At 38.2% G+C, this 57,671-nt stretch carries 63 protein-coding genes and 2 pseudogenes (1 of these 65 running past the window's edge); 11 read left to right on the top strand and 54 right to left on the bottom strand.

What is annotated here, in order from left to right:
- From prmA to gpr, 10 genes are all read right to left on the bottom strand, one after another.
- A protein-coding gene (gene prmA, locus TY15_RS03640) for a 50S ribosomal protein L11 methyltransferase (RefSeq protein ID WP_040207933.1) crosses the window boundary here: on the bottom strand, window positions 1–521 show its 5' portion. It extends 421 nt beyond the left edge of the window; only the first 521 of its 942 coding nucleotides appear in the window; it begins with the start codon at window positions 519–521; the stop codon falls past the left edge of the window.
- A gap of 16 nt (window positions 522–537) precedes the next feature.
- A complete protein-coding gene (dnaJ, locus tag TY15_RS03635) occupies window positions 538–1,668 on the bottom strand; it encodes a molecular chaperone DnaJ (protein ID WP_040207932.1) in 1,131 nt (376 codons plus the stop codon).
- 131 nt (window positions 1,669–1,799) lie between these two features.
- Window positions 1,800–3,626, bottom strand: coding sequence for a molecular chaperone DnaK (gene dnaK, locus TY15_RS03630; protein WP_040207931.1), 1,827 nt, complete (start codon window positions 3,624–3,626; stop codon window positions 1,800–1,802).
- A 32-nt stretch (window positions 3,627–3,658) separates the two neighbouring features.
- Window positions 3,659–4,258 carry a nucleotide exchange factor GrpE gene (gene grpE / locus TY15_RS03625; protein WP_040207930.1) on the bottom strand — a complete coding sequence of 200 codons (600 nt, stop codon included), beginning with the start codon at window positions 4,256–4,258 and terminating at the stop codon, window positions 3,659–3,661.
- Between the two features lie 107 nt (window positions 4,259–4,365).
- Window positions 4,366–5,397, bottom strand: a complete 1,032-nt coding sequence (gene hrcA / locus TY15_RS03620) for a heat-inducible transcriptional repressor HrcA (protein ID WP_040207927.1) — start codon at window positions 5,395–5,397, stop codon at window positions 4,366–4,368.
- 78 nt (window positions 5,398–5,475) lie between these two features.
- Window positions 5,476–6,618: a radical SAM family heme chaperone HemW gene (gene hemW / locus TY15_RS03615; RefSeq protein ID WP_040207925.1), complete on the bottom strand. Its 1,143-nt coding sequence runs from the start codon at window positions 6,616–6,618 to the stop codon at window positions 5,476–5,478.
- 74 nt (window positions 6,619–6,692) lie between these two features.
- Entirely contained in the window at window positions 6,693–8,528 is a 1,836-nt protein-coding gene (gene lepA, locus TY15_RS03610) for a translation elongation factor 4 (RefSeq protein WP_040207924.1), read from the bottom strand.
- Between the two features lie 135 nt (window positions 8,529–8,663).
- Window positions 8,664–8,990: a DUF3679 domain-containing protein gene (locus tag TY15_RS03605; RefSeq protein WP_040207923.1), complete on the bottom strand. Its 327-nt coding sequence runs from the start codon at window positions 8,988–8,990 to the stop codon at window positions 8,664–8,666.
- Window positions 8,991–9,005: 15 nt separating this feature from the next.
- On the bottom strand, window positions 9,006–10,208 hold the full coding sequence (spoIIP, locus tag TY15_RS03600; protein ID WP_040207921.1) for a stage II sporulation protein P: 1,203 nt from the start codon (window positions 10,206–10,208) through the stop codon (window positions 9,006–9,008).
- Between the two features lie 136 nt (window positions 10,209–10,344).
- Window positions 10,345–11,463: a GPR endopeptidase gene (gpr, locus tag TY15_RS03595; RefSeq protein WP_040207920.1), complete on the bottom strand. Its 1,119-nt coding sequence runs from the start codon at window positions 11,461–11,463 to the stop codon at window positions 10,345–10,347.
- 208 nt (window positions 11,464–11,671) lie between these two features.
- Here gpr and rpsT point away from each other — a divergent pair, with 208 nt between their 5' ends.
- Window positions 11,672–11,932: a 30S ribosomal protein S20 gene (gene rpsT / locus TY15_RS03590; RefSeq protein ID WP_040207919.1), complete on the top strand. Its 261-nt coding sequence runs from the start codon at window positions 11,672–11,674 to the stop codon at window positions 11,930–11,932.
- Between the two features lie 39 nt (window positions 11,933–11,971).
- Here rpsT and holA read toward each other — a convergent pair whose 3' ends face one another.
- Window positions 11,972–12,988, bottom strand: coding sequence for a DNA polymerase III subunit delta (holA, locus tag TY15_RS03585; RefSeq protein WP_040208089.1), 1,017 nt, complete (start codon window positions 12,986–12,988; stop codon window positions 11,972–11,974).
- Window positions 12,989–13,295: 307 nt separating this feature from the next.
- Here holA and TY15_RS23445 point away from each other — a divergent pair, with 307 nt between their 5' ends.
- Entirely contained in the window at window positions 13,296–13,430 is a 135-nt protein-coding gene (locus tag TY15_RS23445; protein ID WP_040207918.1) for a YqzM family protein, read from the top strand.
- Window positions 13,431–13,558: 128 nt separating this feature from the next.
- On the opposite strand, the gene TY15_RS03575 is transcribed toward TY15_RS23445, so the two are convergent.
- The 3 genes and pseudogenes from TY15_RS03575 to TY15_RS03565 all read right to left on the bottom strand — a co-directional run bounded on the left by TY15_RS03575 (window position 13,559) and on the right by TY15_RS03565 (window position 17,145).
- A complete protein-coding gene (locus TY15_RS03575; RefSeq protein ID WP_040207915.1) occupies window positions 13,559–15,886 on the bottom strand; it encodes a DNA internalization-related competence protein ComEC/Rec2 in 2,328 nt (775 codons plus the stop codon).
- Between the two features lie 102 nt (window positions 15,887–15,988).
- A pseudogene (locus tag TY15_RS03570) lies at window positions 15,989–16,429 on the bottom strand (ComE operon protein 2); the annotation flags it as partial.
- A gap of 68 nt (window positions 16,430–16,497) precedes the next feature.
- Window positions 16,498–17,145, bottom strand: coding sequence for a helix-hairpin-helix domain-containing protein (locus tag TY15_RS03565; RefSeq protein WP_040207914.1), 648 nt, complete (start codon window positions 17,143–17,145; stop codon window positions 16,498–16,500).
- An 86-nt stretch (window positions 17,146–17,231) separates the two neighbouring features.
- On the opposite strand from TY15_RS03565, the gene comER reads away from it, so the two are divergent.
- Window positions 17,232–18,056: a late competence protein ComER gene (gene comER / locus TY15_RS03560; RefSeq protein ID WP_040207912.1), complete on the top strand. Its 825-nt coding sequence runs from the start codon at window positions 17,232–17,234 to the stop codon at window positions 18,054–18,056.
- 71 nt (window positions 18,057–18,127) lie between these two features.
- On the opposite strand, the gene TY15_RS03555 is transcribed toward comER, so the two are convergent.
- Genes TY15_RS03555 through TY15_RS03520 form a run of 8 tightly spaced genes read right to left on the bottom strand, consistent with a single transcriptional unit; the run spans window position 18,128 to window position 23,177 of the window.
- Window positions 18,128–18,877, bottom strand: coding sequence for a class I SAM-dependent DNA methyltransferase (locus TY15_RS03555; RefSeq protein ID WP_040207911.1), 750 nt, complete (start codon window positions 18,875–18,877; stop codon window positions 18,128–18,130).
- Window positions 18,874–19,230 carry a ribosome silencing factor gene (gene rsfS / locus TY15_RS03550; RefSeq protein ID WP_040207910.1) on the bottom strand — a complete coding sequence of 119 codons (357 nt, stop codon included), beginning with the start codon at window positions 19,228–19,230 and terminating at the stop codon, window positions 18,874–18,876. Before rsfS ends, TY15_RS03555 begins: the two co-directional genes overlap by 4 nt.
- A gap of 3 nt (window positions 19,231–19,233) precedes the next feature.
- On the bottom strand, window positions 19,234–19,800 hold the full coding sequence (gene yqeK, locus TY15_RS03545) for a bis(5'-nucleosyl)-tetraphosphatase (symmetrical) YqeK (RefSeq protein WP_040207909.1): 567 nt from the start codon (window positions 19,798–19,800) through the stop codon (window positions 19,234–19,236).
- On the bottom strand, window positions 19,790–20,359 hold the full coding sequence (locus tag TY15_RS03540) for a nicotinate-nucleotide adenylyltransferase (RefSeq protein ID WP_040207907.1): 570 nt from the start codon (window positions 20,357–20,359) through the stop codon (window positions 19,790–19,792). Before TY15_RS03540 ends, yqeK begins: the two co-directional genes overlap by 11 nt.
- Before the next feature lie 27 nt (window positions 20,360–20,386).
- Window positions 20,387–20,677 carry a ribosome assembly RNA-binding protein YhbY gene (gene yhbY / locus TY15_RS03535; RefSeq protein ID WP_040207905.1) on the bottom strand — a complete coding sequence of 97 codons (291 nt, stop codon included), beginning with the start codon at window positions 20,675–20,677 and terminating at the stop codon, window positions 20,387–20,389.
- On the bottom strand, window positions 20,671–21,510 hold the full coding sequence (gene aroE, locus TY15_RS03530) for a shikimate dehydrogenase (RefSeq protein ID WP_040207903.1): 840 nt from the start codon (window positions 21,508–21,510) through the stop codon (window positions 20,671–20,673). The genes yhbY and aroE overlap by 7 nt, the downstream gene beginning before the upstream one ends.
- 41 nt (window positions 21,511–21,551) lie before the next feature.
- The gene (gene yqeH / locus TY15_RS03525) at window positions 21,552–22,634 is read right to left on the bottom strand and encodes a ribosome biogenesis GTPase YqeH (RefSeq protein WP_392391357.1); all 1,083 of its coding nucleotides are present in this window, start codon (window positions 22,632–22,634) and stop codon (window positions 21,552–21,554) included.
- Window positions 22,635–22,661: 27 nt separating this feature from the next.
- Window positions 22,662–23,177, bottom strand: coding sequence for a YqeG family HAD IIIA-type phosphatase (locus TY15_RS03520; RefSeq protein ID WP_040207901.1), 516 nt, complete (start codon window positions 23,175–23,177; stop codon window positions 22,662–22,664).
- Between the two features lie 488 nt (window positions 23,178–23,665).
- Here TY15_RS03520 and sda point away from each other — a divergent pair, with 488 nt between their 5' ends.
- Complete coding sequence (sda, locus tag TY15_RS23440; RefSeq protein ID WP_074432768.1) at window positions 23,666–23,806, top strand: sporulation histidine kinase inhibitor Sda; 141 nt, start codon at window positions 23,666–23,668, stop codon at window positions 23,804–23,806.
- Between the two features lie 64 nt (window positions 23,807–23,870).
- On the opposite strand, the gene TY15_RS03515 is transcribed toward sda, so the two are convergent.
- Window positions 23,871–24,671 carry a phosphatidylserine decarboxylase gene (locus TY15_RS03515; protein ID WP_040207900.1) on the bottom strand — a complete coding sequence of 267 codons (801 nt, stop codon included), beginning with the start codon at window positions 24,669–24,671 and terminating at the stop codon, window positions 23,871–23,873.
- A gap of 127 nt (window positions 24,672–24,798) precedes the next feature.
- Here TY15_RS03515 and pssA point away from each other — a divergent pair, with 127 nt between their 5' ends.
- Both pssA and sigK read left to right on the top strand, forming a co-directional pair.
- Window positions 24,799–25,338 (top strand): CDP-diacylglycerol--serine O-phosphatidyltransferase, encoded by a 540-nt coding sequence (gene pssA, locus TY15_RS03510; protein WP_040207899.1) that lies wholly within the window; start codon window positions 24,799–24,801, stop codon window positions 25,336–25,338.
- A 178-nt stretch (window positions 25,339–25,516) separates the two neighbouring features.
- Complete coding sequence (gene sigK, locus TY15_RS03505; protein ID WP_040207896.1) at window positions 25,517–26,233, top strand: RNA polymerase sporulation sigma factor SigK; 717 nt, start codon at window positions 25,517–25,519, stop codon at window positions 26,231–26,233.
- A gap of 120 nt (window positions 26,234–26,353) precedes the next feature.
- Here the strand turns inward: sigK and TY15_RS03500 are convergent, their stop codons facing one another.
- On the bottom strand, window positions 26,354–27,316 hold the full coding sequence (locus tag TY15_RS03500; protein WP_040207894.1) for a F510_1955 family glycosylhydrolase: 963 nt from the start codon (window positions 27,314–27,316) through the stop codon (window positions 26,354–26,356).
- 266 nt (window positions 27,317–27,582) lie between these two features.
- Here TY15_RS03500 and TY15_RS03495 point away from each other — a divergent pair, with 266 nt between their 5' ends.
- Window positions 27,583–29,382: a M3 family oligoendopeptidase gene (locus TY15_RS03495; protein WP_040207893.1), complete on the top strand. Its 1,800-nt coding sequence runs from the start codon at window positions 27,583–27,585 to the stop codon at window positions 29,380–29,382.
- 532 nt (window positions 29,383–29,914) lie between these two features.
- Here TY15_RS03495 and TY15_RS23435 read toward each other — a convergent pair.
- From TY15_RS23435 to mtnN, 4 genes are all read right to left on the bottom strand, one after another.
- Window positions 29,915–30,055, bottom strand: coding sequence for a YrzI family small protein (locus tag TY15_RS23435; protein ID WP_074432767.1), 141 nt, complete (start codon window positions 30,053–30,055; stop codon window positions 29,915–29,917).
- A 465-nt stretch (window positions 30,056–30,520) separates the two neighbouring features.
- Window positions 30,521–31,654 carry a bifunctional cystathionine gamma-lyase/homocysteine desulfhydrase gene (locus TY15_RS03490; protein WP_040207892.1) on the bottom strand — a complete coding sequence of 378 codons (1,134 nt, stop codon included), beginning with the start codon at window positions 31,652–31,654 and terminating at the stop codon, window positions 30,521–30,523.
- A gap of 1 nt (window position 31,655) precedes the next feature.
- Window positions 31,656–32,579, bottom strand: coding sequence for a PLP-dependent cysteine synthase family protein (locus TY15_RS03485; RefSeq protein ID WP_040207891.1), 924 nt, complete (start codon window positions 32,577–32,579; stop codon window positions 31,656–31,658).
- 17 nt (window positions 32,580–32,596) lie between these two features.
- Window positions 32,597–33,292: a 5'-methylthioadenosine/S-adenosylhomocysteine nucleosidase gene (gene mtnN, locus TY15_RS03480; protein ID WP_040207889.1), complete on the bottom strand. Its 696-nt coding sequence runs from the start codon at window positions 33,290–33,292 to the stop codon at window positions 32,597–32,599.
- Window positions 33,293–33,432: 140 nt separating this feature from the next.
- On the opposite strand from mtnN, the gene TY15_RS03475 reads away from it, so the two are divergent.
- Complete coding sequence (locus TY15_RS03475) at window positions 33,433–33,636, top strand: DUF2536 family protein (RefSeq protein WP_040207885.1); 204 nt, start codon at window positions 33,433–33,435, stop codon at window positions 33,634–33,636.
- A 35-nt stretch (window positions 33,637–33,671) separates the two neighbouring features.
- Here TY15_RS03475 and TY15_RS03470 read toward each other — a convergent pair whose 3' ends face one another.
- The 17 genes from TY15_RS03470 to TY15_RS24605 all read right to left on the bottom strand — a co-directional run bounded on the left by TY15_RS03470 (window position 33,672) and on the right by TY15_RS24605 (window position 48,521).
- On the bottom strand, window positions 33,672–34,331 hold the full coding sequence (locus TY15_RS03470; RefSeq protein ID WP_040207884.1) for a YrrS family protein: 660 nt from the start codon (window positions 34,329–34,331) through the stop codon (window positions 33,672–33,674).
- Window positions 34,332–34,408: 77 nt separating this feature from the next.
- Complete coding sequence (locus tag TY15_RS03465; RefSeq protein ID WP_040207883.1) at window positions 34,409–36,169, bottom strand: peptidoglycan D,D-transpeptidase FtsI family protein; 1,761 nt, start codon at window positions 36,167–36,169, stop codon at window positions 34,409–34,411.
- Window positions 36,170–36,227: 58 nt separating this feature from the next.
- On the bottom strand, window positions 36,228–36,704 hold the full coding sequence (greA, locus tag TY15_RS03460; protein WP_040207882.1) for a transcription elongation factor GreA: 477 nt from the start codon (window positions 36,702–36,704) through the stop codon (window positions 36,228–36,230).
- Window positions 36,705–36,857: 153 nt separating this feature from the next.
- The gene (gene udk, locus TY15_RS03455; protein ID WP_040207881.1) at window positions 36,858–37,490 is read right to left on the bottom strand and encodes a uridine kinase; all 633 of its coding nucleotides are present in this window, start codon (window positions 37,488–37,490) and stop codon (window positions 36,858–36,860) included.
- A 4-nt stretch (window positions 37,491–37,494) separates the two neighbouring features.
- Complete coding sequence (locus tag TY15_RS03450) at window positions 37,495–38,766, bottom strand: peptidase U32 family protein (RefSeq protein ID WP_040207880.1); 1,272 nt, start codon at window positions 38,764–38,766, stop codon at window positions 37,495–37,497.
- Between the two features lie 53 nt (window positions 38,767–38,819).
- Window positions 38,820–39,749, bottom strand: a complete 930-nt coding sequence (locus TY15_RS03445; RefSeq protein ID WP_040207878.1) for a peptidase U32 family protein — start codon at window positions 39,747–39,749, stop codon at window positions 38,820–38,822.
- Window positions 39,746–40,396: an O-methyltransferase gene (locus TY15_RS03440; protein ID WP_040207877.1), complete on the bottom strand. Its 651-nt coding sequence runs from the start codon at window positions 40,394–40,396 to the stop codon at window positions 39,746–39,748. The genes TY15_RS03445 and TY15_RS03440 overlap by 4 nt, the downstream gene beginning before the upstream one ends.
- Window positions 40,397–40,702: 306 nt before the next feature.
- Window positions 40,703–41,839, bottom strand: coding sequence for an endolytic transglycosylase MltG (gene mltG / locus TY15_RS03435; RefSeq protein WP_040207876.1), 1,137 nt, complete (start codon window positions 41,837–41,839; stop codon window positions 40,703–40,705).
- 181 nt (window positions 41,840–42,020) lie between these two features.
- A complete protein-coding gene (locus TY15_RS03430; protein WP_040207875.1) occupies window positions 42,021–42,329 on the bottom strand; it encodes a DUF1292 domain-containing protein in 309 nt (102 codons plus the stop codon).
- A 12-nt stretch (window positions 42,330–42,341) separates the two neighbouring features.
- On the bottom strand, window positions 42,342–42,758 hold the full coding sequence (gene ruvX / locus TY15_RS03425; RefSeq protein WP_040207874.1) for a Holliday junction resolvase RuvX: 417 nt from the start codon (window positions 42,756–42,758) through the stop codon (window positions 42,342–42,344).
- Between the two features lie 12 nt (window positions 42,759–42,770).
- Window positions 42,771–43,025 (bottom strand): IreB family regulatory phosphoprotein, encoded by a 255-nt coding sequence (locus TY15_RS03420; protein WP_040207871.1) that lies wholly within the window; start codon window positions 43,023–43,025, stop codon window positions 42,771–42,773.
- 72 nt (window positions 43,026–43,097) lie between these two features.
- On the bottom strand, window positions 43,098–45,734 hold the full coding sequence (alaS, locus tag TY15_RS03415) for an alanine--tRNA ligase (RefSeq protein WP_040207870.1): 2,637 nt from the start codon (window positions 45,732–45,734) through the stop codon (window positions 43,098–43,100).
- 375 nt (window positions 45,735–46,109) lie between these two features.
- Entirely contained in the window at window positions 46,110–47,192 is a 1,083-nt protein-coding gene (locus TY15_RS03410) for an AI-2E family transporter (RefSeq protein WP_040207868.1), read from the bottom strand.
- Between the two features lie 101 nt (window positions 47,193–47,293).
- Window positions 47,294–47,428, bottom strand: a complete 135-nt coding sequence (locus TY15_RS23430) for a YrzQ family protein (RefSeq protein ID WP_074432766.1) — start codon at window positions 47,426–47,428, stop codon at window positions 47,294–47,296.
- A 91-nt stretch (window positions 47,429–47,519) separates the two neighbouring features.
- The gene (locus tag TY15_RS03405) at window positions 47,520–47,711 is read right to left on the bottom strand and encodes a hypothetical protein (protein ID WP_040207867.1); all 192 of its coding nucleotides are present in this window, start codon (window positions 47,709–47,711) and stop codon (window positions 47,520–47,522) included.
- 11 nt (window positions 47,712–47,722) lie between these two features.
- Window positions 47,723–48,199: a PRC-barrel domain-containing protein gene (locus TY15_RS03400; RefSeq protein ID WP_040207866.1), complete on the bottom strand. Its 477-nt coding sequence runs from the start codon at window positions 48,197–48,199 to the stop codon at window positions 47,723–47,725.
- A gap of 97 nt (window positions 48,200–48,296) precedes the next feature.
- Window positions 48,297–48,521 carry a site-specific integrase gene (locus TY15_RS24605; RefSeq protein ID WP_052353687.1) on the bottom strand — a complete coding sequence of 75 codons (225 nt, stop codon included), beginning with the start codon at window positions 48,519–48,521 and terminating at the stop codon, window positions 48,297–48,299.
- 254 nt (window positions 48,522–48,775) lie between these two features.
- Here TY15_RS24605 and TY15_RS03390 point away from each other — a divergent pair.
- A pseudogene (locus TY15_RS03390) lies at window positions 48,776–49,264 on the top strand (IS1595 family transposase); the annotation flags it as partial.
- A gap of 56 nt (window positions 49,265–49,320) precedes the next feature.
- Entirely contained in the window at window positions 49,321–50,178 is an 858-nt protein-coding gene (locus TY15_RS03385) for a DUF4037 domain-containing protein (RefSeq protein WP_074432765.1), read from the top strand.
- Window positions 50,179–50,525: 347 nt separating this feature from the next.
- Here TY15_RS03385 and TY15_RS03380 read toward each other — a convergent pair whose 3' ends face one another.
- From TY15_RS03380 to TY15_RS03350, 7 genes are all read right to left on the bottom strand, one after another.
- Window positions 50,526–50,735: a hypothetical protein gene (locus TY15_RS03380; RefSeq protein WP_040207865.1), complete on the bottom strand. Its 210-nt coding sequence runs from the start codon at window positions 50,733–50,735 to the stop codon at window positions 50,526–50,528.
- A gap of 360 nt (window positions 50,736–51,095) precedes the next feature.
- On the bottom strand, window positions 51,096–51,482 hold the full coding sequence (locus TY15_RS03375) for a hypothetical protein (protein WP_142305395.1): 387 nt from the start codon (window positions 51,480–51,482) through the stop codon (window positions 51,096–51,098).
- Window positions 51,479–51,961: a hypothetical protein gene (locus TY15_RS03370; protein ID WP_040207862.1), complete on the bottom strand. Its 483-nt coding sequence runs from the start codon at window positions 51,959–51,961 to the stop codon at window positions 51,479–51,481. Before TY15_RS03370 ends, TY15_RS03375 begins: the two co-directional genes overlap by 4 nt.
- Window positions 51,962–52,106: 145 nt before the next feature.
- Window positions 52,107–52,595, bottom strand: a complete 489-nt coding sequence (locus TY15_RS03365) for an SIR2 family NAD-dependent protein deacylase (RefSeq protein WP_040207861.1) — start codon at window positions 52,593–52,595, stop codon at window positions 52,107–52,109.
- Window positions 52,596–52,772: 177 nt separating this feature from the next.
- Window positions 52,773–53,045: a YesK family protein gene (locus TY15_RS03360; protein ID WP_040207860.1), complete on the bottom strand. Its 273-nt coding sequence runs from the start codon at window positions 53,043–53,045 to the stop codon at window positions 52,773–52,775.
- Between the two features lie 193 nt (window positions 53,046–53,238).
- Window positions 53,239–53,499 carry a hypothetical protein gene (locus TY15_RS03355; protein WP_040207858.1) on the bottom strand — a complete coding sequence of 87 codons (261 nt, stop codon included), beginning with the start codon at window positions 53,497–53,499 and terminating at the stop codon, window positions 53,239–53,241.
- A 94-nt stretch (window positions 53,500–53,593) separates the two neighbouring features.
- Window positions 53,594–53,833, bottom strand: a complete 240-nt coding sequence (locus TY15_RS03350; RefSeq protein WP_052353686.1) for a hypothetical protein — start codon at window positions 53,831–53,833, stop codon at window positions 53,594–53,596.
- Window positions 53,834–54,472: 639 nt separating this feature from the next.
- Between TY15_RS03350 and TY15_RS03345 the strand changes: the two genes are divergently transcribed.
- Window positions 54,473–54,676, top strand: a complete 204-nt coding sequence (locus TY15_RS03345) for a hypothetical protein (protein ID WP_040207857.1) — start codon at window positions 54,473–54,475, stop codon at window positions 54,674–54,676.
- Between the two features lie 83 nt (window positions 54,677–54,759).
- On the opposite strand, the gene TY15_RS03340 is transcribed toward TY15_RS03345, so the two are convergent.
- Window positions 54,760–55,242: a hypothetical protein gene (locus tag TY15_RS03340; protein ID WP_040207856.1), complete on the bottom strand. Its 483-nt coding sequence runs from the start codon at window positions 55,240–55,242 to the stop codon at window positions 54,760–54,762.
- Window positions 55,243–55,453: 211 nt separating this feature from the next.
- Window positions 55,454–57,671 (bottom strand): SF1B family DNA helicase RecD2 (gene recD2, locus TY15_RS03335; RefSeq protein ID WP_042374080.1); only part of this gene is annotated, 2,218 nt, incomplete at its 5' end.

The following is a 57,671-nucleotide window of genomic DNA, read 5'->3' as shown; positions in this document are numbered from 1 at the left end:
AGAACGGTTCTTTCCAAAGCTTGGATACACATAACAGTCGTAGGATGTGTCCCTGTGCCAAACGCCATACCAGGATCTAATTCAATAATTAATTCATCACTACTTACCGGTTCATATATTTCCCATGTTGGAACAATCGTAAATTTTTCAGAAATTTTAACAGGATTATAGTATTTCTTCCAAGCTGTTGCCCATTCTTCTTCATTCACTTCACTAATCGTGACATGATTTAAGCCTAAATCAATATCGTAAATGATTAGATTATTAATCGATTCCTTGATAGCTTCCACCGTTTCTCCTAGGAAACTGTTCACAGGTAAATAGGCTTTTACAATGACGCCTTCTTCTGGGTAATCATCTGGATTGAGTTGGTAGATTTCTCCGAATTGATCTTCCCTTTCTTTCGTCAATTCAAATGGATCTTCAATGACTACACCGCTCGCACCAGCCTCATGTAAAATATGCGAAATAGGTTCGATCGCCTCGTTTGTTGTGTGGATACTAATTTCTGACCACTTCATTCTACCAACTCCATCCTTACTCGCTTTTAAATGCTCGTTTTACTTTTGAGAAAAAACTTTCTTCATGCTCCCCAATTGGTGAACTCCCAGTTAGGTCTGCAAACTCCCGAAGAAGCTGCTTTTGTTTATCCGTTAGCTTCGTTGGTGTGATAATTCGGACAATAATATACTGATCCCCCACACCATAGCCACGAACATTCGGGATCCCTTTTCCTTTTAAGCGGAATTTTTTCCCGGTTTGTGTACCAGCTGGAATTTTAAGTTTTACTTTTCCATTAAGAGCTGGAACTTCAATTTCATCGCCCAATGAGGCTTGCACAAACGTAATGGGCATTTCACAATAAATATCATCGCCATCTCTTTCAAAAAACTCATGTGGACGGACTTGAAATACTACATATAGATCTCCTGCTGGACCGCCATTAAAGCCAGCTTCACCTTGACCAGCAATGCGAAGTTGTTGACCATCATCAATCCCAGCTGGAATCTTGACATGAATCTTTTTACGTTTTTGCACTTTCCCTTTTCCACCGCACGTTGAACATTTATGTTTAATTTCTTTTCCTGTCCCGTTACAGTGATGACATGTACGACGGTTCACAATTCTTCCAAATGGGGTATTCTGCTCCACATTCAACTGCCCTGTTCCATGGCAATGCTGACACGTCTCAGGCTTAGTACCTGGTTTTGCACCAGACCCACTACAAGTCGTACACGTTTCTTCACGTGGAATCTCAATATCCGTTTCTTTTCCAAATGCCGCTTCTTCAAAAGATACTGTCATTGTATATTGAAGGTCGGCACCTTGTCTTGGCGCGTTAGGATCACGTCTTCTTGATCCACCACCACCGCCAAAGAACGTATTAAAGATATCTTCAAACCCACCAAAACCGCCACCAAAATCGCCGCTGCCACCAAAACCTTGGTTCGGATCAGTATGGCCAAATTGGTCATAATGGGCCTTTTTTTGCTCATCGCTTAACACTTCATAGGCTTCAGCAATTTCCTTAAACTTATCAGCAGCATCTGGTTCTTTATTAATATCTGGATGATATTGTTTAGAAAGTTTACGATAGGCCTTTTTTATTTCATCCTTTGAAGCGCTCTTACTAACTCCCAGCACTTCATAGTAATCTCGTTTACTCATGATTACCACTCCCGAATCTGTCACATAAAAATTATTGTAACACCCTTTAATAAAGTAATGCAATAAAAAAGCCAAAGCCGGTTGTTCTGACTTTGACTTTTCGTTGACTTTTACATCGAAAATCGTCTAACTTACTTGTCGTCTTTTACTTCTTCAAACTCTGCATCAACCACATCGTCATTGCCAGCAGTATTTCCAGCTTCAGGACCTGCTTGCTGTGCTTGTTGGGCAGCTTGCTCATAAAGTTTAACCGTCAAAGCTTGTACGATTTCTTGAAGGGCATCTTTTTTAGAACGAATTTCAGTTAAATCATTCTTTTCAATTGCTTCTTTCAATGCATCTTTTGCTTCATTTGCTTTTGAAACCTCATCAGCATCGACTTTTCCTTCAAGATCTTTCAATGTTTTTTCAGTTGTAAAGACTAGTTGGTCCGCTTCATTGCGAAGCTCCACTTCCTCTTTACGTTGTTTATCTGCATCCGCATTTTCTTCTGCTTCTCTGACCATTTTTTGAATTTCTTCATCAGACAGACCTGTAGATGACTTAATGGTAATTTGTTGTTCTTTATTTGTACCAAGGTCCTTAGCGCGAACGTTAACAATTCCGTTTTTATCAATATCAAATGTTACTTCAATTTGCGGAATTCCACGTGGTGCCGGTGGAATATCGGACAATTGGAAGCGGCCAAGTGTCTTATTATTCGCAGCCATTGGACGTTCCCCTTGAAGGACATGGATATCAACAGCTGTTTGGCTATCAGCGGCAGTTGAGAATACTTGTGATTTAGATGTTGGAATGGTTGTATTACGATCGATTAATTTAGTAAATACACCACCCATTGTTTCGATACCAAGTGAAAGTGGAGTAACATCAAGTAAGACAACGTCCTTCACATCACCAGTGATAACGCCACCTTGAATAGCTGCACCCATCGCAACTACTTCGTCTGGATTAACGCCACGGTGTGGTTCCTGACCTGTTGCGTTTTTAATAGCTTCTTGGACAGCAGGAATACGTGTTGAACCACCTACAAGGATCACTTTATCAATTTGTGATGGAGATAATCCTGCATCACTTAATGCTTGACGAGTTGGTCCCATGGTTCGCTCAACAAGTGGAGCTGATAGTTCATCAAATTTTGCTCTAGACATTGTTACTTCAAGGTGAAGTGGTCCAGCTGCACCCGCTGTGATAAACGGTAAAGAAATTTGTGTAGAAGTCACACCTGATAAATCTTTTTTCGCCTTTTCAGCAGCATCCTTTAAGCGTTGTAATGCCATTTTATCTTGTGCAAGATCAATGCCATTTTCCTTTTTAAATTGTTCCACTAGGTAGTCGATAATCACTTGGTCAAAGTCATCCCCACCAAGGCGGTTATCACCAGCTGTTGCTTTTACTTCAAATACGCCATCCCCAAGTTCAAGAATGGAAACGTCAAACGTACCACCACCAAGGTCATAGACAAGAATGGTTTGGTCTTGGTCTGTCTTATCTAAACCATAAGCAAGTGCTGCCGCAGTTGGTTCATTGATAATACGTTCCACTTCAAGACCCGCAATTCGACCTGCATCTTTCGTTGCTTGACGCTCAGCATCATTAAAATAGGCAGGTACTGTAATAACAGCCTTTGAAACTGGTTCACCAAGATAGTCCTCAGCATATGATTTTAGATGTTGAAGGATAATAGCAGAAAGTTCTTGTGGAGTATAGTTTTTACCTTCCACTTCCACCTTATAATCTGTACCCATATGTCTTTTGATTGAAATAATAGTGTTTGGGTTAGTAATGGCTTGGCGCTTTGCCACTTCCCCTACTTGACGTTCACCATTTTTAAAGGCTACAACTGATGGAGTTGTACGATTGCCTTCAGGATTCGGGATAACTTTTGGTTCTCCCCCTTCCAGTACAGATACACAAGAGTTTGTTGTACCAAGGTCAATACCGATTATTTTACTCATACCCTTTTCCTCCTAGAAAAATATATGTAACTTTATTGATTTACTTTTACCATTGCTGGACGGATCACTCGATCCTTTAATAAATAACCCTTTTGAAATTCATCTGTAACAATGTTTGAGCCATAATTAGCATCCTCACCCTGCATGACAGCTTGATGGAGATGTGGATCAAACTCTTTTCCAACTGCTTCGATTAGTTCTACCCCTTCTTTCGTCAAGGCATCTACCAATCCTCGATAAACCATATCCATTCCTTGCAGCAATGATTTGGTTTGTTCGTTGTCTACTTCCACCTTCATAGCTCTTTCAAAATTATCCAATGCAGGTAGTAAATCTGTAATTAATTTTTGGGCTCTATATTTTTCACTCGCTTCTAGATCTAATCTAGTGCGTCGGCGGAAATTATCAAAATCTGCTTGAAGTCGTAGATAACGATTATCGGCTTCTTCTAGCTTATCCTTTAAAAGTTGCAATTCTAGCCGCTGCTCATTTGTAGGATCAGCATCATCTTGGTGCGTAGATTCCCCTTCATCAAAAACAGGCTCTATCACTGCTTCCTCTGTAAGTTCAACTTGATCCTTATTTTCAATTATTACTTCTTCATTGATTGTATTGTTTTTCTCATTCGTCAACTTACTCACCTCCCTTAAAGGATTTGTAACAAATTATCGGAAAATACATCGATATGGGAAGGGGGGTGAACTTAATTGCCTTTCACCCTTCCTAAATATTACCAGACCTAATTATTTTGATACAGCTTGGTTAATACCGTCGTCAAATCTCTACTTAAAAATTGCAGTAAACTAATGACTCGAGAATATTCCATTCGAGTTGGCCCTAAGATAGCAATCGTTCCTAATTTTTCAGATCCCACTGAATAGGAAGCAGTAATTAAACTACAGTTATCCATTGCACTATTATTATTTTCTGTGCCAATTTTAACGTGGATTCCTGCTGAACCTGTTCTGATTAAATTATAGAACCATTCTTCTTGGTCAATCATCGTTAAAAGACTTCGAACTTTAGCTACATCGTGAAACTCTGGCTGGCTTAACATATTTGTTTTCCCACCAAAGAATAGCTTTTCTGTTAAAGGCATTTTAAAAGAATCTAAAATCGTATGCAGCATAAAATCATAATTATGAATATGCTGTCGTAGAAGCATAGCTACTTCCTTATATATCTTATCATTCAAATTTTCCAATGGAACACCAGATAATCGATCATTTAGAATATTTACCGTTTTTTCGATATCACTGGCATCAACGGTGGCGGGTAGGGAAAATGTTCGATTTTCAACATGCCCCGTATCGGTTACAAAAATAGCCACCGCTGTTTCCTCATTTAAAGGGATGATTTGAATTTTTTTCAACTTATTAATACTTACATCTGGACCTAGTACGATTGATGTATAATTAGTTAGTTCAGACAATATTTTTGCAGATCTTTGGATTATTTTTTCAAACTCAAAAATTCTTTCGGCAAAAATCGACTGTATAATGGCTATATCTTGTTGATTGAGATCTTGAGGCGACAGTAAATGGTCAACATAATACCGATACCCTTTTTCTGAAGGGACACGCCCTGAAGAGGTATGTGTCTTTTCAATATACCCCAATTCTTCAAGGTCTGCCATTTCATTGCGAATAGTAGCTGAACTCAAAGAAATCTCTTCTTTTTTCGACAAGCTTCTTGAGCCGACTGGTTGGGCAGATCGAATAAAGTCATCAACAATAACTTGAAGAATTAATAATTGACGATCTGTTAACAACATTCATCACCTCTGTTAGCACTCATGGTTACCGAGTGCTAATTATATTAATAAATTATCAAAAAAGGGGGGATGGTGTCAATTACATACTCCTAAAAAAGACTGAAAAACTTCATTACCTAAAAAACGACCCTGTTTTGTTAAATATATGTGGTCCTTTTTCACTTCTATCCATTGTTTTGAGATTAAATCTTTCAGCTCTTTTTCAAATAGTTTTAGTGGATCTAAAGCAAATTTCTCCATAAAGTGAACGATCGATACCCCGTTTGTTTTCCGTAATCCAAGAAACATTTCTTCTTCCATTTGTTCTGCTTTTGTAACTTGATGATTTTCAAATATTGGAAGATTACCACTATGGATTTGATCCATATATTTTTTTAATGGTCCTGAATTGGATCGTCTCCATCCATTCACATAACTATGGGCACCAGCCCCAAACCCATAGTAATATTCATTATTCCAGTAAGTAAGATTATGTTTGCTTTCATAACCAGTCCTTGAAAAATTACTAATTTCGTATTGGTTATAACCGTGTTTTTCCATTTCTTCCATTAATACTTCATACATACTGGCTTCCAGATCTTCACCAGGGGTCGGCAACTTACCTTTTTTTAATAAGTTATAAAAGACCGTCTTCGGTTCAATAATTAAGGAATAAGCAGAAAAGTGAGGTATATCAAGTGAAAAAGCCTCTGTTAGCGATTCTTTAAAATCATTTACGGTTTGGGTAGGCAAACTGAAAATAAGATCGATGCTGATATTTTCAAAGCCTACCTTTTTAGCATTTTCAATTGTTTTATACACATCCTCAGCTTTATGGACACGGCCGATTTTTTTTAGTAAATCCTCATTAAAGGTCTGCACTCCAAGGCTTATTCGGTTTACCCCTGCCTCTTTTACTATTTGTAATTTTTCCTTCGTTAAATCACCTGGATTTGCTTCAAAGGTAAATTCAATATGATCGCTTTTCGGTAAATTTCTGTTTATACTTTCACAAAAATGAAAAAGCTGCTTCTCATTCAAGGAAGTTGGTGTGCCCCCTCCAACAAAAATAGTTGAAAGTTCCTTAGTAGGGAACTCTTTTAAAGTCATTTTCATCTCTTGGTCAAGTGCAAGCAAATATTCATCGACTGGCTGGCCCTTTAGAAATACTTTATTAAAATCACAATAATGGCAAATATGCTCACAAAAAGGGATATGAAGGTATGCAGCATTGATCATGTTTCTTCCTCTATTCTGGAACAAAAAGAGGCTAGGAGAACCTGTTCATAGGCAATCTCTAACCTCCACTTGTTTTATTTTTTTGTATTGGTTTCGTCCATTTTTAGTACAGCCATAAACGCTTCTTGTGGTACTTCAACAGATCCCACTTGCTTCATCCGTTTTTTCCCTTCTTTTTGCTTCTCAAGCAATTTACGTTTACGGGAGATGTCTCCACCATAACATTTAGCCAATACATTCTTTCGCATGGCTTTAATGGTAGAACGAGCAATAATTTTTTGCCCAACAGCGGCTTGAATTGGAACCTCAAACTGCTGCCTTGGGATAAGTTCCTTCAGTTTTTCAACAATGATCTTCCCACGATCATATGCAAAGTCTTTATGAACAATGAAGCTTAACGCATCCACTTTTTCAGCGTTTAACAATATATCCATTTTAACCAGACTAGATGGTTTATAACCAATTAGCTCATAATCGAAGGATGCATAGCCCCTAGTACTAGATTTCAATTGATCAAAGAAATCATAAACAATTTCTGCTAATGGCATTTCATAGATGATACTTACCCTATTTTCAGCTAGATATTCCATCGTAACGAAAATTCCTCGTTTTTGCTGGCAAAGCTCCATAATGGTGCCCACATAATCATTTGGCGCCATCATTGTTGCTTTTACATAGGGTTCTTCCACACGGTCGATTTTTTGTGGATCTGGTAAATCCGATGGATTGTCCACCTTTATTTCAGAATCATCTGTCATATGCACGTGATAGATAACACTTGGTGCAGTGGTAATAAGGTCGATTTTGAATTCTCTTTCAATCCGTTCTTGAATGATTTCCATATGAAGTAATCCTAAGAATCCACAGCGGAAACCGAATCCAAGTGCTTGTGATGTTTCTGGTTCAAATTGAAGGGAGGAATCATTTAACTGCAGCTTTTCGAGCGCTTCACGCAAATCATTAAATTTCGCTGTATCAATTGGATATAGCCCACAATATACCATTGGGTTAAGTTTTCGGTAACCAGGAAGTGGTTCTGTAGCCCCATTTTTTGCATTTGTAATCGTGTCACCGACACGAGTGTCGCCGACATTTTTTATTGATGCAGATAAAAAGCCAACATCTCCAACGGTTAACTCATCACGCATCGTTGCTTTTGGTGTAAATACACCAACCTCATTTACTTCAAATTCTTTCCCAGTCGCCATCATTCTTACTTTGTCGCCAACCTTAACAGTTCCTTCGACAACACGAATATACGCAACAACGCCACGATAGGCATCATAAAGGGAATCGAAAATCAAGGCCTTTAATGGTGCGTCTGGATCTCCTGTCGGTGCAGGGACCTTTTGTACAACTTGTTCAAGGATTTCTTCGATTCCGATACCTGCTTTAGCTGAAGCTAATACAGCATCAGAAGCATCCAAACCGATAACTTCCTCGATTTCACCACGGACCCGCTCTGGATCGGCACTAGGTAAGTCGATTTTATTAATGACCGGTAATATTTCAAGATCGTTATCGAGGGCAAGGTAAACATTCGCTAGTGTCTGCGCTTCAATTCCTTGCGCTGCATCCACAACTAAAACAGCCCCTTCACAGGCTGCAAGGCTCCTTGAAACCTCATACGTAAAATCGACATGTCCTGGTGTATCAATTAAATGGAAAATATATTCTTCTCCATCTTTAGCATTGTATGTTAACTGAACAGCATTTAACTTAATGGTGATCCCGCGTTCTCTTTCTAGGTCCATTGAATCTAACAGCTGGTCTTTCATTTCCCGAGAGGTTAGTGCATTGGTTTTTTCCAAGATACGGTCAGCCAATGTCGATTTCCCGTGATCGATATGGGCAATTATCGAGAAATTTCTAATTTTTGATTGTCGTTTCATTCGTTCTTCTCTGTTCATGGTCTTTCACTCCTACTATACTCGCACATTTACACTATTTCTGATTATATCAGCAGGTGTTTCAAGATTCAATCAAAAGTCCATTTTCCTATTATCGCTCATTTCAAAAGCGGCACCCATGGCACCGCTTTTGTCCTAATCCGTTATGAATCGGATTAGTTTATCGGATGAATTTGTAAGCCCTTCTGACATCTTTTTCCCCATCGAGGAGAAGAAGTTAAAAGCATTTATTTCCTCAAGCTTTTTCTTTTTCGCTTCAAGATCATGGCTAGTGAGATCATTGCCGAGAATGGATGTATTTATTTGATTATCCTTCTCATGAAAACTGACAGCAGTTTGAAAGTTCGGATCATCGTAACCCTTCATTCTATCAATCCCGTTATTTGCTAATTGCATGCCTGTTAATACGCAGATGAGCATTAATGACGCAATGCCTATACTTTTTACCATAAACATTTTCATAAAGAGCACCCTTTACTATTGTTTATCCGTTGATTGTTCCGCATCCCCGTTCACTTTTTCTGCTTGCCAGTAATATTCACTAAATACATCGGCAAGTGCGTCAGCAGACAGATTTAATTCTTCAAATGTATTATCGACGCCGCCAAATTCGATTAGAATAGCATTTTCCGATAGATTTTGGTTGTAAACTGCATTGCCAGAACTTGCTCCCTTCACAATGACTCCCCTGCTTAATCCTGGATACTTTTTTTCTAAAAGTTCATGGAGCTCTGTGGCCAACTTCGCATTTTTTTCGTAATTCGGATTTTTCCCGCCAATAATAAAGCCCAATTTTGCATATGATTTTCCGTTAATCATTTTGGTTGTATTGGCTTTCCGTCCCGCATCTCTGTGAATATCTATAAAATATTGTAAGTCATGGTTTGAAGCCATTGCCTCTTGAACAACTGGGCCAGATTCTTGATATGATCGTGCATAATCTAGACCCTTTTTATAAAGATTTGCTTGTATATCTGTTTTATCTATAAAGGTACCAATACCGCGATCTTCTAGGCTCGTTTTTAATTGATCACCAATCTTTGTGACATTAATTTGCGAATGGTAGGCCTTATCTGGGTCTGTTACCCCTTTAAGATACGGTAAATAGGATTCCCGATTATGGGTAAAATAAACATAGACAACCTTATGATCGCCCGTTGTTTGATCAGGAGTTGCAGGCGGTTTCTCATCAACTGGGGGTTCAATACCCTCTAAATTCTGCAACGCTGCTTCACGCTCTGCTTTCATAATTTCAATTGGTGGCGATGACTCAATCGGCATATTCGTATAGTTCGTTCCTTCACCTGCCACAAGTATTTTTCCATCGAATTGAAAGAAGCCAGGGAGTTCCCTGCCAAGAAGACTGCGAGGGTCATCTAAATTAATATTGCTGGAAAGTTTAAATACTAGACTCGTCAATTTCGGGGCCGTAGCCCAATTCTCTCCCTTTAAAAAATGATGATTCTCCCAGCCCATTAATTGATAGAGTAATTCTCCATTTACATTCATAGCCGCCTGATTAACCGACGACGACATTAGTCTATATTGAGGCTTTAACGAGGTTAGTAATCCACTTATTGAAAAGACCAAAATGATAAAAAGTGATAGAGTAGCAATAATTTTAAGTAAGCTTGTTCCTTGAAAGCTCATAAACGTACCGGTTGGTTTGGCTTTTTTCATGGTTTCACCCCACATCATTGATTCTAGTAAATCTTATGAAAGTAATAGATTTACTAGAACAAAAAAATTGGAGGTATTCGACCTTAGTCAAAAATAAAGAGCCCTATTTAGCGATCGGGCTCTACACACATCTATGTTATTTTGTATAATATCCAGCATTCTCTTGATCAACAGCACTGTGGAGTGAGGCGTTCAAGCCATTGGCAATTAAGTTGGCCATATCCTCGATGAACACATCGACCTCTTTTGGCGTCACCATTAAATTATGTCCAATTGGCGATAAAACCTCGTAAATTAATTTTCGTTTTTCTTCATCTTCTAATGTACCAATCATTCCCATAAACGTCTTTCGATGTTTTTCTTCAGGTAAGTCTTCCTCTGTTAACTTCCTTTTTTCTCCAAAACTCATCCCCGCTGGTGCAAGCGCCCTCGAAGGCCGATTCCCTTCTCTCAATTCTTTTCCGAAATGCTTAAGAATGAAATCGATCGTGTCACTTGTGATGGAAACCGCATCTACTACCGTTGGAACACCAATGGCAATCACAGGAATGCCTAAAGTTTCTTTACTCAACTCTTTTCGTTTGTTCCCCACACCTGAACCCGGATGGATTCCCGTATCGGAAATTTGGATGGTGGAATTGACCCGTTCAATCGATCGTGATGCCAATGCATCAATGGCAATCACAAAATCAGGTTTCGTTTTTTCGACTACTCCAAAAATAATATCACTTGTTTCAATCCCTGTTAAACCCATTACTCCGGGTGACAAGGCACTAACAGATCGATAGCCCTCCTCCACATTTTCCGGCTGAAGTTGAAATAAATGACGGGTTACGAGCAGGTTTTCACATACCATCGGCCCAAGTGCATCTGGCGTAACATTCCAATTTCCTAGTCCTACTACTAGACATGAATCTGTTTTTTTAATTCCTGAACCTGTTAAAAAATGGGCAAACTCTCTTGCGAAGATTTCTTCTACTTTTTGTTGCACTTCCGTATTTTGTTGTCTGATCCCTTGTACTTCTAAAGTTAAATAGCGGCCAGCTTTTTTACCAAGCTGCTGCTCACCTTGTTTTGTTACCTCAACTAACGATATTTTTATATCGTCAACATCTTTCTCTTTAATAATAACCCCTTCAATTTGCGAAAGGTCTTTTTCTTGCCCAACAGACCTGCCAGCGAGTACCATTTCCCTTGCCTCAATGGCTAAATCAGTTCGAACAGAGAATTGACTTAAATCGATTGATTCATTCATTTTCGCTTCACTCCTAACCCTATCATTAGAAACTATTTCCTATTTTCCCCTCAATCAACCGAAAACATGCAAGTAAAATCGAGTTCCTTTTTAAATGAGTATTGCAATATAGGCTCTCGTTTGTTAAAATAATTCTTGTTCTGATTTATTATTGATGAATGTAAAGTCGAGTTCATATAGTCTCGATTCTTTGTAGGAGGTGAAAGTAATGCCTAACATTAAATCTGCTATTAAGCGTGTGAAAACAAACGAAGCTAAAAATGCTCAAAATACAACTGCTAAATCCGCTATGCGTACGGCTGTTAAAAAAGTTGAAGCTGCTGTTACTACAAGTGACGCTACTGCTGCAAAAGAAGCATTAGTTACTGCTGCTAGTAAATTAGACAAGGCTGCTGCAAAAGGGCTTATCCACAAAAATGCTGCTGCTCGTAAAAAATCACGTCTAATGAAAAAAGCTAACTCTCTATAAGAAATAGCAAAAAAACGATTCCCCTAAAAGGAATCGTTTTTATTTTTTTAATTTAAACAGCAGCATTTCAATTAATAGCGATTTGTTCATCCCACCCGTTTTCATCTGGTAGTCTGCCTCTGCAAGAAGTTCCATCAAATGAGCTAATTCTTCATCTGTAAATTTATTAGCCTGTCCAAGTGCGAGCTTGACTCGGAACGGGTGCGTCTTCAAGTACCCAGCAATTTGCTGTTGTCCATAGCCTCTTCTTGAAAGCTCCTTTACTTGATAAATTAACCGAAATTGACCTGATAATAAAGCTAAAATCTTAATAGGCTCCTCATTTTGCTTTAACAGATCATAATAAATCCGCAATGCCTCATCTAGCCTTCTTTGCACTACCTTTTCAATTAAGGTAAAGATATTTTGCTCTAGTGACCTGGCAACTAATTTCTCCACTAAACTAACATCAATTTTTTTTTGTTCAGCAGCATATAAGGCCAATTTATCCACTTCACTCGTGATCATAAACATATTTGTTCCAACAAGTGCAAGTAATTGGTCAATCGCATTTCCCTCAAATTCAATCCCGCTACTTTTCGCCCGTTCCTTTACCCAGCCCTTTAATTCATGTTCATTTAATTTTTTTGCTTCTACTACCTCCGCACATTTTTTCAGTTCTTTTGTAATCCTTTTTCGTTCATCCAATTTTTCATATGGTGCAGAAATAACCAAAACGGTGTAAGGTGCTGGCTCTTTCAGATAAGCTTCAAATTTCGCTAAGTTATGATCCACCTTTTCTTTTGTTTTTTCTGCCGTTAAAAATACAGGATTATGTAAAAACAGGACTTTTCGCTCGCCTAGAAATGGAAAGGTTTCAGCATCCTCCAATGCCACATCAATCGGCGTTTCCTCTAAATCATATGCAGAAAAATTAAAATCCTTTTCTTCCTCGTCCAAAATATGGTTTAGTAATAATTGCTTCGTTTCATTAATTAAAAATGCCTCTGTTCCATACAATAAATATATAGGAGCAGTTTCCTTTTGTTTGATTTTTCTCCAAATATCCAATACCATTTGTCCAGCGCTTCCCTTCATTTCACTCACATCTTATCGTAATGAAGCTTGGACGATTTGACAAGTACTTATAGGGAATTAGCACAACTTATCTAAAGAAATGCCAATTCCCGATCTATATGAACGCTAACAATAATAAGCCCTAGGATCTATTATTATTAGCGGAGTTCCTTTTGTAATCATAGTGTGACCGAACACAAGTCATACTATTTTGTCAACTCTTGTCAGTATAGGAAGTAGGTTAAAGGTGTGCTGGATTTTTTTAGATAAATAGCTTATACTATAGTTGAAAATAGGAGGGGTATTTGTGAATCATTTTGAAAAAGACGTGCGTGATAACCGTAATGATGCAATTGATTCTGGTGTGGGATTCGGTGTTTCTTTTGGCTTTTTTGCTTTAATATTTATCATCGCAACCGCCATCAAGCTGATTGGTTCTTAATGAATGGCTACATAATGTGATCAAAGAGGCTGCAAATGGTGCAGTCTTTTTTCATGTGGTGATTTATTAAATCTCCACATGAAACGCGGTAAAGCTTCGCTTTCCCTTCACGATGAGATTGCTACATCTTATGGCAGATAGGTCGAAAAGGTTCCTTTTCCATGATAAAAACGATAGGTAATTGCCCCCTGTAAATCTGTTCGATAAATGATCGTGTTCGTTTCGTATAAACGGTCGAGTACTTCTTGATGCGGATGTCCAAACCGATTATTTTCACCAGCAGAGATTAAAGCAACACGAGGTTTTAATTGCTGAATAAATGCTTCGGCACTTGATGTTTTACTACCATGATGTCCCACTTTTAACACATCCACAGCTATTCGTGGGGATTTTCTTAAAATGCGCTCTTCACCTTCCTGGTCAAGGTCACCACCAAAAAACCAGCTTACTCCCCCAATTTGGGCAACAAATGCAATCGATCCACTATTTCTCTCTCCTGTAAAATTCATTTCAGGAGACAGAATGTAAAATTCACTGTCTGTACTTTTCCATTGATCATCGACAGACACTTTTCTGATCGGGATTCCCTGTTTTTTTGCTTCTTGGATGATTGCTAATTCTTCTTCGGATGGTTCCGCCACTGAAGGCATAAGGATTTGTTTCACCTCAAGTTCTTTTAGAATCGTTATAGCTCCCCCAATATGATCCATATCACCATGTGTTAGGATTAGTTTATCAATTTTTGTAATCCCTTTTCCTTTCAAGTATGGAACAACGACATCACGACCTACCTCAAAAGGTTTCGACCGCAGTTTCCATTTCTCCTCAACAAAATTCACCGCTCCCCCAGTATCGATCAGCATATTCCCATTTCCATGTGGCAAATGAATCAAAATACTATCCCCTTGCCCTACATCAATCATGGTTACCTCGCCAACAGGCTTTAGCCAATTCCAGGCAGTTTGGAACGAAAACAAAGTGATACTCAAAATAAGTAATTGGAGGCTCCTATTTGTATAATGATTTCCTTCCCAAATGTAAAAAATAGCAACGATGAGGAGAAAGTATATGATTAGCATGATGATACTCGGCTTTCCTGGAATAAAACGACCAAAGGAAAAATGACCAAGTAAATCAATAAGCTGATTTGATAATTCAATCATTTTCAAAAAAAGACCAAGTAGGAGTGTTGGGGTTTTCCCAAACAGTATGTGACTCAAATATAACAAATAAACTCCTGGTAGATAAACGAATGAAAAAAGTGGTATATAAACCAAATTAGCAAAAATGCCCAGCAACGATAGTTCGAAGTAATGATATAAAAGTAGCGGAAGGGCAGCTAGCTGGGCCGTGACAGAAGTGACCAGCATCCGGATGCTGTTTCTTTGATATCTTTGTAAAATATGAGGGGCAGACAAAATAATAGCGAAGCTAACAATAAAGGAGAGCTGAAAGCCAACATCAAAAATCACGAGGGGCGAAAACAGCAAAAAAATCAAAATTGCCAAGCTAATAGCATCAATTGGCAATAGATGGAGATGATTTTTCCTCTTAGCTGTAAGTAAGACAAGGAAAATCATTAAAGTGGACCGAATGACTGAAGGGGAAGCACCGGTTAAAATTGCGTATCCAGGGAGTGTAAATAACAGGAAATTCGTCATAAACTGTCTCGTCAGACCACATCTAATGCCGATATAAAAAATCATCCCAATAAATAAAGAAACATGAAGGCCAGAAATGGCTAGCAAATGGACAATGCCAGTTTTTTGGTAGCTCGTTAATAAATCAGGGGTAAGCAAACTTTTGTCACCGAAAATAAGGGCAGCTGATAATGAAGCAATATCAGGTGGAAAGTGATTGTCAAGATAATGGATTCCATTGAAACGAAGCTGTTTAATGAGAATAATGGGGGAGAATTTCATAGGAGTGCATGGTTGAAGTGGGCTTCCTTGTATATCAACAATCCAATAAATTTTCTTTGCCCTCAGGTAGGTACGATAATCAAAGCCATTCGGATTTTTAGCTATAGCTGGTTTTTTCATTGTGCCAGAAACCCTACATAGACACTGATAAAACTCCTTACGTTGTAATGCTGCTTTCTCTTTCTCAGACTTGATGGTATAACGGATGAGGAGCTTTTCTTTGAAATTCGTATCATATGCCTGGACCTCAAATAAATCTCCGTCGATTTTGGGATCTTGGATATATCTAACCATAAAGGTGGTCGTCGAGGCAGGAATGACTGTTTTGTTATTTATTTCAACCCATTCCCCGATAAGAAAATAAGCTATAATCGTAACCACAACAGTGAATAGTTGTAACCTCCCGAACCTTTTATATTTAGCTAAACAAAATAGATATCCAAGAGATAGTAGAAAAAAAGGGAGAAATGAAACAAGTGCAGTAAGTACCCCTAATAATGAAGCAACAGCAAAATAAACATATTTTCCATTCATCTTTTTCCTCTCCGTTTATGGTATTATCCATCTTTGCTAATCAACCAACGACACCGGCTAAAAGCCGGTATCGGGATCACATTATTGTGTTATCTTTCCAAAATCGATGACCGTTTCCTTTAATTCAACTTTTTCTACTTTTACATTTGCTTGCTCAAAAAGTTCGATTGCGTACGGATGATTTTTATAATCCATCGCATAATAGACAGTTTTTATACCTGCTTGGATAATGGCTTTGCAGCATTGAAGGCACGGAAAGTGCGTTACATAAATTTCGGCCTCAGATGTAGGGACGCCAAACTTAGCACATTGTAACAATGCATTCATTTCCGCATGGATGGTCCTTACACAATGATTATCAATCACATAACATCCCTTATCAATACAATGATCACCATCTGCAATAGAGCCATTGTAGCCCCCAGCTATGATCCGTTTATCCCTAACAATTGTTGCCCCCACGGTCAATCGAGTGCATGTGCTTCTTAATGCGAGCAAATGGCTTTGTGCCATGAAGTATTGATTCCAAGAAATTCTTTCCACTACTCCCACTCCTACCATTCTTTTCTTTTTAGTGTAATGGTGTTTGTCCATATCGGTCAATGGAAGATTCAATTCACCGCAATCATTTCTTGTAATTTTTCGAACGTTTTTTCCCCGATTCCACTTATATTTTTCAAATCCTCAATCGTCTTAAATGGACCGCTTGTATTCCGGTATTCAATGATTGCTTCTGCTTTGGCTGGACCAACACCTGGTAAGTTTTGTAGTTCTTGGACATCAGCTTTATTAATATTTATTTTCCCCTGCTGCTTACTAGCCCCGCCTGATGCGGTTCCATCCCCACCTGCGGCATCCGGTACTATTATCCCTTCCTCTCCCTTCGCTGGGATGTAAATAACCATTTCATCCACTACATGTTCAGCAAAATTAACTTGTGTTTGATCCGCCTGATCGGTTAAGCCTCCTGCTCTTCCAATCACATCAATAACCCGTTCTCCAGTATTTGATTGATAAACCCCCGGTTGGGCTACTTGCCCCTTTACGTCCACCATCACCATATCAGACTGAGCCAGAGTCGCTTGGGTCTTATCTTCTGTTTTTTCTTCTTCCTCCACTTGCGGCTTATTATCGTTAGTAACTGAAGTAACCGCTGTATGATCTTCAGCAGCATCATCATAAAAATAATAAATGCCACCAAATAATATTAAAACAGCAACAATAAGGTAAAATTTATGTTCAATTAACCAGTCTTTCAAAGTGGATCCATCCTTTCTAAAGGTATATTTCACATTTCGTTTTCATATTGTTATAAAAGAATATTGCATTGAAGGAGGGTCGGAAAATGAATATAGGTATCATCGGTACCGGAAATATGGGGCGAATAATAGTGGAGGCTTTGATTGATGGAAAGGCCACATCCCCTTCTTCATTAATCGTAACAAACAGAACAAAATCAAAAGCCATGTTGCTTAAAGATAAATATAAGGGGATTAGACTGGGAGCAAATGCCGAAGAAGTAGCAACATTATCTGATGTGTTATTTATTTGCGTTAAACCTTTAGATGTAAATACCGTTTTAGAAAAAATCAGTCCATACCTAGGCCCTGAAAAATGCCTCATTTCGATAACGAGCCCAATCAGCACAGACCAACTAGAAAAATTGGTCTCCTGTTCGGTGATTCGAGTGATCCCCAGCATCACAAATCGCGCCTTAGCAGGAGTGTCTTTGGTTACGTATGGAGATAGATGTAGTGACCAATGGAAAGCAAAAATAAATAAGTTAATTTCGAAGATTTCTGTACCCGTTTGTATTGAGGAAGATATAACTCGGGTTTCCTCTGATATCGTTAGCTGTGGCCCTGCCTTCTTCAGTTTTCTTCTGCAAGGTTTCATTCAGGCAGCAGTAAAAGAAACAAAAATTGACCATGAAACGGCCACTATTTTTGCAAGTGAAATGATTGTTGGACTCGGTGAATTATTAAAGCAAGGTCATTATACCTTACCGTCATTACAGGAAAAGGTTTGTGTCAAGGGTGGAATAACTGGTGAGGGAATAAAGGTGCTAGAAAGCGAGCTTGGTTTAGTGTTTGAACACCTTTTTCAAGCAACACATGCAAAGTTTAAAGATGAACTTGCTAAAGTGGAATTACAATTCTCTAATCTTTAATTCGCTTTTATTTGACAAAATCCTTCAAGATTATTTAAAAAAAACCATCTTTAAAAAAAGATGGTTTTTATCTATTTTTTCTTTGCAACAAACAAAATACGTTCTGAACTTTCTCTGGGTTTTGCATCTATGAAATCAGCAATGATCTCGACAAGCTTAAAGCCTGCTGACTCCAACCATGAGATATATTGCTGAACAGGATAAGTCCGTTGATAATGAAGTTCATCCACCCGGTCATATTTTCCTGACCGTTCATCTAACACAAAAAAACTTAATTCGTGCTCGACACTATTTGGTTCTTCGCCAGGAAAACTATTCCAAATATAGGATACATTATCCTCATTTAAAGCAAAGGTTTGATTTACAAAAACATCATTTACTTTATAAATGGAATGAACATCAAATATGAATAAACCTTTATCCTGCAAATGTTGAATGACAGTAGTAAAAGTTGCAATTACTTCATCTTCAGTTTGAAGGTAGTTTAATGAATCACAAAAAATACCAATGACATCAAATTGCCCCTGTCCTTCTAAATTCGCCATATTTTGTTGAAAAAAAGGAATCTTAATGCCCTCTGTTTCAGCCTTAGCTAGCGCGACCGCCAACATATCTTCAGATAAATCGATCCCGGTTACATCAAAGCCTGCTTTTGCTAAACGGACGGATAGTTCCCCTGTTCCACAGGCTAAATCCAGGAGTCTTGGAGCAGGAACAACGTCATATTTAGTCATCATATCTTTGACAAACTGGACCCATTGATCATAAGGGGCATCTTTCATCAGTTCATCATACAAATAGGCAAACTGCTCATAACTCATGAATTCAGTTCACTCCGGATATCCTCAAGCGGGGCATCCCCCCATAAACGTTCCAAGTTGTAATAGCTTCTTTCCTCACGATGGAATACATGTGCAACCACATCACCCATATCAATAAGCACCCATCTAGCTTCGTCAAACCCTTCAATCCGTTTAACATCGTAGCCTAATTCCTGCGCTTTCTCTTTCATTTCACGTGCAATTGCCTGAACTTGTTTGTCAGAATTACCATGGCAAATAATAAAATAATCAGCAATTAACGAGATTCCTTTCATATTTAATGCTAGGATATCTTCGGCACGTTTATCGTCCGCGGCTTTAACCGCTATTTTGAGTAGTTCTTGATTATCCATTCATCAGTCCTCCAATTTAGTAATAAGGTCATTGTAAGTAAAAAATGTCTCAGGATAGACGGTTTGGTTCTTTTTCATTAAGAAAAATATTGTATTTTGCACAGCCTTTATTAATGCAAGATCTAAATTTTCTCTTGCCATTTCTCTTACTTCCTCAACCCCAGGGAAATGTCTTCCCGGTTCGATATAATCAGCAAGGTAAATGACTTTCTCCAACAAGGTCATATTCGGTCTTCCCGATGTATGATAGCGAATAGCATCCAGTATTTCATGGTCCGTAATGCCAGCTTCTTTTTCCACCAGGTAAGCACCTACCGGGGCGTGCCATAATTCCGAATTAAACGTAAGTAAATCCTCCGGAAATCCCTGATTGATAATTATTTCTTTCATTTCATTCTTTGGTCGAAATTTCGCATAATCATGAAAAATAGCAGCTATTTCTGCCTTCTTTACATCTGCACCAAAACGCCCAGCTAAGCTGATGGCCGTTTCCATAACACCTAACGTGTGCTGGTAACGATGTTCCGTTAATTGTTTTTTAACGAGCTGTAATGCCTTTTCACGTTCCATATAAGTGCTTCTCCTCAATATAGTCGATCACAGGGTCAGGCAATAGATAACGAACAGTTTTTCCAAACCTTACCCTATCCCTAATCATACTGGATGAAATATCGATAGCTGGGACATCAACGTAAAGGACCGGGAAGTCTGTTTGCCGGCTATATGATGGCCTTTCCACCCCTACAAATTGAACATGTTGTACAAGTTCATCAATTTTATGCCATTTTGGTAAATATTCAATCATATCCGCCCCAATAATAAAGAAAAATTGATGGTCAGGGTAATCGTGGTTGAGTATTTTCATGGTATCAGCTGTGTATGATGGACCAATGCGCTCTAGCTCAATTGGTTGAATGACAAAATCCGGATTCCCTGCAATTGCCAATTTCAGCATCTGCAGTCGATCCTCATCCATTACCGATTCTTGTTTTTTCTTATGTGGTGGTTCATGGTTGGGCATAAACCAAATTTCATCAAGTTGTAGTGCGGAAAGAACCTCATTGGCGATCAAAAGATGTCCATAATGCGGTGGGTCAAAGGTTCCACCCAATATTCCAACTTTTTTCATGCGTTTGCCATCCTTTGCTCGTTTAATCTAAGGAAGCTGGATTGTTTTCTTTTCGACAGACTCTTTATAAAGGACAAGCGTGTTGCCAATAATCTGAACCACCTCAGCACCTGTTCCTTTTGCAAACGCCTCGGCAACTTCCGTTTTATCCTCTTCACAGTTTTGCAAAATACTTACCTTGAACAATTCTCTTGCTTCAAGGGCATCTGCTATCTGCTTGATCATGTTTTCATTTACTCCACCTTTTCCAACTTGAAAAATCGGGTCTAAGTGGTGCGCTTTAGAACGTAAAAATCTTTTTTGTTTACCGGTTAACATGTTTTTCCTCCTAGCTGTTTTAGCACATTGTCTCTCATTCTTTGTACATCTGGAAAAAACCCGGTCCATTTTTCAAAGGCCAGTGCCCCTTGAAAAACAAACATCTCGATCCCATTTTGAATGGTTGCTCCCTTAATAATGGCAGCCTGTAAAAATTTCGTTTCTAATGGGTTGTAGATAATATCACAAACCAGCGCCTGTTTATTTACGTTGTTTAACTGTAAGGGTTGCTCATCTATTTTAGGGGACATCCCAATCATCGTCGTTTGAATAATTAAGTCATATTCGCCTACATTCTCTTCAGCTTCTTTTAAAGACAATATCCTTGATGAAATAGAATATGGACAATCCTCACTTAGTTTTGAAGCTGTTGCTATGGTGCGATTAGCAATATCCACTTTACAAGGTTTTTCCTTTGCAAGGGTATAATAAATCGCTCTAGCTGCCCCACCAGCGCCAATGACTAAAATCCTTTTCCCAACAAGTGTCGGAAAATAGCCTTGTAATCCTTTAAGAAATCCCGGTCCATCTGTATTATAGCCGACTAACCGGCCACCTTCATTAACCACCGTATTTACAGCACCAATGCTAGCAGCTAATTCATCAACTTCATCAAGAAACGGAATAATATCACTTTTATGCGGGACAGTGATATTAAATCCACCTACACCAATCGCCTTTAATCCTTTAACAGCAGCCTGTAAATCCTCTTCCTTTACTTGAAAAGGGAGATAGTGTGCATCAATGTTATAAAAGGAAAACAAATCATTGTGCATGACAGGTGACATCGAGTGTCCGATTGGGTTCCCCAAAACTCCAAATAACTTTTTCACTATTTACTCCCCACCCAATATCCTTTTCTCTTCATCTTAAATTATATTAACGATTTACGCATTAAGGTTTGTACTCCCTTTGGTACGTATGCGGCCACTTTCGCCCCAGGTTCATTAACGGTGATCCAACCTAGACCTGAAAAAACAATATCTGTTTTCGCTTCTTTTATGATAAATTCCTGTTTGACAAGCTCTGGGAATGTTTTTAAATCATCAGGACCAGGAGGGGTCAGCATTTCTCCTACATGCTTTTCATAAAGATCTTCGGCATTTTCCATTTTTGTCCTGTGAATATTCAATTCATTGGAAACATAACAAACAAACGATCTTCTGCCGCCACTAATATAATCGAAACGAGCCAGGCCTCCAAAGAACAATGTTTGTCCTTCATTCAATTGAAAAACCTTTGGCTTTATTTCTTTTTTAGGGGTAATAATTTTTAAATCCTTCTTATTAATAAAATGTGCCATTTGATGGTGGTTGATAATTCCCGGTGAATCAATGAGTGATTTCTCATCATCAAGTGGAATTTTGATAATGTCTAAGGTAGTCCCTGGAAAATGGGAGGTCGTAATGACGTCCTCTTCCCCTGTTACTTCCTTAATAATTCTATTAATAAAAGTAGATTTTCCAACGTTTGTACAACCTACCACATAGACGTCCTTGCCATTCCTCAATTCATCAATAGCAGCTGCTGTTTCTCTAATATTCAAGCCTCTTGCAGCACTGACAAGAAACACCTCTTCAGGTCTAAGCCCTAGTTCCTTCGCCTCAAGCTTCATCCAATTAATCAATTTGTTATGCTTCACAGACTTCGGTAATAAATCGACCTTATTTCCAACGAGTAAGACCTTATTTGAACCAACAAATCGGTGTAATCCAGGAAGCCAGCTGCCGTTAAAATCAAAAATATCAACAATCATCACTATAAGTGAGTCTGTTCTGCCCATCTCATTTAATATCTTTAAAAAGTCATCATCCGTTAAACTTACATCTTGAACCTCATTGTAATGTTTTAAGCGAAAACACCTCTGACAAATAATCATTTCCTTCTCTAAGGCTGAAGCGGGCGCATAACCCATTTCAGCTGGGTTTTCACTTTGGACCTTTACACCGCAGCCCATACATATATATTGTTGTTCACTCACTGATTAATCCTCCCATTGAAGCATACCCTTTTTCCGGAACCAATTTAAGATTCTTCGTTCCGCAAAACGGTTAAATTTTGTCCAAAAACCGTCCGTTTGAGCAACAGGGACCACAAGGATGGTATGAAATCCACTTCGGTTTCCACCGAGCACATCTGTTAATAATTGATCACCAATTACTACTGTCTCATCTTTGGTAATCCCCATTTGTGCAATCGCCCGATGAAATGCCGGCGCCATAGGCTTTCTTGCTTTAAAGATAAACGGGATATGGAGCGGTTCTGAAAAAGCCTTTACCCGCTCTTCATTATTGTTTGAAACAATCGTCACAAGGATATTATGTTTTTTGATTTCCTCAAACCATTTTATCAATTGAGGAGTGGCTGCGGGACGATCCCATTCCACTAACGTATTATCTAGGTCCGTAATGATCCCTTTTACCCCTCGTGACTTTAACTCTTCAGGAGATATATCCAGAATGCTTTTCACATGTTCATTCGGTAAAAATTGTTTTAACACTAAGCTTACACCTCATTAAATTCTAAATAGAAAGGTTACTTATAGACAATTAGCAAGTACTTATCTTTTCCTGTACCATCATAACCAATTTTACCCTTCGTTTCAAAAGAAAAGAGAAACATACCAAAGATGACACTTCACATGATGTACTTATTCTTCTACAAATCATGTCATTCCATGATATTCCCATACGAATCTTTTCAATAAATATCTATCTTTAAGAAAAATAAAAATATTTTTCGACAAATATCTACTTTTGCATGTCCTGTGGATAACCTTATTAACATTATACCCATTGAATCCTTTACATTTCGCTCCATTATAAACAAATTAATCACAAGTTATCCACTAGATCCTGTGGATAAATAGAACGATTGTTCTACAAGAATAAATTTGGTAGATTTAGGGTACACCAATTGAACATACCATTTTATGTATTCTTATTATAAAATAGAACCATTTATTTCTAATTGGAGGTGGCTTCTGCTATGCGGAAACTGTCAGACGAATTGTTAATTGAGTCATATTTTAAAGCAAGAGAACTAAACCTATGTCCTGAATTCATTGGTCTCATTGAGTCCGAAATTCACCGACGTTCTTTATTCAACAAGATAAGAAAATCATCATAACATTTTTTCTGCCCGTAGAGGGCTTTTCTTTTTGTCTTAAAGTTGGCCAAAAGAATACGGCGCCTTACCGCGCCACACTTTCTTTCATGCTCAGTAGCCCTAATTTTTCTCCAACCTTAATTTCTTTTGGTGTTTCGATTGAAGAATCTATTTTATATACATCCTTTTCGAAAAGTAAAACAACTGTAGATCCAAAACTAAAATAGGCCATTTCTTCCCCTTTCTTAAGTTCTGTCCCCTTATGAGTGGTTTCGATTGAATTAACAAACATTGCCCCCACCTTCACAATAGAAATATGGCCATTAGTCGTTTTCACTTCCGTAATCACCCTGTAATTCTTGGCAAGTGTATGACGACCGTACTTTAATCCCCATTTATTTACTGGATATGATTTTGATCCACGCGTCCATTGCTTTGTCACTATTCCATTCACAGGACTATGAATTCGATGATAGTGACTAGGACTTAAATATAAAATCATATAGGTACCGTTTATATATTTTGTTAATCGTTCACGATCACCTAGCATTTCTTCAATTGAATAGATTTTTCCTTTCACAACAATATCACTTGTTTTTCTAATGGTTCCAACATCCTCGATAACCGCATCCACTGGACTTACAACGCTATCATCACTATTATCAATTTGTCTAGCCCCTTTTTTCAAAGTCCGAATAAATAAATCATGAAGGGTCGAATAATCCGATACGTCCTTCTCCATTTCTTCCTGATTTAAATGATAAACTTTGGCGAAGGAAGGTACGACGAAACGGCTAATCCGTGCACGTGCAAAGCCCTTTAAAAGGCTGGAAGTCCATCTCCCGTTTGTTAACTCAATTAAAAGACGATAAACTACTTTTATCATGAATAGGCCCCCAAATAGTGTAAAAATACTCTTTACGAACTGACATAAAACGCTTAGAATTAAATAATATAGAGTAAAATAAAGAAATTGATATTCCCCTAGGCTTACAAAAGGAGTTGTGTGGAGAATGTTTTTATTAGACGTATTGGATAATACAGTAAAAAAATTAAAATCCCAAACAGCGAATGTCATCACTTTAATAAATTTATCTTTGGGCGGTTTTGCGATTGTTCTCGAATTACATGGGAATTTAAGGTTAAGCCTACTGCTAATTTTTATAGCTGCCTTAGCCGATCGTTTTGATGGAATGATTGCCAGAAAATTTAATATTGAATCCGAGTTAGGCAAGCAATTAGATTCCATGAGTGATATTATATCATTCGGAGTCGCACCTGCACTATTACTATATCAAGGAATTTTATATGAATTTGGCGGACCAGGTTCGTTTTTTACTGTTTTCTATATCGGATGCGGTGCATTTAGGCTAGCACGCTTCAATATTACGGAGAGCAATGGGTATTTTACTGGGTTACCGATTACTGCAGCTGGTTGCCTAGTAACCTTAAGTTTCTTAGCCATTCCCTACCTTCCATCCCAAACGTTCTTATTTATTATCATCATTTTATCATTCCTAATGGTTAGTTCATTTAAACTGAGAAAAGTATAATCACCATCTGACAAAACTAGATATGATGAATCGAATCTGACTTGCTTTAGCCGTACGCTAGAGCGGTCATTTTTTATTTTTCCGCAAATAAAATTATCAGGACAGACACAATTCAGCGTTTTTATCATAGGAATTAGTAAATGGGCAAGAAGCCTAAAAAGCACGGGGGTGGATGTGGATGTCTGGAATCTTAACAGCTCTCGGATATTTAATGAAAGAATTTTTATTTCTTGTTTCATATGTAAAAAATAACGCCTTTCCGCAACCCCTATCTGCAGCGGAAGAACGAAAGTATTTACGCTTAATGGCAGAAGGGGACCCGAATGCACGGAATATGTTAATTGAACACAATTTACGTCTTGTCGCACATATCGTCAAAAAATTTGAAAATACTGGAGAGGATTCTGAAGATTTAATCTCAATTGGGACAATCGGATTAATCAAAGCAATTGAGAGCTACTCAGAAGGCAAAGGAACCAAGCTTGCCACCTATGCGGCTCGTTGTATTGAAAATGAAATCCTAATGCATCTAAGAGCTCTTAAAAAAACAAAAAAAGATGTTTCCTTACATGATCCGATCGGTCAAGATAAAGAGGGTAATGAGATTTCCCTCATCGATGTCTTGAAATCAGAATCTGAAGATGTCATTGACACCATTCAACTGAATATGGAACTTGAGAAGATCAAGAAATACATCGAAGTCCTTGATGATCGGGAAAAAGAAGTCATCATTGGCCGATTTGGACTCGATTTACAAAAGGAAAAAACACAGCGGGAAATCGCTAAAGAGCTTGGGATCTCCAGGAGTTATGTTTCAAGAATTGAAAAGCGTGCATTAATGAAAATGTTCCACGAATTTTATCGAGCAGAAAAGGAAAAAAAGAAAAAGAACTAAGGGCCTTAGCGATAATAAAGCGAAGGATTCATGCAGATTACTCTTGGTAAACGATCCAAAATCAAAAAAAGAGCGGGAGAGTTTTCTCCTGCTCTTTGCTCTATTCAGTCATTAGACACTTTATTTACCATCTTTCAGAAGGCCGTTCCAATTCTTTCCGCTATCCATGGATTCATACACATCATTTTTATAAGTTGTAAAGGCGATTTGATTATTATTTTTTGGATTCACCGTCAAGTAGGTAATCGGATTATCATAATCAAGAAAAGGAATGTTGATATTGAGTTGTTCTCCAGTTGAAGGATTAAGTGTCTTTAATAAGATTTTATCGTTTTCAACACTTGAAAATAATAGACTATCTCCACTAAACGTCAGAGCCGTTACCATAAAAGGATCAGTAATCCGTTTCATCGTATTCCCATTATCACTTGAATAATAAATTCCTGACCTTGTCGACATCGCGATCGTTTCCCCTTTAGTCGAGTGAACAGCAATCATTCCAAGAGAATCTGAATCGAACTCCTTGAACTCACTTTTTTTCCAAGTTTCTCCGTTATCAAGTGAATAATTTACCCCTAATGGTAATTCATCTTCTCCTTGTTCACTAATTACATAAAGAGCTTTTCCTGAAAAACTAGCGGCCGTAAAATGAAAATTATATTGACCATTGAAGGCTAATTTTTGTAGTGTTTCTCCTTTATCACTACTCAGCACTAAACCAAAAGGATCCTTCAAGTCAATCCCCTTTTGTGGGTGACCACTAGCAATAAAACCTGTTTCCATCGCTTGAAACCCAATATAGTCATGACGATTTGTGGTTGTTTCATACCACTTTGTATCCTTGTACATTTTCAATCCATCATTGGAAGCTAAATAGAGGGCATTGTCATTACCGGGATAGCCAATTCCCCGTATATTCTTCAGTTTAATTGAATTTGCCTCGACTATTTCAAATTTTGCCTTTGATATTTCCTGCTTCTCTGGCATGGTTTGGTTTTGTTCTGATTCCTTATTTGTACAACCAGTAATGATCAATAATAGCCCCACCATTATGGCAAGAACCAGTTTTATTTGAATCTTCATTTTTTACCCCCTGTTACACTCCATATTAAACTATGAGGTATTCATTTATGAATCCTTATCCATCCACTTATACCCCAGTCCCCATACAGTTGTCAAATAATCGTTCTAATTAAAATTATACTACAAACACGTAGTTTACTAGGTGAAATTGTGATCATTCTGATTTTCATTAGTTTTACCATTTTTCTTTCATAGGGTAAAAATATAGAATTTTTGAAAAAGTAAACATATAATTAATAGGTAGATAAACAAAGGGGTGACAAACCATGACAGTTAATACATATACCGAAGTTTGGGATCTTGATGTTTTTTTTAAAGGAGGAAGTCATTCTTCGGAATTTCAGGAACACCTAATCCAAACAGAAGAACTAATCAAACATTTCGAATCAAAAGTAAACAACTGGACACCCAACAACTCATTAGAGGACGCAGATTACTTGCAGGAATTGCTAACAGATCTTGAGAAGTCGGCAAAAAAACTGAGCCAGGCTAGGGCATTTGTCGGCTGTTTATTGGCACAGAATACAGAAGATAAACAGGCCTATGCACTCGATGCAAAAATGACTAGTTTAAGCGCCGCCTTCCAAACTGCACTTGGATCATTAGACCATCAATTGACAACCTTTGATGAAGTTGTATGGAATCAACTTGTAACCAAAGAGGCAGTAAGTGAGCTTGCCTTCGTCTTAACGGAAAGTCGTGAAAAAGCACGGGAAAAGCTATCTAAAGAAGAGGAAGCCCTTATCAGCAGTCTTGAAGTGGATGGATATCATAGTTGGGGACAGCTGTATGATTTAATCGTAAGTAAAATCAAAGTACCATTTATTGAAAACGGAGAAATGAAACAACTATCCGTTGGGCAGGCATATAACAAATTCTCAAACCCCGACCGTGAAGTTCGGGCAGCAGTTTTTAAGAATTGGGAAAAGGCTTGGGGAAATCAAGCAGATTTTCTTGCGAAAACGTTAAATCATCTCTCTGGTTTCCGTTTGAATGTGTATAAAAAAAGAGGCTGGGATGATGCATTAAAAGAACCACTCGCTATAAACCGAATGGAAAAAGCTACCTTGGAGACGATGTGGTCCGTTATATCGGAAAATAAGCAGAAACTTGTCCACTATTTGGAGAGAAAAGCTAAACTTTTAGGCCTAGAAAAACTAAGCTGGTATGATTTAGAGGCTCCTTACGGAGAAAGCGAATCAAAGGTTTCCTATCAAGACGGGGCCAAATTTATTGAACAGAATTTTAGGCAATTGGGAGAGAAAATGGCAGCTTTTGCGAAGAATGCATTTGAAGACCAGTGGATTGAGGCCGAGGATCGTCCAGGAAAAGCACCTGGAGGTTTTTGTACTTATTTACCTGAGAATGAACAATCTCGCATTTTCATGACCTACTCAGGAACACCGTCAAATGTTTCCACTCTCGCCCATGAACTTGGCCATGGCTTTCATTCCTTCGCCATGAGAGATGTGCCGTTTCTAAATTGTAATTATGCCATGAACGTGGCAGAAACTGCCTCAACCTTTGCTGAAATGATTGTTGCCGATGCAGCCGTAAAAAATGCTCAGACAGAAGAAGAAAAACTCGTTCTTCTTGATGATAAGATTCAACGAACGATTGCACTATTAATGAACATTCATGCTCGATTCTTATTTGAAACACGTTTGTATGAGGAAAGAAAACATGAGACTGTTACAGTAGAAAAGTTAAATGAAATGATGCTTGATGCGCAAAAGGACGCTTACTGCAATGCCTTAGAGGAATATCATCCATTATTCTGGGCCGCGAAGCTGCACTTCTTTATTACTGGGGTACCATTTTATAACTTCCCATATACGTTTGGATATCTTTTTTCACTAGGAATCTATGCTCAGGCACTTGAAGAAGGTAAGACTTATGAAGAAAAGTATATTGCGCTATTACGCGATACAGGATCAATGAAGGTAGAAGACTTAGCCAAAAAGCACTTACAGGTAGATTTAACAAAAAAAGACTTTTGGGAAAAAGCAGTTCGCCTCTGTCTTGACGATATTGATGAATTCCTGGAACTTACTGAAGAGAAATAACTCTATACTAAATAAATGAGCATCGACCATTTTTGGTCGATGCTCTTTCTAAGTTTATAAGCAATGACAAAAACGACTTTTTAGTGTTAACCGGCTTTATTACGCACGATTCTTTGTCCTGATTCCTATTCGACACTAATCTCTGCTGAAATTACGCAGCCAATCGCTCCAGTAATAACAAGAGCCATCACAACCATGAACATATTCTCCACCCCTTAGATTGATCCTGGTATTTTCTAATTTGAATTTACCATATTTTCACGGTTGTAATCTGAAGGAAATATGAACATTTTGTTAACTCAGCTAGGATTTCTGTAGCAAAAGGGATAAACTATGATATTGTTTTATTCTTTTTTCTTCGATCGAAAAATTAGTGACCAGAGTAAACTATGCAATGGCATGTTGTTACCTCCTAATTTTTTTATTGCGGCTAGGTGGTATCCTTCATATCCCATAAGCTAGCCCCGCGTCCTTGTAACAATAAAAACATCATTGTTAAAACCACCTTTCTTTTCATAAATTTTTAATTTCCTTACATCATTCGATACATCGAGGCTTGGCGATCTTTATTTTTTTCATATAGTTTTTCTATCATTTCCTGATGTGCTACTTCTTCAAGACTTGGTTTTCGTTTATGAATGGTGATCGTTAGAAATAAAATATTTAGGGTCATAGATATCCACCTCCTTTAGATAATTTATTGATTCGAATGCCAACAACATTCTTACTTTATGCCAAACATATCCAAATGGCGAGTAAAAAGGGCACAAAAAGGCCGCAAGAAGTTAATCCCTTGCGGCTTTCTTTTTTGTGCACAAAAATACCGCAAGGCATCATTCTCCCTACGGCATGGATATGTATTGTCACTTAAGTTAAGCGATCCATTCCAGTCTGGTCGAATGCGAGATATTCAAATATAAAGTTTTCATTGCTGAACCTGAAGCAACTGTTGCAACTGCGCCAATTCTAAATACCATCATGTTCTTCGACCTCCTTTGGAATTTTTCACTTACTATGGTAATTATATCCACGAACAGATACTTTGTAAACCTTTTTTCTTAAAATTTTATAAAAAAGCCTGATAATGCAAAAATAAGCGATTCCAAATAAAACGGATCGCTTATTTTTTAGTGTCATTCTATTCTAATGCTTGAGCTAAGTCTTCGATTAGGTCTTCTACGTCTTCAAGACCCACTGAAATGCGGACTAAACCGTCAGTGATTCCTAATTCTGCCCTTCGTTCAGTTGGAATAGAGGCATGCGTCATTCTTGCCGGAACAGAGATTAAACTTTCAACCGCGCCTAAGCTTTCTGCCAAGGTAAAATAGTTGATTTTACTTAGGATCTGATCCGCCTTTTCTGCGCTTCCTACATCAAAAGAAACCATACCTCCAAACCCTCGTGCTTGTTTTTTAGCAATTGCATGATTTGGATGTGATTCTAAGCCAGGATAAAATACTTTTTCAACTTTGGAATGTCCTTGTAAGAACTCCACAATGGCCTTTGTATTAGCTTCCGTTTCTTCCATGCGAATTCCTAGTGTTTTGATACCCCTGATCAGCAGCCAAGAATCCTGCGGCCCCAATACCCCTCCAGTCGAGTTTTGTACAAAATGTAGCTCTTCTGCTAGCTTATCATTGTTCACTACCACTAAACCTGCCACAACGTCACTATGACCGCCAATATATTTAGTTGCACTATGGAGGACAATATCAGCACCTAGTTCAAGTGGATTTTGCCAATATGGAGTGGAGAATGTATTATCCACTATCGTTAATAGATGATTTTCTTTTGCAATTTTTGCCGCTGCCTCGATGTCAGTTATCTTTAATAAAGGATTGGTTGGTGTTTCTATATAAATTGCCTTCGTTGTGGGTCTGATTGCATCCTTAATATTTTCGATATTGCTTGTATCCACAAATGTAGAATCAATTCCGACACGGTTCAATACTTTTGTCATGACACGGAATGTCCCACCGTAAACATCGTCAGTAAGGATCACATGATCTCCACTATTAAATAGCATCATAACAGCAGTAATTGCCGCCATACCTGAGCCAAATGCAAAACCAGCACTTCCGCCCTCAATATCTTTAATAAGCACTTCAAGGGCATTTCTAGTCGGATTTCCTGTTCGGGAATACTCATATCCCTTGTGTCCACCGACCCCCTCTTGTTTATACGTACTTACTTGATATATCGGGAATGATACCGCTCCAGTTGCTGGATCTTCACTTATACCACCGTGAATTAATTTTGTTTTTCTTTTCAATTTAAATACCTCCTTCAAAAATCTTCTTACTTAAGTATCGCTCACTACCGTCTGGAAAAATGACAACGATTTTTGTACCTGGCTTTGCTGTTTTCGCTTCTTCCAATGCGGCATGAAAGGCTGCCCCTGATGAACTTCCTACGAGCAGACCTTCTTTTGCGGCAAGTGCTTTAACAAGACCAAAGGCATGATCATCTGTCACTGTGTATATAGCATCGAAATAAGCTGGCTCCATATAACCTGGCAAAAACTCCATACCAATGCCCTCTGTTTTATGTGGACCGGATTCTCCACCATTTAAAATCGATCCTTCCGGCTCGACAATAACGGTCTTTACCGCACTGTTCTGATCCTTTAAAAAGCGAGCAGTCCCCATGAACGTTCCACCTGTGCCGGCCCCGGCAATAAAGACACTCACTTGACCGTCCATTTGCTCCCAAATTTCTGGCCCTAGCGTTTTATAATAGGTTTCAGGATTTGCTGGGTTGCCAAATTGCTGCGGACAATAGGCTCCTGGAATTTCCTTCAACAATTCCTCTGCCTTAGCGATTGCACCTTTCATCCCTTGCTCTGTTGGTGTATGGACCACTTTGCCACCAAGCGCCTTCATTAGTTCCTGCTTTTCAATACTAAATTTCTCCGGCACACATAAGATAACCTGTACACCTGCATTAATTGCAGCAAGCGCCAAGCCAATTCCTGTATTCCCTGCAGTTGGTTCAATAACAGTTCCACCAGGCTGCAATTTCCCGCTTGTTAGTGCCTCACGTAACAGCTCAACCCCAAGCCGATCCTTCACACTACCACCTGGGTTCATGAATTCCAGCTTTGCAAAAATACGCACATCTTCTGGCAAAGGAAACTGTGTGATCTCAACGATGGGGGTGTGGCCGATTAATTCATGTACGTTTTTATAGACGTTCATCATTTCACTCCTGACAACTATCTTAAGCCTGCTACCATTTTCATAACAAGTGTGGCCGAATTGGTGGCGGCTTTATCTATAAACTGATCAAATGAAAGTTCAGATTCCTTCCCAGCAATATCCGATAATGAACGGATAATGACAAAGGGAACCTCAAAACGATGGGCGACCTGTGCAATCGCGGCTGCTTCCATTTCCACTGCTTGTAGATCAGTAAATTTTGACCTCACAAAAGCAACACGTTCTGGGTCCTCCATAAAGGAATCTCCCGTTACAATTAAGCCCTTTTCAATTTGGAAAGTTTCCATTTCATTAGCAGCTGCTTCCGCTAATGCGATTAATTTATCATCTGCTACGAAGGCAGCAGGCAACTGTGGCACTTGCCCATATTCATAGCCAAATGCCGTGACATCGACATCATGATGGCGAACTTCCGTAGAAATAACTGCATCACCTACGTTCAGGGCAGGATTGAAGCCCCCTGCTGAGCCTGTGTTAATAATATAGTCTGGTTTATATTTTTCAAGCAGGATGGTCGTGGACATTGCGGCATTTACCTTGCCAATTCCTGAACGAAGCAGGATGACATCTACTCCATGCATTGTTCCAAACGTAAATTCGCATCCCGCGACAGTTTCTTGTGTCCTGTTTTGAATATTGTCTCTTAATAAGGTAACTTCTTCTTCCATTGCTCCGATGATAGCGATTTTCATACATTGACCTCTTTCTTAATTCCTACAATTATACTATGATTTTATCTGAAATCATGTTATCATACTATACCCATTTCTTCAAATACATTGCGACAAGAGTAACAATTAACTACAATAAACGTAGTGAAAGGATGATGATAATGAACTTTCAATTGAATTTGATGGAAGACAAAGTTGAATTTTTTGAGGCAACTAACCTTCAATCTTTACAAAAAAAGATAGAGGGACAAATTGATGAGAATAGGGTCATCATGCTTGGCGTTCACTCGGTATCCCACCAAATGCATGTGACCGAAAATGGACAACCGTTTTTCACTGCAGTTGTTCACTTCAAAAAAAAATAGGACGGTGCCTCGTGTTTGGCCCCATCCTATTTTAGTTATCTTTCTAATTCAGCTAATTCTTCAACCTTTGTTGGCATCCAGCCTTCACCATCTACCCATTGGATAAAAACCTTATACTTTTGTTGTTGATCCGTTGAGTATACAGTACCAACAGCAGCATTGGTGGTAGTCTTATCACTGCCGAGCCAATAAACCTTCATATTACTCTGGTCTAAACCTGTAGCATATGTGATAGCATTCAACATTTCCTGCCAATCGACTCCATCAAAAACGGGTGTATGCTCCCCTGTTTGCGTAGTACCAACTGGTTTCCAACTAGGATTTTCAATTGTTTTAATCACATTTCCGGTGCTGCCGCCCTCAGAAACCACTTCCTGTGATTCATCTGCCTTTTCAGGAGTGGTAGCTTCATCACCTTCTTGGTCATCTTCTGTCGCCTGCTCAGATGTTTTGTCATCCTTAGTGACCTCTTGATCTTCCTTGGCCTTTTTCTCTTTATGTGAAGTATCTGTTTGTTCGGTTTTGGTAATTTCCTTCTTGTCTGAAGCATTATCATTACCTGATACAAAAATATTGTATCCAACAAAAATGATTAATAGCAAGACAACGACAATTAAACTATTTAAGACGAGATTGGTTTTTTTCCTTTTCGCACGGTATCCAGAGCGCGAATTAGAGTTTAAATCATTACTCATTTGAATCCCTCCGTAAAAATAAGGCTCTCAATATTCTAACATGAATCAATGAGAACTTGAAGGGAAAACCTAATACATTACTCCTTGCCATCAACTTTCTCATACAACAGCTTGACCATATCGGCAAATAACGAATTAACGCCACCCTCTGAGTCGAGTACATCCAAATTAACCGTCACCAAAGCATACTTGGGATTTTGATAAGGAAAATAGCCTGCGAACCATTTATTATGGAGTTGTTTTCCCTTCACGAACTTCCCTGTTTCAGCCGTCCCCGATTTACCTGCCACTTCGTAAGGCAAGTCTTTAAACACTCTTCCCGTCCCATTGGGATTTAGCACAACTTCTCGAAGCAATTTTTGCAGTTTCATGGCTGTGTAAGGTGAGATTGATTCTCCCTTCATGCTTTTCTTCGGAAAATCTACCATCGTAGTCCCATTTTTATATTCAATTTTCGTGACAGCTCTGACCATTTCTTTTTTGCCCCCCCTGGCAATGGTAGCCATCATATTGGCAACCGCTAAAGGTGTGGCACGTACCTCATCTTGACCAATCCCAGACATGGCAACAAAATTGGCATCCTTCCTAGCCTCATCAGATACAAACACTCTTCCATTGTCCTCGTCTGCAAGTTGTTTGAAGTCACTAGTGTGATACACATCCCCATGCCAGCCCACTGTACCTAGTAGTGACAATTTAGCGGCATACTCTTCCATTAGATTCGGGTTCGCCTTTTGTACTTCTTTCGCAAGTTCACCAAAGGCACGGTTACAGCTTCTGGCAAAGCTTGTGGAAAAATCAAGCATACCATAGTCATATTTTAATTCAGGATCACCATTTATTTTTTTACTACAGTCAAAAAGGCGTGTTGGACCTACAAGATTTTGATCGATTGCAGCAGCCGCGATAACCGTTTTAAACACAGAGCCCATAATTTGTTGCTTCAACATATTGTTTGCAATCCCTGCACCACTGTATGGATCTTTTTTATTAATCACGGGTCTCGATACCATGGCTAGAACTGTATTATCTTGAATATCAAGGAGAACGAGGCCTCCCTTTTTTATCTGATACTGATCCACTAAATCCTCCGCTTTTTGCTGGATACTTTTATCAAGCGTTGTCCGTACGTTCACAGGGTAGAAGGGATTTGCAGGATCAACATACTTCACATTTATCCCGAAAAGTGGTGCTCCAGTGCCATCTACGTGGTAAACGAGCTTTGAATTACCTTCGGGTAGCAGGAACTCATCAAAACTTTCCTCAAGCCCCGATACGCCTAATAAGGTCTTGTCTGATAACTCCTTGTTGGGATAGCGCTGCTTTAATTCTTGTACATTTTCTCCCGTCATCCCAATTAATTGCTCCGCTGGTATCTCAGAACGTTCAAATTTCTTTTCTATGGCAAAAACGCCGGGAATGTTTAATCCATTAATTCTTTCCATTTGGGACGTTGTCAGTTCAACAGGTTGTGGATCTCCATAGGCAAATGGTTTTTTCGCGCCTTCAACAGCCATTTTTAAAATATTTTCCGAAATGCGAGAGATAGACGCAACCTTGTCTGCATCCCAATCCATCTTTTTTAAAAATGGAAACAGGACGAGAACTGCAGCCTTTTTATGAGTGAGCATTACCCCATTTCGGTCAAGAAAATTCCCTCTGCCATTATCAATTACCAACTCCTGGGTTCTTTGTTTAACACTTTCCTCAAGCAAATTAACATTATGCTTAGAAAATGTCTCTGTATCAATCAATTGAATTTGCATTAACCGTCCTAACAGGAGTAACAAACCGATCATACATAGGTAAAGCCATCCTTGCGCCCGCTTCTTCCACATAAAAAACACCTCGTCAAAAGTTTTGACGAGGTGTTTGCATTTCAAACCATTTATTCAATTATTTAATCGAAACGATCCGTACACTCATCTCGCCGCCCGGGGTTTGAACGGTAACTTGATCGCCTACTTTTTTACCTAAGAGGCTTTTGGCAATCGGTGAATCATTTGAGATTTTCCCTTCAAATGGATCTGCCTCAGCGCTTCCAACAATCGAATACGTTTCTTCTTCACCATTAGGTAATTCCACAAAAGTGACGGATCTACCTAGTGCGACAGAATCACCAGCTATTTCACTTTCAGCAATAATTTTTGCATTCCGAATCATATTTTCTAAAGTCGTAATTCGACCCTCAACAAATGCTTGTTCTTCTTTCGCTGAATCATACTCAGAGTTTTCTGATAAATCACCGAAGCTTCTTGCGATTTTGATTCTTTCAACCACTTCTTTACGTTTTACTGATTTTAAGTATTCAAGTTCTTGTACAAGTTTTTCTTTACCTGCTTGCGTCATTGGAAATACTTTCTCTGTAGCCAAAACCCTCACTCCTTCTAGTCTTCACAATCCCCCATTAGAATTGTGTATGTACTGTATGTAGATATAATACCATACTATAAATACATAGGAGCGCCCTTGTTTAAAAAGGGCGCACACTATTCATATTTATTCAGGCTTTTCCTTGCTATTGTGTCATAAAATTGACTTTTGTTCAAGAATTGTTTGAATTTTTGTGACCATTATATCAATAGCAACATGATTTTGTCCGCCCTCAGGGATGATTACATCCGCATAACGCTTGGTTGGTTCAATAAACTGATTATGCATTGGACGAACGACGTTTAAATATTGATCAATGACTGAATCAAATGTACGTCCACGTTCTCTTATGTCACGCGTTAAGCGGCGAATAATTCTTAAATCTGCATCGGTATCGACATACAGTTTAATATCCATTAAATTGCGTAAACGCTCGTCCTCAAGTACAAGAATTCCCTCTAAAATAATTACATCTTTTGGTGCAATTGGGATCACTTTATCGGAACGAGTATGAATGGAATAATCATAAACTGGTTTTTCGATTTGTTCATAGCGTAAAAGCTTCTCAATATGCTCAATCAGTAGATCATTATCAAAAGCAAGAGGATGATCATAGTTCGTTTTTAATCGCTCTTCAAACGGTACATTCGTTTGATCCTTATAATAATAATCCTGTTCAAGTACTAAGATGGAATGCTCTTTCAAACTTTCATAAATAGCTTTTGTTACACTGGTTTTTCCGGAGCCGGAGCCGCCGGTTACGCCAATAACAACGGGTTTGCGCATCGCACTAGTTCTCCTTTCGCATCATGTTGTTAGGGTATACCGGTTTGTCCAATTTAAATTGCACAATTTGAAGTGGGTGTCTTGCTGCATCCAATTCATTACCTTTTTCATCCCAAATTTTTTCTACTACATGAGTAAAGTTTTGAATTTCTGGACCGAAGAATTCCACTTCTTGCCCTGGTTTAAAATGGTTTCGCTGTTGTAATGTCACCATTTGTGTTTCTTCGTTATAATCCAGTACAAGACCTACAAATTCAAACTTTGTCTTCTTGCTATGATTACCAAACATTTGCTCTTTATACCCTGGTACGCCTTCAAAAAACGCTGGTGCTGTCTCACGATTCGCGCATTTATCAAGCTCTTTCAACCATTCTTTTTTAATGATAAAATTGTCCGGGTCTGCACAGTAGGCATCGATAACTTTGCGATACACACTGACAACTGTTGCAATATAATGGATAGATTTCATTCTGCCTTCAATTTTTAAGCTATCTATACCCAACTCAATCATATTTGGAATGGCCTGGATTAAATTAAGATCCTTTGGACTCATCGCAAATGGTGCATCGCCATCTTCAAAGAGTGCGACTTCCTGATTGGAATCCTCCAGCTTGTAAAGATCATAATCCCAACGACAGGATTGACAACAGCCACCCCGATTGGAATCCCTAGCCGTCATATGGTTGCTCAATGTACAGCGGCCAGAGTAGGCAATACACATTGCACCATGAATAAACGTCTCTATCTCTACATCGACCTTTTCTTTCATCTCTCTTATTTCTTCTGCACCCACTTCACGTGCTAAGACAACACGTTCTGCCCCTGCTTCTTTCCAAAACTGAGCAGCCTTCCAGTTTGAAAGTGATTGCTGGGTACTAATATGGATTTCAATCTCCGGTGCTAAGCGGCGGCAAGTCTCAATAATTAGCGGGTCTGCAACGATTATTCCTGCGATTCCCGTCTCTTTCAAGCCAAGGATGTATTCCTCTAAGCCAAGAATGTTCTCGTTATGAGCAAAGATATTCGTTGTAACGTATATTTTTGCTCCAAATTGTTTAGCAAACTCAACGCCTTCCTTCATTTCTTCAAATGTAAAGTTATCCGCGTTCGAACGTAAACCATATTCTTGACCGCCAATAAACACGGCATCTGCGCCATATTGAACAGCAATTTTTAGTTTTTCTAGATTGCCTGCTGGAGCAAGGAGTTCCGGCTTCTTCACAATGACACGTTTTCCATCGATTAATTCAGAAATTTTGTCTTTAACTGTATTCACGAATGAACCCCTCCCTATAACAAATTAAAATATTTATGCAAAGCGACTTCCTTTTAATAAACGGTTTCTTTGAAAAAGAAACCAGTATCTAATGATCGATTCTCCGGTTGAATTTCTTCGATTGTTGCTAATAATTCGTCCTTCTTATCCTCATAAGTGTCTGGATCGTCAACAAATAAATCAATTGCTTCACGATATGCTTTCGTTACCGCAAGGATATATTCTGGTCTTTTTAAAATACCATCGATTTTAAAAGAATCTACACCTGCTTCTAACATCTCTTGCAGTTCATCAATAATACAAATATCATTTGGGCTCATAATATGTGTGCCATTTTCATCTTCAAAAATCGGATATTTATTTTCACGCTCTTTATCATGCAAGAACATATTTTTTTCCATCTTGCGATTTTCAATTTCCATAACTTTGCCTTGATACTCATAGTAATTCCCAAGCAAGGATCTTTTCGATTGGAACATACAGCTCATCCCGTGAACCTGTACTTCAATTTCCACTTCAGCATTTTCCTTCATTTCAATAATCGCATCCATATTTATTTCACGGGCAAGAACCGCTCTTTTGGCTCCTTTTTTGCCCCAATAGTTACAGGTGTACCAATTTGTTCCAGTAGTCTCCGTATTCCAATGAAGCTTCATTTCCGGCGCTACCTCTTTTGCCGTCATTAATACAGCAGGATCTCCAAAAATGATCGCATCTGCCTTTGCCTCTTGAACAAATTGGATATAGTCACCTAGTTCTGCAATTTTTTCATTGTGAAAAATGGCATTCATCGCAACATATACTTTTTTTCCCTTACTATGTGCAAATTCAATCGCCTTTTTGACATCCTCACGATTAAATTCACCTGCAAGCCGTAACCCATACCGCTGTTCACCCACAACAAACGCATCTGCCCCGGCTTCTGCTAATGGTAAAATTCCATCGACATTTAATGGAGTCACAAGTAATTCTGGTTTTTTCATATTCTCTCACCTCTTCTTTTACTGATGGCAACCCCGTCTCCAACAGGAAGAATCACGGAATTATAATTTGGGTGATTCATTAACCAGTGGTTAAAATCATCAATTTTCTTAACAAGGTTGCGGATCCTTTTTGTATCAATTTCTTCTTCAGCGACCAAACCTTTAAAAAGGACGTTGTCTGTAATAATCATTCCATCAGAACCTAGATAGTTTGCGTACATCTCAAAGAACTTCTTATATTGTCCTTTTGCCGCATCAATAAAAATGGCATCGAATGGGGCATGTCCACCAACAATCTTCTCAATCTCAAGAGCATCACCTTCGAGTAAAGTGATTTGCGTACTATTACCCGATCGATTAATAAATTCTTTTGCTACTTGTATTCGTTCCATATCCCGCTCAATCGTGACAATGTGAGCTTCTGGAAGAGCAGTAGCGATTCGTAATGCAGAGTATCCGATAGCAGTCCCTATCTCTAATATCCTTGTTGAGCCTTGAATGCGAAGCAATTGCAGCATTGCTTCAATTCCAGCCAGCTCCATAATGGGAACATTATGCTCACTAGCATAGCCTTCCATTTCAGCTAGCAACGCATTTCGATCGGGAATTAGATTCTCAATATAAGAATGCAGCTTTTCATTTAACAAGCTGCCCTCACCTCTATTTCATTTGAAATGCACAAGACGCCCACCGCTTGGCTTTGGGGCTGAGAATTGGCATTTCTCAAAGTCAAATACTTTTATTATTTCTCTTCACAACTCTCTTTAGACATGAAAAAATAGCGTTCACAGGTACCGACTTTGCAAGTTGAAACATTCCAACTAGCGTGCGCTTTTGGGCAGTTAACGCCTCAAATAACCTTACTGTGAGTTACGCTATAGAATACATATAAAACACCTGAACTATTTTACCATAAAAAAAGGGGGAATGCTAATTTTTCCCCCTTGAAATAATTATTTTTTACTAGAAATATGTTCCACCTTATTCTTATTATGCTCTTCTAGCGTTTTTGTGAAAATAACGTCTCCTTCAGCGGTTGCCAGGAAATATAAATAATCGGTTTCCTCTGGATTCAGCGCCGCCTCAATCGATACCTTCCCAGAATTAGCGATCGGTCCTGGTGGCAGACCTGTGTTTTTATAGGTATTATACGGTGAATTCACCTCTAAATCCTCATATAATACTTTTTCTTTGTGTTTTCCTTGAGCATATAAAACAGTTGGATCCGTTTGGAGCGGCATTCCTTTTTCCATCCGGTTGTAGAAAACACTAGAAATTGTTTTCCGATCGGCTTTTGCCGTCGCTTCCTCCTCGACCAAAGAGGACATCGTTAACAACTGATGAATGGACAGCTTCTTTTCATCACTTTCTTGGGTGTAATCAGATAATACGCTACGTGTTTTATCCAACATCGCAAAGACCATTTCTTCCACAGAAGGATTTGGCTTATAAAATGGATAGGTTGCTGGAAATAAATAACCTTCCAACGGATACTTAACAGTTGAATGCAAAATTTCATCTGTTAAAATATCCGGATATTTGACCATCAGTGATTTAATAAATTCTTTATCATTTAATTTAGTAAACACTTCTTCTTCCTTTAGGTTTGTTGCCTTCGCCATAATGGAGGCAATTTCCTGCAGCTGCTTTCCTTCTGGAATTGTGATTTTAAAACTTGCTTTAGCCAGTACCTTACCCGTTTTTAGGCGGCTCACAATTTCTTCGACATCCATAGATGGGCTTAGTTGGTAATCACCAGCCATAAATCCACCTTCATTCTTCAGCTTTACATAATATTTAAAGACTTTGCTATTTTTTATTATTCCATTTGCTTCTAGTTTTTCAGCAATCCCAGTAACCGATGAGCCTAAAGGGATCTCAATCGTTTTTTGTGTCTTACTATCAGAATCAACAGGTTTGAGTGCCGATTGTATGTAGAGATACCCTCCGCCACCAATTAATAGGATAAATAATAGCACTATTAATGAAATACTCAAAACAATCTTGCGGACAATCTTTGCTTCATGGTGTTGTTCGAGCATTTTTTGGCGAATGACTTCTTTTTTGGATCCCTTTTCGTTTGTTGTCATCTTTTTCCCCGTTCCCCCTTAACCATTGGAAAATCATATCATATAAATCTTTTATAATAAAAATGATATCGTAATAATTTCAGCATATTGATAGAAAAATGTCAATTTATCACGCAATTTGTCAAATTTATACCTTTATCTCCATAAAAAAGAACCGGCCTGTTTTGACCGGTTCTCCTCATTATTCTACTTCATCTTGTTCTTCGTTAAAAGTATTAAATACTTCTTCAACCATGTCCCACTCTTCGTCTGTTTCGATCTCCATCAACTCACCGAAACCGCCATCTTCTGTTGGAATGTAGGCATATGTGAGAATATCAATTTCTTCTTCCTCATCTTCATTTGCCCCTACTGGATAAAAGAAAACATAGGACTTTTCAAACTCATCAGAATCAAATGTGAAAAGTATTTCAAATAATTGTTCATCGCCATTCTCATCTACGAGTGTAATATAGCGTTCTTCGTGATCATGTTCGTGTTCGTGTGTCATTTCTTCACCTCATTAATTTTTACTATTAAGATAACCTTGCAGGATCATCACAGCTGCCATTTTATCGATGACCTTTTTTCGCTTTTTCCGACTTACATCCGCCTCAAGCAAAACACGTTCAGCTGCCATAGTTGTCAGGCGCTCATCCCACAAAACCGTTGGCACAGAAAATTGACTCTCGACTTCAGCAGCATATTGCTGACTTGCTTCACCACGTGGGCCAACCGTACCGTTCATATTTTTAGGGAATCCGATTACGACCGTATCAACTTGATACTCCTTTATTAATTGACCAATTTCCTCAAAACCAAACTCCTGCTTTTCTTCGTTGATTTTGAGAGTTTTCAGACCCTGTGCCGTCCACCCAAGTTCATCACTGAGGGCAACTCCGACAGTTTTTGATCCCACATCTAAACCTAATACACGCATGCCTTAACCCTCTCATTGTTGTTTTAGGTAGGACTTAACTAATTCCTCTATTATTTCGTCCCGTTCGAGCTTACGGATAATATTTCGAGCATCGCGATGCCGTGGAATATAGGCAGGATCACCGGATAATAAGTAGCCGACTATTTGATTAATGGGATTATACCCTTTTTCCTGTAATGCCTCATAAACCTGTAATAAAACATCACTTACGTCATGTTCAAACGGTTCCTCAGGAAAATTAAATCGCATTGTTTTGTCAAAGCTCATTTCATGCACCTCGCTTTTTTGTGGACGAGAATTGTACTGTTTAGCTACATTTTACACTACTTTGTCCTATTATCAAATGGATTTTACCCATTCATCAACGAATTGAAGGGCAGCATCTAATTTTTCAGGATCTTTACCACCGGCTTGGGCCATATCAGGGCGTCCGCCACCACCGCCACCGCAGCGAGATGCAACCTCTTTAATTAATTTGCCTGCATGATAGCCTCTATCATTTAAATCCTTCGTAACAGCTGCAATTAAATTCACTTTTCCTTCATGTGCGCTTCCAAGGACGATGATAACAGAACCTAGTTTTTGCTTCAGATCATCTGCCATATTTCTCAGGTTATTCATGTCGGCTCCTTGAACTTTCGCTGCTAAAACGGTTACCCCATCTATTTCTTTCGCCTTGGACACAAGGTTGCCAGCTTCAATATTGCCAAGCTTTGTTGCAAGCGATTCATTTTCTCGCTGCAACTGTTTGATTTCAGCCAAAAGCCCCTCGATCCGGGTCACAATTTCTTTTGGATTTGCCTTTAATTTTTCAGAAGCATCTTTCAACAATCCAACTTGTTCATTTAATGTGCGGTAAGCTGATTCACCCGTCACCGCCTCAATTCTTCGTGTTCCTGCTCCAATACCGCCCTCGGAAATAATTTTAAATAAGCCAATAACAGAAGTGTTTGGAACGTGACAGCCGCCACATAACTCAAGACTAAAATCCCCAACCTTAACTACACGGACGATATCACCATATTTCTCACCAAAAAGTGCCATTGCTCCCATTGCTTTTGCCTCAGCGATTGGCTGTAAGCTAATGTCCACTTCAATGTTTTTCCAGATTTGCTCGTTAACAATATTTTCGATTTGTTCTATTTCTTCCGGCTTTATTTGTCCGAAATGAGAAAAGTCAAAGCGAAGACGATCAGGCTCTACGAGAGATCCTGCTTGATTAACATGTTCTCCCAGCACATCTTTTAATGCTCTCTGCAGCAAATGGGTTGCAGTGTGGTTTTTAATTATCTTCACGCGGCTTTCCGCATCGACTGTAGCTGTGACCTGTTGATTTGTCTTTAATGTACCGCTCTTAACGACCACTTTGTGAAGGTTTTGACCATTCGGTGCTTTTTGTACATCGATCACTGCTACCGTAACATCTTCTCCTTCTATCAAACCGCGGTCAGCGATTTGTCCGCCACTTTCAGCATAAAAAGGTGTGACGTCAAGAATAAGCTGAGCTTCCTCCCCGCTAGTTATCTCATCAGCAAGTTCACCGTTCTGTATAATAGCTGCCACCGTGGAGATAGACTTAAGCTGATTATAACCAATAAACTTACTATCAACGGTAACATCACGAAGAACGCCGCCTTGAACCTGCATTGAATCAACATCATGACGGGCAGCACGGGCACGCTCACGCTGTTTCTCCATTTCTACTTCGAAGCCAGGATGGTCAACCTTCATCCCTTCCTCTTCAGCATATTCCTCGGTTAATTCGACCGGGAAACCATAAGTGTCATAAAGGCGGAATACATCAGCACCAGTAATGGTATCACTGCCGTTATCTTTTTCCTTTTTAATGACACTTGCCAAAATAGCTAACCCTTCATGTAGGGTTTCATGGAAACGCTCTTCTTCATTCTTTATGACCTTTTGAATGAATTCAGTCTTGTCTTTCACTTCAGGATAGAAGTCCTGCATTATTTCGCCCACTACTGGTACAAGTTCAAACATAAATGGACGGTTTATATTGATTTGTTTAGCATAACGAACAGCACGGCGCAGCAAACGGCGTAAAACATAGCCACGGCCTTCATTGGATGGCAATGCACCGTCACCAACTGCAAAGGCTACTGTACGAATATGGTCTGCAATGACTTTGAAAGCCACATCGACTTCGTTGTCTACTCCATATTTTTGACCAGAAATTTCTTCTGTTGCCCGGATGATTGGAATAAATAAATCTGTATCAAAGTTCGTTGGGACATTTTGAACAACTGATGCCATCCGTTCAAGTCCCATTCCAGTATCAATATTTTTCTTTGGCAGCGGTGTATAAGTGCCGTCAGGATTATGATTAAATTGAGAAAATACAAGATTCCAAACTTCAAGATAACGATCATTTTCGCCGCCAGGGTATAATTCAGGGTCGCTTGGATCATTCCCATACTGTATGCCGCGATCATAAAAAATTTCTGTATTTGGACCACTTGGACCTTCACCGATGTCCCAGAAATTTCCTTCAAGACGAATGATTCGTTCCTCCGGAATGCCGATTTTCTTATTCCAAATTTCATATGCCTCATGATCCTCTGGATGTACAGTCACACTCAAGAGCTCAGGATCAAAACCAATCCATTTGTCAGAGGTTAAAAACTCCCATGCCCATTCAATTGCTTCATCTTTGAAATATTCACCGATGGAAAAATTACCTAACATTTCGAAGAAAGTATGGTGACGAGCTGTTTGCCCAACATTTTCAATGTCATTAGTTCTAATTGATTTTTGGGCATTTGTAATCCGTGGGTTTTCGGGAACTACACGACCATCAAAGTATTTCTTTAAGGTTGCAACTCCACTATTTATCCACAATAATGATGGATCATCATGTGGGACAAGCGAGGCACTTGGTTCAATTGTGTGTCCTTTTTCCTCATTAAAAAACTGTAAAAACATTGAGCGAATCTGTGATCCAGTTAAGTTTTTCATATGTTTAGACCTCCTTTTATTTAAAAAAGCATACAAAAAAGCCCTCATCCCAAAAACAGGGACGAGAGCTAGTCTCGCGGTACCACCCTGATTATGAATACAAAAAAACGTATTCATCTCTCAATCTTAGCCTTAACGCGGCAGGGACGACAGTGATTAGCTGCACTCCGGATTAGCTTTCTGTTATCCTTCATCTAGAGCTTCTTTCAGCCTGGAAAGCTCCTCTCTTCGACGCTTTAAAAAAGCGCTACAGATGGACTACAACATACTTGGGTCCTTCTACATTTTTAACCAATTAATCTATATGACGAATTATAGCCACCAATAAAACGTTTGTCAATTTGATTTGCTCATAAATTGACTTTTCACTTTAGATTAACTTCGGTTTTCACTTTTGTGTTCATTCGAGATTAAGTGATCCTTAGCATGAATAATGCCAACTTTTATCACAGCAAGCACAGGGACAGCAAGAATGAGCCCCAATATCCCACCGATTTCCCCTCCAGCAGTTAATGCAAGCATAATTAATAATGGGTGCATATGCAGGCTTTTTCCTACAATATAGGGCGATAAAATATTCCCCTCCAAAAATTGTAACCCGAATACAATCACTAAGGTAATAATCACTAATTTAACCGAGGAGGTGGCTGCAATGATAACCGCAGGTACAGCACCAATAATCGGCCCAAAATAAGGGATGACGTTCGTGATACCCACGATCACCCCTAATAACAATGGATAGTTAAGGTGGAAGATCCAAAATAGCAAGGATGAAATGCCGCCAATGATGACACAGACAAGAAGTTGGCCTCTAATATAGCCACCTAATGACTGATCGACATCCTTTAGAAAAAGAGTCCCTTTTCTGCGCCATTTTTTAGGGGTAAGATACCAAACTGTCCGTTTTATTAATTGGAAATCCTTTAACATATAAAAAGCAATAAAAGGAATAATCATTAGAACTAAGGCCGAATTTAGTAAATTCATTAATATATTTACGATAATCGTCAAAAGTGAATCTAGTTTTTTTTCAAAGGCATCGATCCCTTCTTCCATTCTCGTTTGGAGTCCGTCCGGCCATTCCCTTGTATGAGATTGCAGCGTATTAATCATGTCGCGATATTGTTCTGCAACAACGGGCGCACTTTCTGATAGGTCTTTTAATTGATCGATGATCGCCGGGACCCCTTTGTAAAGAGCGAAGCCAATCCCGCCAAAAAAAATAAAATAGATAAGAAAAATAGCCAGACCTCGGTGAAGCCCTTTTTCATGCAATTTCTCTACAATTGGATGGAGTAAATAAGTAATAAATCCACCAACCACAAAAGGAAGAATGATGAAACCAGCTAACCTCATAATCGGCATCCACACAAAACTTATTTTCAAAAAAACAAAAATTGCTATGAGTAAAAGGAGAAGAAATCCGATTCGGTAATACCATTTCAAACGTATATCCATATACCTTCCCTCCTTTTGGTTAGTGTTGGAGAGTATCGGAGGAAATATACATTAGCTCCTTTACTGCAAAAACTCCCCCTCTAAGTTGAGGGGGAGTGTCTTTAAAATATCGCTCGTTTCACCTTTTTTTGAATTCTTTTCATATTACGGGCTGACACCATATTATTTCTTTGGGCAATATTGTAGGCTGCCATCCCAGCACCAAAAGCAATCATTGTCGTCATCATTTTATTCATACGTCTCACCTCTTCGACAGATTATCCAGCTTAGCACCCATCGACTAGCAGCTTGACCCACTAATCGCTATGTGCACTCCGCTTTTCTATTTTAAAGAGTATACCGACGCTCTTCTTCTTCAAACAAATCATCCAATGAACTCAGTGACCCGTCTTCTTCGACTTGATGGGTGTTGATTAAACCCTTGTTAACGGAAAGTTCAATAAAACAGTTCCAACAGTAAAATTGGTTAATACCAATTTTACCGATATCTTTACTTTGACAATTGGGACACTTAAACATGAAAGGACACCTCACGTATCATTTACATCTACGATAATGGCATCCTTTCCGATCGCTAAGGGCTTCCCGGATTGAATGACTTGTTTGCCTTCCGTGATATCCGAAAAGAAGCCATCCGTGATTTCGTACCCTACGATTGTGCCCACTTCTTCCTGAAAATATACATCTTTTAGCAATCCCAGTGACTGTCCACTTTTCGAAAGCATCAGCATTCCATCTAAAGAATGTTGATGTGTTAACGTATAATCAGGATTTACTTTCAACTTTTCTAAACACTCGGTATCTTCAACCATTACCCCATCCCAGCCAAACGTGGCCACGTTTTGAATGTCCAGAAACAAAGTCTGTTTGAAGAAAAAGCCCTTTTTAACCAACAAACCATTGACTTTACCGGTGCTAGAAATACATAAGTCACTTATCTCACCAATTTTCGATCCACTTTTTGTCTCAAAAACCGGCTGCCCTTTTACTAAGGAAAATGTTCGCAAAGAGTGTCTCACCTCCTGTTGAACATTTATAGTGTCAGTCATTTTCCATGAAATCATAAGGGGTAACGTTTTCCATTGTGGATTGGGTTCAAACCCTTTATTTACTAAGGCCTCCAGCGATTCTTAGCTCGTTCGAGTCACAGTAAAAGTCACACTCAAACATTTCATCTAATTTATCGACAACAATTCTTTGCATACTAGACAAAATATGTGTATAAATATCCAATGTTGTTGAGGACTTCGAATGCCATAAACGTTCCTGCATGACTTTGATATTCACATTTTCTTTTATCATCATTGTCGCATGTGTGCCGTAAGTCATGAAATTTCATTCTAGGCAATTTCAATTTTGAACAATGTTTGTCCAAAACGTCATTTAAAGTGTTCGGAATGACACGTTTTCCTCGGCTGGTGCAAAAAACTAAATTATGTGGATTAGATGGTATGCTTACTTTTTGATTTTCCCTGTGAGATAGTAATTCTTGTTTTATCATATTGGGAATGAGTACTTGTCTGAATTTTTTACTTTTCGTTTTATTGGATAATCCGCTGCCATAAGATTCAAGGATTTGTTCAACAGCAAAGAATCGTGGCATAAGCAATGAACAGGTATGTGTCCTGGTCGCAAGAGACCGTGAGAAGGTGACCTTTTCACAGACGTTAGGAATGGGACGATTAACAAAAGAGCAATTAGACAAAGCCATTGGGCATAAACTTTCCAACGAGAATGTGTTATGCACCGATGCTTGGCGTGCCTTTAAAACCTATGCCACTGAAAAGGAAATATCCATTTACCAGTTTAAGTCTGACGGTAAAATTCGCACCAAGGGTCTATATCACATCCAGAACGTCAACAACTACCACCGAAGACTGAAAGGTTGGATACAACGCTTTAACGGCGTGGCGACAAAGTATCTGAACAATTATCTTGCGTGGTTTCAAGTGTTAGAGAGCATCCTTCATCAGCGAAATGAAGTCACAATGAACGATATAATAATAAAAAGGAATTCAATTCCAAATATAGAAACATATGATACACTTAGATTATCTAAGTTTACTGTATAAACTACGGGGAGTTTAGTGTATTAATCAAATATCATTTTATTAAAGGGAGAACTGCTATGGATTTAAATATATTTGCATTAGATATAGCAAAAATTTATGAAAGAAATCCAAATGTTGAAGGTGTCTTATTAGGTGGTTCTGTATCAAGGAACTGGTATGATAAATATTCAGATATTGAAATTTTTATTTTTTGGAAGGAGTCCCCAACAGATGAGGATAGGTTAACACCAATCAAGAAATTAAAAGGGGATATCATCGATTTTCACCCTTATGAAGATGAGGAATGGTCGGAAACATATATAACCGAAGGTGTAAAATTAGAAATAAGTAATTTTCAAACCGATACAATTAACAAAATGATAAATGATGTTATATTATCTTTTGATACAGATTTAGATAAACAATGTATAGTAGCTACGGTTCATTATGGAGTGTCACTTAGTGGCGATTTACTTATTAATAATTTGAAAGAAAAAGTTAATAACTACCCAAATGAGTTAAGTATAGCAATGATTAAAGAAAATATTCATTTAGGTAACAGATGGAATAATCGTGAGGCTTTGCTCAATCGTAAAGATTGGTTAATTCTATATAAAGTAATGGTAGCTGTTCAAACGAATATAATGGGCATGCTGTTTGGTTTAAACAGCCAATATGTTCATCACCCTACTTTTAAGTGGCAAAAACAAACACTAGAGGCAATGGCTATTACCCCAAAAAATATAGTAAATCGTTTAGATTCCATTTTTTTGAACACCCCTACAATTTCGATAAGAGAATTAGAAATAATAATTCAAGAAGTATATGAACTAATAAAACAAGAACATCCTCAAATAGATTTATCCTCAGTTATAGATAAATCATTATTTTTGAGACCAAAAAATGAAAAATTAAATAAAACCTTGTCGAACTAAAGGTTAGCGTTAGTTAGATAAAACAATAAATTCAAACAGAACTTCCAATTTTTATGGAAGTTCTGTTTTTCTATAAATATCAACATTAAACTTTAACAGAGCCAATAAGTAAAAAAGAAGTGACCCTTTGAATAACTGGTTCGGATGTTGGGGAGAAAAACACTAATAGCAAGTCAAATAACAATCGAATTAGCATATGCTCTAAATACAGATTGACAATAGAAAAACAAGTAAAAACGCACAGCTTATTACGCCAGTGCATCTTTTTACTTGCCCTATTTTATGTCTCTTATAAGTTCTCATAATCCACATACTTCTTATTAAAAAGCCATTTCAATAGTAATAAATCACCATTCATCAGAATCCCAAGTATCAGAACCAATAGCAGCATCAGCAAATTCCCTTATAGCATCATCTACTTGCATTTTGTGCCACACATCAAGCTGATTATATAAATCTTCATCTATATTTTCCCCTACATCAAGCTCATCAAGACTGTCAATCAACTTTTTCACTATTTTAGCCTGTTCATTCTGTGATAGTTCGTTATTAGACACAATTCACTCCCTCTCTCTTTCTAAAAAATATATTTACAATGGCTCGTTTGTTGAATAAACCATCTACTTTTAATCTCTTGTTTACTTCAAAGTATTCATTCATTTCAAATAAATTCTTTTTACGGTAACCATTCTAGCCAACCAATTAACAAGCATTTTAACAAGGTAATTAGCAAAGGCACATAATTTATGCGGTGTTGTTAATTCGCTGGCCAATCGCATTGGGTATTCCTTCAATTAGGTGTCTTAAACATTGATATAACAACAAAAAAGGGGACACCAATCCATATGTGAATTGTGTCGTCAAATGCTTTCTTATTAATGTTTTCTCCCCTCCAACAGAACCCGTTACCCTTTGAATCACTTCTTTTTTGGACTATTTGATTTTTTTAAAGCATTTATTTGATTTACTATTGCATTTGCATTAAAAATGGCATGCATTGACCAACTATGTATATTCTCCTTAATTTTGGATTCATAATCCGCATTTTTTCTTTTATTTTTTAATGCAAAACCCATATTGGCTATGATCTCTTCTTTTTTCCCTAACTTTTGCAGCGTATACCATATAGCTTCATGTGAATTTTCACTGCTATCTATTTTTTTATCATTCTCTATTAAATATTTCTTGGTGTGCATTAAGGCACCATAATACGCTCGACTAACAGCCGAGCGTTTCGATGCTTCATCTGTATTCTTATTTAAAGTATTTGCTAATTTAATGTATTCGGTAAAATCAAACATCACTGAGCAAACTCCAAATCTACTATAAAATGATCGTTTAAGGAAACAAATTCATACAATCGATGCAAAGCTGCAAAATCCGTTTCAAGCTCAGAATGAGATTCAATTAAAAACAGTAAAACATCTTCACCGCTTTCATAATCAGGACGAAGCTCTAATTTAATTTGACTATTCGGAAACAAATTTTTAGTTCTGAATTTCGCAATTCTGACTTGTTCTGTTATGGCAACATTTCTGCTTTCCCTTAAAAAAGCACTAATTTCTTCTTTTTGATTTACGATCATTCCTTCAAAAATTTTATCGTACAATCTTTTCACCCCACCACGAGTTATGGCAAGGGCACGACCTGAAGTTCGTTTCAAACGAATTTCAACATCTTCTCCGATATGACTTCTTCTAGATTGGTCTCTACCCTTAATTCTATTGTATTTAGTAGAGTTTCGGGTATTACCTTTATTTATTGGTCTATTTGTAATCGGCATGTAAATATACACCTTCTTACGTAGGCTTTAAAAAAACGAAGTTCGTCCGATACATCGTTTTCCTATTATTTTACACTAATCTTAAATATTATTCAAAGCCAGATGCAATAGCGGAAACTGTTAGATTTCAACCTACCAGTAAGAATTACATTGACGTTATGTATCGAATTAACGTCCTTAGAGCTATAATATAGTCATTCCAATCAATACGATTTTCCGAATTAACTGCAACATTTACCCCGATTACTCTAATGTTTTGTTCAATAAATCGTCTTACATCCTTGTGTTCAGGATTAGAGAGAACAATATAATGCGAAGTGCGTAGTATAGAATTCAAATCGTTATATATATTTTTGAAAAATTCATCGTTAAATGAAAATCCCATAAATAATAATGGTCGAGCTCCAATGATAGTGCTGAGTAATGTCCTGACAGCTGGATCATTATATAAATCCTTGTAGCTTCGGTTCGATAAAACCATGGAGTCACGTTTTTTTATATGCCCATGTAAGTGAATCACTTGATTTGAACCTTTTAACAAGCCCTGTGTATCGATTATTTCTTGTATGGTAAGAGGAACCAGTTTATATCCGCTTTTTAATAGAATACCTAACTGATCCATCGCAACGAACATCTTTTACCTCCACCAATCCTTTTTCTCCCATAAATTCAATACAATTCTAATAGGTTAATTTTCCTATATATCCCATAGAATTACAACAAAAATCTTCAATGGTCAATAAAAAATGACCTACCAATTAATGTTGATAGGTCTGCGATTTGATATGCTATTTTCACTGTTTTGTTCCCATCAAGAGAACCTGTTATCATTTCCAACACTTTTTCCAATTAGCGTTCCTATTACTGAAGCTACAGCAACAAAAACAAATAAAAATGCAAATCCCATAGCATTCCAACCATCTGTAGTAAAGTGACTTGCTATTGCTATAACTAAGGAAATAAGAGTTACAATTGTACCTGGTAAAATATAAGAATTTGTAGACGGATTTTTCTTGATTAAATATGAGGATAAAAATCCAACTACAATCATTACAGCTATTCCAATTATGATAAAATTTATCATTTTTGTTTCTCCTCCCAATTACTTTACTTTTATTTCCCTTCAAAATTTTTTTCTGTACTTTGAGAAGTTCTACACAGCATGAGAAATTCACCTGTATCCGTTAACAATAAAAAATGGGAATCGCCGCAGCACCCCTCTCTTAAACTTAAGCACTTATTAATTTAAGTGAAAATCTTCACAATTTGTTTACTTATCAATTTTTAGTAATCATTTTTTTCACAATAAAATATTTTAACAACCAAATTACACCTATTATACCTACAATTAATCCTATACCACCTATTGCCATTCCCTCAAAACCACCTGGTACGAAAATACTAACCAAAATCGTCCCAAACCCTAAAAATATGAAGAAATAAGGTAAACCATCAAGCCCTTTGCTTTTACGAAGGTAATCAATCATTTTCCACAATGACAAAATCAAAATTGCAATCAAAATAATAATAATTAACATAAAATCCCCCTTAAAAATAAATTGCTGGCGGTTTTATTCGTACCAAATATTAACATTTTTCAGTATTATCTTTCCATCCCTTTTTTAATGTTATTTACTCTCTTTTCTTACTTCTCCAAAATACTAATGTGAGTATAAGTAATAGAATTGGAATAAAACCGACTAACTTCAAGCCGTTTTCCGCACCAAGAAAGTAAAAAGAAATTGGCAGGAATGTTACAAAACTAATAAGCATTGATACCCAAGACCGTTTAAATACCCCAAATAGAAAGGCAATTATTGAAACACCGAAAGAAACCTGCCAAAGAAAAACAATCCAATTGAATGTATTCAAAGCTCCCCACCCTTTTATGAAACGTATTATAATTTTAACATATATTCCCATTATCCAGTGTGAATTTTCAGAATATTTATCTAAAACTAATTCTTTAGTGGCACTCCTATTTTTGTGGATTTCATAGAAGAACAGCTTCGAAGTACGGCTGAGATGGACGCATAAAAAGTTGAGGATCGCTCATTTTATTTCTCAGAAAAGTAGGAGAAATAGAATTGTAATTCTCACATTAAAAAGCCGCAATGAGCTTTTTTTGTTCACCAAATTGTCGAAAGGTGAAACCCTCCTTATCGGCGAATATGTCCATATTCTGGAAGAAGCGTGTTAGTTGAAGATATTAACGGTTCCAAGTGCTAAAGAAGAAATTAGACGATTGCAACATTTTATCGACTTGGTTGATGGGTATGAGGCTGATTGCTTGAAAAATGGATTCTAAAAGAATACGCCTACACGAGTAGCTTTCGAGAAGTGGCTTTCCGAGGTAACAAAATGGTTTTAAAAATAAAGGGGCTGAACTTGATCAAGAGTTTGTCAAAAGCATCATATCGGCGGAACCTAAAGAAGAACTCCATAAGTTATTGAGGAAAAATTACAGATTCAAAATCAGGCCAAGCAAAAGACGCTAAGGGGAGACCTGTCATGTTGGTTAAATACGCCGAAAAAGAACGACCAAGAATAATATTAGAAAGACACTACGATGATGTTTTACCTCTTTTGGAAATGGTAAAACAAAAAGCTACCGTAAACGTTTTTATGGATTCAAATGGAGATCGAGTTATACACGGAAGGCTATATTATTACGAATATACATTGGCCACAGATTCATCAGAAGAGATATTTTAAGAAAGTTTGATGATTTATATCAATGCAAACTTTAATACCATAACAGGACCTGATAAAGCCTAATAAATCAAAAACAGGACCCGCTATTGGGTCCTTTCAATTTTATTTCCTTGTATATATAAAGTTCTTGCATGTTCTATATCTTTTCTGACCAAATCTAATCGTTCGTCAAAAATATCGATATCCTTAATCTTCGAATCGCCCAAATATTTCTTCCTAGCCGCTTCTCTTGCAGTTTTAAGAACCTCTTTTAATTGTTCTTCTTCAAAATCAACAATTGTTTGTATCCACCCAGGTTCGAAACCTTCTTGTCCGATATTTAAATACAGTTCGTTACGTTTCTTGACAAGATTATCCTGTTTCATTTTCCACTCTTTCCGATCTTTATCATCACTAGTTAATTCCTTTATGATGTATGTGACTTTTTTTAAGTGGTATGATACGTCAGCCAGTTCCCTAATATGCAGTTGTAGAAGTACATTTTCTTTTAGGTTTTCTAAAGCAATATTTAATTTATGTTCAGTTGTCTTCATAATCTTCTCTTCAAAAACTTTTACCATATCCATATTTTCACCCAATTTTATACACAGAATATACACTTCGTGGTCACATTTGTAGTCACACTTACAGTCACACTCGTCTTGAAAGTCACATAAAAAGTCACACTTTTTTAATACTAAACGGGAAGAAACGGTATACTTTAAACTAAATTAAAAATGCTTCAAACGTTGATATATCAATATTCTTTATGCTCTATATGCTTATTTCTCTACCCTCCTACAAAAAATCATAAGGGGTAACGTTTTCCATTCCGACCATTGGATTTACTTGCATTAATTCTTCCTCATATGTTAGCTCATTATCAATGATGGGAGGATCTTCTGTGTGTTCCGTAATAGTAATAGCGAGCGTTTCTTGCAATTTTTGACAGAGTGTCGTTTGTCTACTCAGCTCGTCCGCTCTTTCTACCCCCATTCTAAGGGCATCTTCTTCCCCACAAATAATCAAGGATTGCTTACTCCTAGTTATCGCTGTGTAAATCAAATTTCTCCTCAGCATCCGGTAATAGCTTCTCGTAATCGGGAGAATGACAATCGGAAATTCACTACCCTGTGATTTATGGACGGAACAACAGTAGGCAAGGGTAATTTGATTTAAATCTTGTTTTGTATATTCGACTTCATTGCCTTCAAAGGAAATATAGATCATATCTTGTTTTTCCGTATTTTCCTTCGCATAAATAATCGAAATAATTTCACCAATATCCCCGTTAAAGACATTGCTTTCAGGTTGATTGACTAGCTGCAGGACTTTATCACCAATCCGGTACTTCACATCTCCAAAGGCAATTTCCTTCCGCTTGCCGTCGGGATTAGGATTAAAGATTTCCTGCAACAATCCATTTAAGCGATCAATACCTGCCGGTCCCCTGTACATTGGCGCGAGAACTTGAATGTCCTTTGCAGAGTAGCCTTTGTTTTTCGCATTCAGAGCAACCTTTTCAACCACTTGAGCCACTTGTGCTGTTGAACATTTTATAAACGACCGATCCGCTTGCTTACTGGTAACATTCACAGGTAGATAGCCCTTTTTGATATCATGAGCTAGTTCAATGATGGATGAGCCTTCCGCTTGTCGGTAAATATCGGTTAGACGAACGGTTGGAATCCGCTCGGATTGCAACAAATCCTTTAGCACCTGCCCAGGTCCAACAGATGGAAGCTGGTCTTCGTCTCCCACCATGATGACCTGAATATGTTCAGGTAATGCCTTGAACAACTGATTAGCAAGCCATATATCAAGCATGGAGGTTTCATCAACAATTAATATTTTCCCTTCGAGTGGGCTTGCATCATCACGATCGAACCCTTCTGTTCCATTAAACCCAAGTAATCGGTGAATCGTTACCGCAGGAAGTCCCGTCGACTCGGTCATCCGTTTCGCAGCTCGTCCAGTCGGCGCGGCCAATAAAAACGGAAACGGCTCACCCTTTTTTTGATAATCCTTCGGCTCTAGCGAACACCCATGGAGTTCGGCGTACAGTTCTACAATCCCTTTAATGACTGTTGTTTTCCCTGTCCCGGGTCCACCGGTTAAGATGAGCATTGGTGCCATTAACGCGGTTTGAATCGCTTCTCTTTGGGTAGGCGCATATTGGACACCCAATCGTTCCTCTAATCCACCTAGAGCCAGCAGGAATTCGGATTCCGGAAATTGCTCCTTGTAGTCAGTCTGTTTTAAAATGCGTTGAATACTGGTAACAAGTCCTTTTTCAGCAAAAAATAAGGAAGGAAGATAAGCGCGTTTATCCTCTCCTATTAACTTCCCCTCTTCTTCAAGCTTAATAAGTTCATTGGAAATATTTATGTATTCAATTTGATCACGCTTATTGTCCTCAAGCAGCGTCTTTACCTGTTCCAGTAAATCTTCTGCATGCATAAATACGTGTCCGGTTTGCATGCTTTCGCTTTCAAGCGTGTAAAGACAAGCAGCTTTGATGCGGTCAGGATGATTGCCGGTAATTCCAAGCTGATAGCCAAGCTCATCTGCACGGCCAAACCCAATCCCTTCAATATCCTCCACTAACTTATATGGATTTTTTTGAATAATATCTAAAGTACCCTCTTTATATGCCTGATAAATCCGCATTGAAATCTGCGGCCCAAAACCATACTGATTTAAGGCGACCATTACCTGTTCGAGCCCTTGATGCTCCATTAGTGTATCGTAAAGCATTTTGGCTTTTTCAGGGGGGAGCTTTGGAATGGAATCAAGTAAGGACGGCTGATGAAGAATTTTAGAAATGGCATTTTCTCCTAATGTGTCGACAATGTTCTCTGCCGTTTTCTTACCAATTCCTTTAAACATTTCACCTGATAAATAGGCGATTACCCCTTGCTTGGTCTGCGGCATGTCCTTGCGGAAATGATTCGTTTGAAATTGCATCCCAAACTTAGGATGGTCCTTAAACTCCCCATAAAAAATATAGGTCTCC

The sequence above is a fragment of the Neobacillus jeddahensis genome (assembly GCF_000612625.1).
Classification (GTDB): domain Bacteria; phylum Bacillota; class Bacilli; order Bacillales; family Cytobacillaceae; genus Neobacillus; species Neobacillus jeddahensis.
The sequence above is the reverse complement of the archived record's forward strand: the minus strand, read 5'-3'. Positions and strand labels throughout refer to the sequence as shown.

Excerpts from the sequence above, each read along its gene's own strand:
- TY15_RS03495 (WP_040207893.1), top strand. The coding sequence starts at position 27,583 with ATGACAGTTAATACATATACCGAAGTTTGGGATCTTGATGTTTTTTTT.
- TY15_RS03370 (WP_040207862.1), bottom strand. The coding sequence starts at position 51,961 with ATGCCGATTACAAATAGACCAATAAATAAAGGTAATACCCGAAACTCT.
- TY15_RS03340 (WP_040207856.1), bottom strand. The coding sequence starts at position 55,242 with ATGGATATGGTAAAAGTTTTTGAAGAGAAGATTATGAAGACAACTGAA.
- TY15_RS03515 (WP_040207900.1), bottom strand. The coding sequence starts at position 24,671 with ATGATAAAAGTAGTTTATCGTCTTTTAATTGAGTTAACAAACGGGAGA.
- mltG (WP_040207876.1), bottom strand. The coding sequence starts at position 41,839 with ATGACAACAAACGAAAAGGGATCCAAAAAAGAAGTCATTCGCCAAAAA.
- sigK (WP_040207896.1), top strand. The coding sequence starts at position 25,517 with ATGTCTGGAATCTTAACAGCTCTCGGATATTTAATGAAAGAATTTTTA.
- TY15_RS03540 (WP_040207907.1), bottom strand. The coding sequence starts at position 20,359 with ATGAAAAAAGTTGGAATATTGGGTGGAACCTTTGACCCACCGCATTAT.
- dnaK (WP_040207931.1), bottom strand. The coding sequence starts at position 3,626 with ATGAGTAAAATAATCGGTATTGACCTTGGTACAACAAACTCTTGTGTA.
- rpsT (WP_040207919.1), top strand. The coding sequence starts at position 11,672 with ATGCCTAACATTAAATCTGCTATTAAGCGTGTGAAAACAAACGAAGCT.
- TY15_RS03345 (WP_040207857.1), top strand. The coding sequence starts at position 54,473 with ATGTTGGTTAAATACGCCGAAAAAGAACGACCAAGAATAATATTAGAA.
- hemW (WP_040207925.1), bottom strand. The coding sequence starts at position 6,618 with ATGATCAATGCTGCATACCTTCATATCCCTTTTTGTGAGCATATTTGC.
- holA (WP_040208089.1), bottom strand. The coding sequence starts at position 12,988 with ATGGTATTGGATATTTGGAGAAAAATCAAACAAAAGGAAACTGCTCCT.
- gpr (WP_040207920.1), bottom strand. The coding sequence starts at position 11,463 with ATGAATGAATCAATCGATTTAAGTCAATTCTCTGTTCGAACTGATTTA.
- ruvX (WP_040207874.1), bottom strand. The coding sequence starts at position 42,758 with ATGCGTGTATTAGGTTTAGATGTGGGATCAAAAACTGTCGGAGTTGCC.
- lepA (WP_040207924.1), bottom strand. The coding sequence starts at position 8,528 with ATGAACAGAGAAGAACGAATGAAACGACAATCAAAAATTAGAAATTTC.
- TY15_RS03465 (WP_040207883.1), bottom strand. The coding sequence starts at position 36,169 with ATGTGGAAGAAGCGGGCGCAAGGATGGCTTTACCTATGTATGATCGGT.
- alaS (WP_040207870.1), bottom strand. The coding sequence starts at position 45,734 with ATGAAAAACTTAACTGGATCACAGATTCGCTCAATGTTTTTACAGTTT.
- TY15_RS03365 (WP_040207861.1), bottom strand. The coding sequence starts at position 52,595 with ATGTTCGTTGCGATGGATCAGTTAGGTATTCTATTAAAAAGCGGATAT.
- TY15_RS03445 (WP_040207878.1), bottom strand. The coding sequence starts at position 39,749 with ATGAAAAAACCAGAATTACTTGTGACTCCATTAAATGTCGATGGAATT.
- dnaJ (WP_040207932.1), bottom strand. The coding sequence starts at position 1,668 with ATGAGTAAACGAGATTACTATGAAGTGCTGGGAGTTAGTAAGAGCGCT.
- udk (WP_040207881.1), bottom strand. The coding sequence starts at position 37,490 with ATGCGCAAACCCGTTGTTATTGGCGTAACCGGCGGCTCCGGCTCCGGA.
- TY15_RS03405 (WP_040207867.1), bottom strand. The coding sequence starts at position 47,711 with ATGTTTAAGTGTCCCAATTGTCAAAGTAAAGATATCGGTAAAATTGGT.
- TY15_RS03360 (WP_040207860.1), bottom strand. The coding sequence starts at position 53,045 with ATGATAAATTTTATCATAATTGGAATAGCTGTAATGATTGTAGTTGGA.
- yqeK (WP_040207909.1), bottom strand. The coding sequence starts at position 19,800 with ATGGAACGTGAAAAGGCATTACAGCTCGTTAAAAAACAATTAACGGAA.
- TY15_RS03475 (WP_040207885.1), top strand. The coding sequence starts at position 33,433 with ATGAACTTTCAATTGAATTTGATGGAAGACAAAGTTGAATTTTTTGAG.
- TY15_RS03430 (WP_040207875.1), bottom strand. The coding sequence starts at position 42,329 with ATGACACACGAACACGAACATGATCACGAAGAACGCTATATTACACTC.
- mtnN (WP_040207889.1), bottom strand. The coding sequence starts at position 33,292 with ATGAAAATCGCTATCATCGGAGCAATGGAAGAAGAAGTTACCTTATTA.
- TY15_RS03470 (WP_040207884.1), bottom strand. The coding sequence starts at position 34,331 with ATGAGTAATGATTTAAACTCTAATTCGCGCTCTGGATACCGTGCGAAA.
- TY15_RS03575 (WP_040207915.1), bottom strand. The coding sequence starts at position 15,886 with ATGAATGGAAAATATGTTTATTTTGCTGTTGCTTCATTATTAGGGGTA.
- yqeH (WP_392391357.1), bottom strand. The coding sequence starts at position 22,634 with ATGGGCTGCGGTGTAAAGGTCCAAAGTGAAAACCCAGCTGAAATGGGT.
- comER (WP_040207912.1), top strand. The coding sequence starts at position 17,232 with ATGAATATAGGTATCATCGGTACCGGAAATATGGGGCGAATAATAGTG.
- TY15_RS03355 (WP_040207858.1), bottom strand. The coding sequence starts at position 53,499 with ATGTTAATTATTATTATTTTGATTGCAATTTTGATTTTGTCATTGTGG.
- spoIIP (WP_040207921.1), bottom strand. The coding sequence starts at position 10,208 with ATGAAAAAAGCCAAACCAACCGGTACGTTTATGAGCTTTCAAGGAACA.
- TY15_RS23430 (WP_074432766.1), bottom strand. The coding sequence starts at position 47,428 with ATGAATAAAATGATGACGACAATGATTGCTTTTGGTGCTGGGATGGCA.
- TY15_RS03605 (WP_040207923.1), bottom strand. The coding sequence starts at position 8,990 with ATGAAAATGTTTATGGTAAAAAGTATAGGCATTGCGTCATTAATGCTC.
- yhbY (WP_040207905.1), bottom strand. The coding sequence starts at position 20,677 with ATGTTAACCGGTAAACAAAAAAGATTTTTACGTTCTAAAGCGCACCAC.
- TY15_RS03485 (WP_040207891.1), bottom strand. The coding sequence starts at position 32,579 with ATGAACGTCTATAAAAACGTACATGAATTAATCGGCCACACCCCCATC.
- TY15_RS03555 (WP_040207911.1), bottom strand. The coding sequence starts at position 18,877 with ATGAGTTATGAGCAGTTTGCCTATTTGTATGATGAACTGATGAAAGAT.
- rsfS (WP_040207910.1), bottom strand. The coding sequence starts at position 19,230 with ATGGATAATCAAGAACTACTCAAAATAGCGGTTAAAGCCGCGGACGAT.
- TY15_RS24605 (WP_052353687.1), bottom strand. The coding sequence starts at position 48,521 with ATGACTTACGGCACACATGCGACAATGATGATAAAAGAAAATGTGAAT.
- TY15_RS23435 (WP_074432767.1), bottom strand. The coding sequence starts at position 30,055 with ATGACCCTAAATATTTTATTTCTAACGATCACCATTCATAAACGAAAA.
- TY15_RS03410 (WP_040207868.1), bottom strand. The coding sequence starts at position 47,192 with ATGGATATACGTTTGAAATGGTATTACCGAATCGGATTTCTTCTCCTT.
- TY15_RS03385 (WP_074432765.1), top strand. The coding sequence starts at position 49,321 with ATGGATTTAAATATATTTGCATTAGATATAGCAAAAATTTATGAAAGA.
- sda (WP_074432768.1), top strand. The coding sequence starts at position 23,666 with ATGCGGAAACTGTCAGACGAATTGTTAATTGAGTCATATTTTAAAGCA.
- TY15_RS03420 (WP_040207871.1), bottom strand. The coding sequence starts at position 43,025 with ATGAGCTTTGACAAAACAATGCGATTTAATTTTCCTGAGGAACCGTTT.
- TY15_RS03500 (WP_040207894.1), bottom strand. The coding sequence starts at position 27,316 with ATGAAGATTCAAATAAAACTGGTTCTTGCCATAATGGTGGGGCTATTA.
- pssA (WP_040207899.1), top strand. The coding sequence starts at position 24,799 with ATGTTTTTATTAGACGTATTGGATAATACAGTAAAAAAATTAAAATCC.